We start from the raw sequence: 57,671 nt of genomic DNA, 5'->3' as shown, positions 1-57,671 counted from the left end.
TCTTTATCCACCTTTCTTCAGTGATAAAGCTCCAGTGCCAGCTTTTCCATTTATCATCCAGGCCGGTCGCGACAATATCTTCGACGGTTTTACCGTCCGCTTTGTGCTTTTCCACGAAGGCTTTAGTTTCTTCAATCATACCAAGGAACTTTTCGTAGTCAGCCTTGGTTGCCATCGGGCCGTGCCCGGGAATGATTTTAGTGGTGTCATTAGTTTTTGCTAACAGGGTTTTTACGGATTGGATATACCCGTCGACCGAACCACCGGATTGCAAATCAATAAAGGGGAACAGGCCATTAAAAAACAAATCACCGGTGTGCAGAATGTTAGGCTCTTTGATCCAGACCACACTGTCACCATCGGTATGTCCGTTGGGCAAATGGATGATTTCCAACGTTTCATCATTAAAATGTATTTTGATGCCATCCTGGTAAGTCACCACCGGTAACGCAGCATCATCTGCTTTTTCATCTGACAACAATCTCACTCTTACATTTTCATGTGCCATGATGGTGCTGTTTTTGTGGGTATGAAACCAGCTGTTGCCGCCTGTATGGTCCCCATGAAAATGGGTATTAATGATGAACCTAGGTGCGTCGCTGCCTAGTTTCGAAAGAGTAGCAGCAATTTTTTCTGCTAAGGGTTCATATTGGTCGTCAATTATCAGGATACCATCTTCGCCCGCTGACACGCCGATGTTACCGCCCTGCCCGGATAGCATATGGATCGAACCACCTAACGAGGTATCTTTAATTTCAGTTCCTGCGAATCTGTCTGTCGCAACTGCAGCAAACGATACTATCGACACTAATGTCACTACAAACTGTTGGCGTAGGCTCATGATATTCCTTAATTTAGGCTAGAAAATGTTGTATCAGTTCACTGTAGTAGAAAGTGTTGTTTAGAGCCAATATCCAGACTAATCTTTTATATAGGCAAAGCGCGGGATATTCTGGTCATTTATGCAAACTGTCTCGCAAAACATTGTTAACGGCCTCACCCATAGCGTTCTTTCGCCATAGCACGGTCGATAGACCACCACCAATTCATCAGTTTCAGAATGCCTGGCCACACCCAAAACCTCATACTCGTTGCCCTTGTAGTGCCGGTACAATCCCGGTTGCAGGTGGTTATTAGTGTTTTTCATGTTGTAGTATCCAAGGGTAAAATCAGTTGTTCAAATGGGGTATTTTCAGCCAGGCTAATGTGCAATCCCACTAATCTAATAGCGCGCTGCTGCGCACGCTGGAACGCTTCAGCTAGCAAATTGTTAAAAAACGGAAGTGATAATTGGGCATGTTTATGTTCAACGGTAGTTAACTGAAAATCGTTAAATTTAAGTTTAACTCCTAATGATTTAATGCGGATAGCCTGCCCCGAGCGAGCTTCATAATTTTGCACGCGCTCTTGTATTTTCTCAAACAAGCCGGGTAACAAACTTTCGCACTCGGTTAGCGTGTGGATATCTTCCCCCAGGGTGCGTTCAACGCCAATAGATTTACGCTCTCTACTCGTATTAATAGTACGCTCATCCACGCCGTGTGCCCTGTTGTACAGGACAACGCCAAACTTACCTAACTCTTTTTGTAAGCGCTCAAATGGGTAATGTCGTACATCTTCGCAGGTATTCAAGCCGAGACGATTTAGTTTTTGCACCGTTACTTTACCAACGCCGGGAATTTTTCCTAAAGGCAATCGACGCACAAATTCATCGAGTTTGTCTGGTGTAATTACACACAGACCATCAGGTTTGTTTTCATCGCTGGCGATTTTAGCCACAAACTTGCACGATGCCACGCCCGCAGATGCGGTGAGATGCAGTTCCTCTTGTATTCGCCGCCGTATGTCTTGGGCGATGCGCGTTGCACTGCCTGAAAAAAGCTGTACGTGCGTTACGTCGAGATAAGCCTCATCCAGAGAAAGTGGCTCAATGAGATGGGTATAGTCAGCGAATATTTGTCTGATTTTGTGCGACTCACGTACATACACATCCATCCGCCCTTTCACTAACGTAAGGTTAGGACACAATTTTAGCGCGTAAGCAGTTGCCATCGCTGAACGCACACCGAATTTTCGCGCCGGATAGTTACACGTGGAGATGACTCCCCGCCCTTTGGCACTGCCTCCAATAGCGATGGGGATATCTCTAAGCGAAGGATTGTCACGCATTTCAACGGCCGCGTAAAAGCAATCCATATCAACGTGAATTATTTTTCGCACACGTAATCAAACAAACTGTACACATAGACAGTATTATAAGACGATAATCATTAAGAAATCATCTTCATTAGGGGTATATGCTGCAAAAAGAGGGCTGCCTGATTCTCAGGCAGCATGAGAATTAGAGAATTTGGTTTTGCTTCCATTCATCCAGTTTTTTCTGGCGTGCTTCTTCCTTTTCCATTCGTGCTTTTTTACGATCACAGGGTTCGGGGCAATCACAGGCTTTTTCTATACCCAATGCGCCCAGCCCCCCACAGCTGCCAGCGATGCTTTTACGTTGCACCAGAAAGCCAACGGCCATAGCGAGAACCATCGCCAAAAAGAAAAAAAATGCTAGTATAAATGTCGACATCAACAACCTCTTTAATCGTGCATTTCTACAATGCGGTTAAATTCATCGGACGCATATTCTTCGAATTCAGTCCCGTTTTTACGAATCAGATAGACAGCAAGATTATGTTCCTGCGCTAGTGCCTTTGCGTCGTCCCAGCCGATTACATTAAACGCGGTAGCCAGGCCATCTGCGGTCATAGATGATTTATCGACCACAGTCGCGGAAACTAAATCGTGTTGAATAGGCTTTCCTGTACGAGGATCAATTAAGTGCGAATAACGAACCCCATCTTGTTCATAAAAATTTCTATAGTCGCCTGACGTTGCAATGGCATGTTTACCAATAGAGACAACACGTTGCACACTCCGCTGGGTAGAAACCGGCTTCTCAATAGCAATTCGCCACTCGTCACCATCGCCACGATGTCCAGATACCCGCATTTCACCCCCAATCTCAACCAGGTAGTTGGACAGTTTGTGCTCCTCCAGTATCGAAACCACTTCATCGACGCCATATCCTTTGGCAATAGTGGATAAATCAACATAGACCATAGGGTGCAATTTTTTAAGCGCAGTTCCATTCAGCTGGATTTTATCCAGCCCTACATATTCGCGCACATCCCTTATTGCATTGTCATCTGGAATACGCTCTGGACGCTTGTTAGGTCCAAACCCCCATAGGTTTACCAGCGGTCCCACCGTAATATCGAGTACGCCGTCGCTAAGCTCTCCTAACCTGATTGCTTCCTGAATGACCAGCGCAGTCTCCGTCGACAAGGTTATCGGGTCGGTAAATCGATTCTGATTGAAACGAGACAACTCAGACGTGGGATCGTACGTTGACATCAGCTGGTTTATTTCAGCCAGGCGTAAATCAATTGATTCTTGCAGGCCGGCAGGACCTTCTTTTCCGTCTACCACATACTTGACATTATAGGTGGTGCCCATGGTCTCACCTTGCAGATGAACCACGGGAAGTGTTGTATCGCTACAACCACCCAAAAATAAAAGAGTAACGAGCCACACAATGGCTACACTTGTTTGCCTCAACACAGTTTCTCTCTATAAAATCTAAAAAAGGGGGCGTTTCGCCCCCTTTTTACAACGCTTATCGTTACTTAACCACCAAAGTCATCAAGCATGATATTTTCGTCTTCTACCCCGAGATCTTTAAGCATATTGATAACGGCGGCATTCATCATTGGTGGACCACACATGTAAAACTCGCAGTCCTCCGGCGCTGGGTGATCTTTCAGGTAGTTTTCCAACAATACCTGGTGAATAAAGCCGGTGTACCCTTCCCAGTTATCTTCAGGCTGCGGGTCTGATAAAGCCACATGCCATTCGAAGTTGTCATTCTCTTCAGCCAGCATATCAAAATCTTCTACATAGAACATTTCGCGAAGTGAACGGGCACCGTACCAAAAACTGATTTTACGATTGGTCTTAATTCGACGAAGCTGATCGAAGATGTGCGAACGCATGGGCGCCATGCCTGCACCACCACCAACAAAGACCATTTCAGCTTCAGTTTCTTTAGCAAAGAACTCACCAAATGGACCGGAAATGGTGGCTTTATCACCCGCTTTCAAACTCCAGATGTACGATGACATTTTACCTGCTGGTAAAGAAAGGTTATTAGGTGGCGGCGTAGCAATACGCACGTTCAACATAATAATCCCTTCTTCCTCTGGGTAATTTGCCATGGAGTAAGCACGGATAGTTTCATCGTCTACTTTAGATTCGATATCAAAGAAACCAAAACGCTCCCAGTCACCGCGGAATTTTTCTGGTACATCAAAGTCTTTATACTTAACATGGTGAGCGGGTGCTTCAATTTGAATGTAGCCACCGGCACGGAATGGTACGCTCTCACCATTTGGAATTTTGAGCTTAAGCTCTTTAATAAACGTGGCTTTGTTATCATTAGAAATAACTTCACAATCCCACTTTTTGATACCAAACACTTCTTCAGGAAGTTCGATATCCATATCCTGCTTAACCGCAACCTGACATGATAAGCGACACCCCTCACGGGCTTCACGCTTAGTGATATGATCCAATTCGGTCGGCAAGATTTCACCACCACCTGATTTCACATCTACACGGCATTGGCCACAAGAGCCACCACCACCGCACGCAGAGGACACAAATATTCCAGCTTCTGCCAAGGCACCAAGCAGTTTGCCGCCTGGTTCTGTTTGAATGGCTTTTTCTGGATCATTATTGATGGTAATTTTCACTTCACCACTGGGCACAAGTTTCGACTTGGCGAACATGATGATAAATACAAGCGCAAGCACGATGGCAATAAACATGCCCACGCCAAGATAGATTTCTACCTGATTCATTTAGTTGCTCCCACGCTTTATTAAAGCTGTATACCAGTAAACGACTGGAAGCCAAGGGCCATCAGACCCGCGATCATAAACACTGAACCTAAACCACGAATTCCATCGGGCATATCAGCATATTTAAGTTTTTCTCGTACCGCAGCCAGCAGAACAATTGCAATTGCCCAGCCAAATCCACTACCAATACCGTAAACAATACTTTCAGTGAAGTTGTACTCGCGCTGAACAGCGAAAGCAACACCACCGAAAATGGCACAGTTCACGGTAATTAACGGCAAGAAGATACCAAGTGCGTTGTATAAGGCAGGAAAAAACTTATCCAGACTCATTTCCAGAATTTGCACCAGTGCTGCGATAACACCAATAAACGTCAAGAAATTAAGAAAGCTTAGATCGGCGTCAGGAAACCCTGCCCAAGCCAGCGCACCCGGCGCCAGGATATTCACGTAAATAACCTGATTCACCGGTACAGAAATACCCAGTACTACGATTACCGCTACACCCAGGCCCATTGCTGTTTTTACTTTCTTTGAAACCGCGAGGAACGTACACATTCCAAGGAACAAAGACAGCGCCATGTTTTCAACAAAAACAGAGCGAACAAATAAAGATAAATAATATTCCATGACTTATTCCTTAGGCTCTACTTGTTCTGGACGAATAGTACGAATAAACCAGATCATTCCCGCAATCAGGAAGAACGAGCTGAATGGAAGAATTAATAATCCGTTACCCTGATACCAGCCGCCATTTTGCACCAATGGCAGAATCTCGAAGCCAAGGATAGTTCCAAAACCAAACAGCTCTTTGATTGTACCAATAACAATCAGGATGAAGGAGTAGCCTAATCCGTTACCGATGCCATCTAAGAAGCTCATCAGCGGTGGACTCTTCATCGCATAGGCTTCGGCACGTCCCATCACTATGCAGTTAGTAATGATAAGACCAACGAACACCGAGAGCTGTTTGGAAATCTCGTAAGAGTAAGCTTTCAAGATTTGGTCAACAACAATTACTAACGAAGCAATGATCGTCATTTGAATAATAATTCGCACACTAGATGGGATCTGGTTGCGAATAAGTGAGATAAACAAATTAGAAAACGCAACAACACTGGTTAATGCCAGTGACATAACTAATGCGGTTTCCAGTTTGGTGGTAATTGCCAGCGCAGAACAGATACCCAGTACCTGCAATGCGATGGGGTTATTATCTAGAATCGGCCCAAAGAGAGCCTTTTTCATTTCTTTAGCGTCTGCCATGAAAAGCTCCCCTTATGAACGCCAAGCTTGTTTTTTCAAAAACGGACCAAAACCGTTTTCACCTACCCAGTAACGAATCGTGTTTTCAACACCGTTACTGGTTAATGTCGCACCGGATAGACCGTCTACGGCATATGGATCATCTGGATTAGCACTTTTCTTTACGCGAATGGCCACATCGCCATCTTCGTAAAGTTTTTTACCTTCCCACTTTTCCTGCCAGGCGGGATTCTGTACTTCACCACCAAGCCCTGGTGTTTCTTTCTGCTGATAGTAAACCAGCTCTGCTACCGTTTCACCGTCAGCGTCTAAGGCAAGAAAGCCATACATCAAGTCCCACAAGCCACTGCCATGAACAGGGAGAATAATGCGGTTAACATCATTACCCTCTTTAACTAACCAGACAGAGGCAACGTTTGCACGACGTTGAAAGCCAACATTGCTGCCTTCTACTTTCGTGCTCCAATTAGCTTGTTTGGCAGCTTTATACATGTCGTAATCTGGCGTAGGCGCTTCAGTAAATTCACCTGTGTCCAAATCAACATAGCGCTGTTCAACATTTTCACTGAACGTTGATTCAATCTGGCTACCACTCATACCCATTTCATACAGGCCAGCAGCTGCCAGAATATTTGATTTCTTATCCAATGCAGCGTTGGTTTCCTGGATTGAGCGTAAACCCACCGCGGCACCTGATACTACGATTGAACATACTAAACAGACGGCAACTACGATGCCGACGGTTTTTCCTAAAGATTCTTTTTTAGCCGACACGTGCTAACCTCCGTTTGATGTTGCTTTGCGCGACGAAATAGTCAAACAACGGCGCCCATAAGTTTGCAAATAGAATGGCTAACATAACCCCCTCAGGGAATGCAGGGTTAAGCACACGGATTAGTACCGTCATTACACCAATAAATATACCGAAAGCCCATTTACCTTTATTAGTAAAGGCAGCAGAGACCGGGTCGGTTGCCATAAAGAACATTGCAAACGCCAACCCGCCTATAACAAAGTGCCAATGCGCAGGCATGGCAAACATGGGGTTGGTATCACTACCAATAAGATTGAGTAAGGTGGCAAAGCCCGCCACACCAATGGCAACACCAGCAACTATTCGCCAGCTTGCTATGCGCATGTAAAGTATAAATAAACCGCCAATAATGATGGCTAACGTAGACACTTCACCTGCAGATCCCTGGATAAGACCAAAAAAGCTATCCCACCAGCGGTTCATATCAGCGTAATCAAAGTTACCCGCAGCAGCCTGACTTAGTGAGGTTGCACCAGAGTAACCATCTGCGGCCACCCACACTTGATCACCTGAGATTTGTGCCGGGTAAGCAAAGTATAAGAATGCACGCCCGGATAAAGCTGGATTCAGGAAATTACGACCGGTACCACCAAATACTTCTTTAGCGATAACCACACCGAAGGTAATCCCCAGTGCCACCTGCCATAACGGAATGGTCGCAGGCAAGGTTAATGCGAACAATACAGAGGTAACAAAGAAGCCTTCGTTAACCTCGTGTTTTCTTACCGAGGCAAACAATACTTCCCAAAAACCACCAACAATAAACGTGACCGCATAAATCGGTAGCCAGAAACAGGCGCCGTAAAGGAACAGGCCTAAACCACCGGCATTAGCCAGGTCTCCACCTAACGCGGTGAACAGCCCCGCCTGCCAGGTATCTGGAAGCGTTCCGGCGCCAGCAGCAAGTGCGTCCTGGGCCTGAAAACCAATGTTGTACATCCCAAAGAACATCGCAGGGAATGTCGCCATCCATACCATGATCATGATACGTTTTAAGTCGATACTGTCACGGACGTGAGTTCCCGCCTTGTTTACTTTACCTGGCGTGTAGAAAATAGTGGCTGCGGCTTCGTAGAGTGCATACCACTTTTCATATTTTCCACCCGGTTCAAAATCAGGTTCGATCTTTTCTAAATACGCTTTCAAACCCATGACTTAACCCTCTTTCTCGATCTTGGTTAAACAGTTACGCAGAATCGGGCCGTAATTGTATTTGCCGGGACAAACGTACGTACAAAGCGCCAAATCTTCTTCGTCTAACTCTAAGCAACCCATTTGTTGTGCACTGTCGGTGTCACCTGAAATCAGGTCACGCAGTAACAGCGTGGGTAGAATATCTAACGGCATAATGCGTTCATAATTACCAATTGGCACCATTGAGCGCTCTGACCCGTTGGTGGACGTTGTCATATCGTAAGACTTATTACTCAAGTGCCCTAAATATGCATTTGTCACCGAGTGCATGTCAGAGCCTGGTGATAACCAGCCAAACAGTTTTTTCTCACGTCCTTCCATCAGGAGTGAAACCTGAAGATGGAAGCGGCCAAGAAAACCATGTACGCCCTGTGCTGTGGTTCCGTATAAAACTGAACCTGATACCGCTCTTACATCTCCATCGATTACTTCATTGGCAGTCAACTCGCCAATGTCTGCACCGATTAAGGTACGTACAAGACGCGGTTTAACCGCTGCTGGTCCGCCAAGCGCAACGACACGACGGTTATCCAGCTCGCCTGTTTTTAATAGCGAACCAATGGCCATCACATCCTGGTAGTTAACATGCCAGACGATTTTTTTAGCCCCGGCAGATTCTAAATAGTGGATGTGCGTACCAACCAGACCCGCAGGGTGTGGTCCGCCGAACTCTTCTACATCAACCGCAGCATCACCAATCGCTACATTAGCGCCAGCTGCCTTCGTTACGAAAACTTTGCCGCCACTAAGCACTGTCATTGCTTTTAAGCCATGGATAAAATCCTGCTCTCGTTCAGCAATAATCTGGGTAGGGTCAGCAGCTAACGGGTTGGTGTCCATCGCATTCACAAAAATTGCTACTGGGATGGTATTCAATGCAGGCGCTTTGCTGAAGGGACGCGTGCGTATCGCTGTCCACATCCCAGAATCAACCAGCGTTTGCTGAAGTTGTTCTCTGGTTGCGTTCGCAATGTCAGCTTCAGAAACGGTAGGAAACACTACCTTTTCGTCACCTTGCACTTTGATAACCACTGACTGGAGTACACGCTTGGCGCCGCGGTTAACTTCAACCACTTCACCAGCAGCAGGCGCAGTAAACTTAACACCAGCGTTCTTTTTGTCTTCAAAAAGAATCTGGCCTTTTTGTACCTGATCACCTACCTGTACGTGCATCGTTGGGCGCATGCCCACATATTCTTCTCCCAGAATGGCAACGCGCGTCACAGCTGCTCCATCGGAGATTTGCTGCTCAGGCGCTCCCTTGATAGGGAGGTCGAGACCTTTCTTGATTTTTATCATATGTATTTGCACTACTCTAAATTAAAAATACCCTTTCGCATTACCGCTAAACAGCGAACGCTTATGCAAAAAAGCACTAATGACATAAAAACATAGCCTATTTACACCAAACTGGCTACGCAGTGCTACCCCAGAACAATTGCTTCCCGGTGATACCTGGATCACTGCGTTGTGTAGTTGTGGAGCTTATGCTTGTTAGCGACGTCATCCGTGAATATTGCGTAGCTATGCATGAGAAAAGCTATATCTAAATAGGAGTAAACTAAAGTACCCCTACATAATTTCGGGATTTTAACATTAACCGGCCACTTTGTGCCATGCAAATAATGGATAAACCGCCAATTTTTTGATCGACAATTGTGTCTAAGGCGCGGAAATGCGGAATACTGGCAGTCGAAATGTAAAAGGCCTGCTCTATCGCAGGCCTTCAATCACTCATTACCAGTGTACCATAGGGTCAACATCCTGATCATAATCAACACCATCTATATCAAAGCCAAACAGCTTCAAAAACTCATGGTTGTATCCCTTGTAATCACTCAGTTGATGGAAGTTTTCTTGTGTTGTCTGATCCCACAACGCCTTAATTTTTGCCTGCGTCGCGTCATTGGTTTCTTTACCGTCCATGCGGTAACGATTTTGCTCATCGAGGGTCGGATTGTCACCATATAAGCATGTGTTGAACAAACCGTGAATTTGTTCGATGCAGCCCTCATGTGTGCCCTCTTCTTTCATCACTTTATAAATTAATGAAATATACAACGGCATAACTGGAATGGCTGAGCTGGCTTGAGTAACCAGAGCTTTTAATGATGAAACATGGGCATCGACTGACAAGTTGCTGTGTTCACCATTGATTGCAGCGGCGGCGCGATCCAGGTCTTCCTTAGCTTTACCGATAGTGGCCTGTCCGTAAATTGGCCAGGTCAGCTCCTTACCAATGTAAGTATAAGCCGTGGTTTTTGCGCCGTCTGCCAACACATCCGCTTTCACTAGCGCGTTAATCCAGCGCTCCCAATCTTCGCCGCCCATCACTTTGATAGTATGCGCTATTTCTTCGTCATTCGCTGGCTCTAGACTGACATCATGAACCTTATCTTTATCAGTGTCATAGGTTTTCGTGGTATATGCCTGCCCTACCGGTTTCAGGGTAGATTTATAAGTAATACCTGAGTCCGGGTCGGTACGGCGTGGTGAGGCCAGGCTGTAAATCACCAAATCAATTTTACCCAGATCGGCTTTAATTTTTTCGATGACCTGAGACTTCATTTCATCCGAAAACGCATCGCCGTTGAGGGTATCAGCATATAGCTCTGCTTCTCTGGCTTCTTGATGGAACGCAGCAGTATTATACCAGCCGGCGGTTCCCGTTTTTCTTTCACTGGGCTCTTTTTCGAAACACACACCCAGTGTTTTGGCGCCATACCCAAATGCTGAGGTTATACGAGAAGCCAGACCGTAACCGGTAGAACAACCTATCACCAGCACATTTTTAGGGCCTTCGGCATCCATTTTTTGCTGCTTTACATATTCAATTTGTTCTTTTACCGCTGTTGCACAGCCCACTGGATGAGCGTTGGTGCAGATAAAGCCTCGAACTTTCGGCTTAATAACCATAATATTTTATCCTTTACTTAGATGCGGGTATTGTATGCATGCAATCGATGATAACAACTCGGAGCAGCTAATTATTCGCGTAAATTAAAATACGCCTGCTCTGAAAGCCCGTTGTATTTTGCAATACGCTGATAAAAGTCGGCATACGACTTATACACTTTATTAAAGGTCGCGTCTTGCGCCGATTTTTCTGCAAGTACCTCTTTGGTGGCAGCCTTGAGTGCCTTTAACACATCGTCTGGTAATTGCTTAGTCTGCACACCATGTTCAGTGGTTAACTTGCGCATGGCCTGAATATTACGCGCAGCATATTCACTAATTATTTGCTGATTAACTGCTTTGGTCGCGACATCAATGATTTTTTTAAGATGGGGTGGAAGTGCCTCTAATGCTTCTTTGTTAACCAGAAATTCCAGGTTGGCCCCTGGTTCGTGCCAGGGTGTGGTGTAATAAAATTTAGCGGCTCTGAATAGCCCGAAAGCAAGGTCATTGTATGGCCCGACCCATTCTGATGCGTCGATTGCACCCGTTTGTAAAGCCACAAAAATTTCTCCTCCGGTAAGCGAAACGGGGACGCCGCCAACCTTTTTAAATACTTCGCCACCTAATCCGGGAATGCGCATTTTTAAACCCGACAGGTCATCGAGGCTGGTGATTTCACGCTTAAACCAACCCGCCATCTGCGCACCCGTGTTACCTCCCGCGTAAGGCACTACCCCAAAAGGTGCGTAGAGTTCACGCCACAGTTCCATACCGCCACCAAATTCCAGCCATGCATTCATTTCAGATGCATTCATGCCAAACGGAATCGCAGCGAATATGGGGGCGGCGGGCATCTTGCCCTTCCAATAATATGCGCCTGAATGGCCCATTTGCGCGGTGCCTTGCGACACCGCATCAAACACTTCAAATCCAGGCACCAGCTCTCCCGCGCCATACACTTTTATTTTAAGTTGCCCATCAGACATCTCGTTCACGTATTGTGCGAATAACTCAGGAGCATGGCCCAGTCCAGGAAAGTTTTTCGGCCACGAGGTGACAAGTTTCCACTCGTAGTTCTTCACCTCCACCAGCTCTTCTGAAGTAGGTTCTGTGGGTTTTTCCGAACACGCCTGACTAAGTAGCAAGACAAGAGCAGAGAGTATTATTTTTATTTTGTGCATGGTTTTTCCCGGTTATCCATATAGCCAATCTGGTAATGCTGTGACCAGTGTCGGCCAGATAGCAAGCGCTATTAATAACATAATTTGAATCAAGATAAAGGGTGTAACGCCTCGATAAATATCGCTGGTAGCAACATTATCAGGGGCGACACCACGTAAATAAAATAATGCGAAGCCGAAGGGGGGGGTTAAAAAGGAGGTTTGTAAATTCACCGCTAACATTATGCCAAGCCATATAGGATCGACCCCCATCGTGAGCAGTACCGGGGCAATAATTGGCACAACTACAAAGGTGATCTCGATAAAATCGAGAATAAAACCTAAGATAAATACCGCCAGCATCACAATCAGCATAGCGGCGAAAATCCCACCGGGCAAATCTGACAAAAATCCGTGCACCAGCTCTTCACCGCCAAAACCACGAAACACCAACGAAAAGATTGAGGCACCAATCAGTATCAAAAATACCATCGATGTGATTTTCGTGGTTTCCAACATGACCTCGCGCAAGCGCGAAATGCTCATTTTCCGTTGCGACAACGCCAGTATCAGTGCACCCATGGCCCCAACGCCGGCGGCTTCTGTCGGCGTTGCGAAGCCACCTAAAATTGAACCCAGCACAATGAGTATTAACACCAGCGGAGGCAACAACGAGCTCAATAATTTGGGTAGTTTCAACCGCGTATCCTGATGTAGCTCGCTGCTATCAGGCATGGCTGATTCAGACAAAAATGACATGGCCAATACATAGGCAAGATACATCGCCACCAGCATCAACCCCGGGACAATCGCACCAACGAACAGGTCACCCACTGACACTGAGTCAGGCGAAAATATCCCCATCGATAACTGAGCCTTCTGGTATGCACTGGACAACACATCACCTAACAGGACCAGGGCGATGGAGGGGGGAATAATCTGACCCAATGTGCCGGTGGCACAAATTGCACCACTGGCAAACGAAGGACTATAGCCGCGCTTTAACATTGCCGGTAAAGAAAGTAACCCCATGGTGACCACGGTAGCGCCAACAATTCCTGTGCTGGCGGCCAGCAACATGCCGACTAAAACCACAGAGACCGCCATACCGGACTTGAAACGTCCGAAAAGCTGAGCCATTGAAACCAGCAACGCCTCAGCGACCTTCGACTTTTCAAGCACGATACCCATAAAAATGAACAACGGCACTGCGATTAACGTTTGATTGGTCAGAATGCCGTAAAAGCGACTGGGCAGCGCATTTAAAAAACTGGGATCGAAACCACCAGACAACACGCCGATACCGGCGAAAATTAATGAGGTGCCTGCTAACGTTAATGCAACGGGATATCCTAATAACAATACGCCACAAATTACGAAAAATAGAACAACTGCCATCCATTCCATTGCGGTGCCTGTTACCTTTTTTGACTGATAAGTTGATTGATATTGTTAATCAGGATGCTGATACCCTGCAGCAGCAACAGAAAAGCGCCTAACGGAATAAGCGATTTAAGCACAAACACCAAAGGCAGCCCCCCCGCTTCCTGCGATGCTTCCAACAAATTCCATGATTCGATAACGTAAGGCAGACTGTAAGACAAAATAAAAATGCACACCGGTAAGAGCAATACTATTGTGCCCAACGCATCGACCCAGCAGCGCTTAGTCTGTGACATATTTCGGTAGAAAACGTCTACTCTGACATGGCCGTCTTCGGCCAGAGTGAAGGCTATTCCGATCATGAACACCGCCGCATGCAAATACATGACTGATTCCTGCATGGCGATCCAGCCAACGCCTACGCCATAACGCAAAACGACGATAGCAAACGTTGTTAGCACCATCAGTAAGGTAGCGACACTCACTACCAGACACAGTAAGCGATTAATTTTCGTGATCCGCTGACTTAGCTGCGTAAGCATTCCGGATGAATTGGAGGGAGAAGGCATGACCCCAACCTGACATTAACGTGTTATTAACATGGCTGACTAGGGTAATGGCAAATGAAAGCTTTGCCAACTGTTGAACGCTACCAGAATAAAAATATTCTGGTAGCTGTTGCGCTTAAAAATTATCCAATAATATCAAGCAACTCTACATCAAACACCAATGTGCTGTAGGGTTTAATCGCTGCACCGGCACCCTGCTCACCATAAGCAAGTTGCTGAGGAACAGTCAATCGCCACTTGGCACCCACTGGCATCATCTGCAACGCTTCGGTCCAGCCTCGGATAACCCCGTTTACCGGAAACTCAGCTGGCTGCCCGCGCTCATATGAACTATCAAATACTGAACCGTCAATCAGTTGGCCGTGATAGTGAACACGCACTGTGCTGTCAGCCTTAGGCTTATCGCCCTCACCTGCTTCAATTACTTCGTACTGCAAACCTGATTCTGTAACCGAAACGTCGTCGCGCTTTGCGTTGTCTGCTAAAAATGCTTCATTCTCGGCAATTACAGTTTTATTCATTTCTGCTTTTTCAGCTTGCATGCGTTGATGGATAGCACCGAATGCATCGCGCAGCTGATCGTTGCTAACCTGCTGTTCCTGACCGTCGAACGCATTGCGTAAGCCTTCTACCACTGCGTCAATCGTCAATCCATCAAAAGGATTAGACTTTAATTGCTCGCCCATTTGCCAGCCGATTCCGTAACTTGCCTGAGATTCAATTGAAGAAAATTTATCTGACACATTTACTCCTGAAATTTTATTACACTTTTTGATTGAAAAATAATCGATATAATTAAAAACTATGCTGACTATTTGTATGCGGGCGATAGTGTAACACATCCAGTCTCACGCTGCGTCCACATTGCTCTAAATAGATCTGAACCAAACTAATCGGATTAAATTATAACTGATTGTGGTTAGACATCACTGTTTTCACACAGTAAGGTGAATAGCAGTCAAGCAGGAGGATACAATGCAATCACACTATGATGCTGAACTTAAAGATACTGTGCGCTACCTGGGAAAAGTACTCGGACAAACGATTAAAGCGCAACTGGGTCAGGAATGGCTGGATAGAATAGAAACTATTCGAAAGGATGGGCGAGCATCATATCAGGGTGAAGGGGCAGCGTCGGAACACCTGAAAGAAATTTTCAGAAAATTACCCGATGCTGATTTATTGACCGTGGGCAGAGCGTTTGCTCAGTTTTTAAATCTGGGCAATATCGCCGAGCAGGAATATAACAGTGTGATGAATGTCGATGCTTCCATCGATACCTTATTCGAGCATGTGGATAAAGCCAATCTATCACCAGAAAAAGTGCTGCAAGCTGTCAGCAAACTGAATATTGATATGGTACTTACAGCTCACCCCACGGAAGTGACCCGACGCACGCTCATCCATAAACATAAGGAGCTGGCCAACTGTCTTCAAACTATCCATCAGGAAACCTTAACTGAACACGAACGCGCACGGATAGAGACGCGCATCGCTGATCTTATCAGTCAAGCCTGGCATACCGAAGAGATACGCTCCGAACGCCCCACTCCAGTTGATGAAGCACGTTGGGGCTTCTCGGTAATCGAAAACTCATTGTGGGAAGCGGTACCTGAGTTTTTACGTGAACTGGATGAGCGGCTGGAACAGGAATACGATGTATCCTTACCCATCGATGCTTCACCCATTCAGTTCAGTTCCTGGATGGGCGGTGATCGTGACGGCAACCCGTTTGTCACGGCAAAGGTTACCGAGCAGGTATTACTGCTGGCGCGCAAACGTGCGGCGAAATTATTTGCGCAGGATTTGGACAATCTACAGGTCGAATTATCAATGTTCGACTGCAATCAAACACTTCGCGACGCTGCTGGTGATGCAAACGAACCTTACCGTGCTGTGCTGCGCCCTTTACTGCAACGCTGTATCGCCACGCGTGACGGCATTTCCGATTATCTGGCGGGCAAAAATGTTGATCGTTCTAACTGGATAGAATCCGATGAAGAGCTGCTTACTCCGCTGACCCTTTGCTACAACTCATTGTGTGACAAAGGCATGAAAGTGACCGCAGATGGCAGATTGCTTGACACCATTCGCCGCGTCCATAGCTTCGGCGTGCATCTATTACGATTGGATATCAGGCAGGATTCAGAACGCCACCTCAATGTATTCAGTGAACTTACCCGCTATCTTGGGCTGGGTGACTATGCACAGTGGAATGAGGCTGACAAGCAGGCATTCCTGTTACGCGAGCTCAGCTCTAAGCGTCCACTGTTCCCGGCGAATTGGGATGCTTCTGAAGAAGTACGTGAAGTGCTGGATACCTGTAAAGTGATTGCTCAACATCGTCAGGATGGCTTTGGTATCTATATCATCTCAATGGCCAGTGAACCGTCTGATGTGCTGGCAGTGCAGCTGTTGTTACAGGAAAGCGGGGTAAGGTGGCCAATGCCGGTAGCGCCGCTGTTTGAAACGTTAGATGACCTCAACAATTCACCTGAAGTGATGCAGCGTTTACTATCCATTGACTGGTATCGCGGTTACGTGAAAGGCCGTCAATTCGTCATGATTGGCTATTCAGACTCAGCCAAGGACGCAGGCGCATTAGCTGCCGGCTGGGCCCAGTACGAGTCGCAGGAAGCGCTGGTAAAAGTCGCCAATGAGTTTGATGTAACCCTGACCTTGTTCCACGGCCGTGGAGGCACTATTGGCCGCGGAGGCTTACCTGCACACGCAGCCATTCACTCACAACCACCCGGTTCGCTGGATGGTGGCTTCAGAGTCACCGAGCAAGGTGAAACCATTCGTTATAAATTTGGAATGGCCAGGCTGGCAAAACGCAGTCTGGGAATTTACACCAGTGCGATTATTGAAGCGATGTTATTTCCACCACCTGAACCGAAGCAGGAGTGGCGGGAATTGATCACTAAAATGGCGGCAAAAGGGAGAGATAACTATCGTGACACAGTGCGCAATGATCCCGACTTTGTGCCTTACTTTCGGGTGGCCACACCTGAGCAGGAATTAGGTAAATTACCACTTGGCAGTCGCCCATCCAAACGTAAGCCTTCGGGTGGCATCGAGAGTCTGCGTGCTATTCCGTGGATTTTCGCCTGGGCGCAAACCCGCCTGGTTTTGCCTTCCTGGCTGGGTGTCATGCGCGCAATCGATGAGGTCAAAGCATCAAGTAATGAAGCAGTAGTCAATGAGATGTTCAGAGACTGGCCGTTTTACCGTTCACGTCTTTCCATGCTAGACATGGTATTCCACAAAGCCGATCCGCGCATCAGTGAGGAATATGACGCACGCTTGGTGCCGGAAGAGTTGAAACACTTTGGTGAGGAGCTGCGCACAGAATTGAAAACCAGCGTGGAATCCTTACTTAAGCTAACTAATCAGCAAACGATTATGGCGGACGATCCTAAAGGTAAAGAGTCGATGAATATTCGCGCAGGCTACCTGCAACCTTTGCATTTCCTGCAAATTGAATTACTCGACCGTATTCGTAAACTTGATGCCGATACGGCAGATACGACGCTTGAGCGAGCAATGATGGTCACTATTGCGGGGATCGCGATCGGTATGCGCAACACCGGTTAACGCGGTAATATCAAAGCGCAGTCGTACCAAACGCTGTATATAAAATGAAAAAAACCGATGACACGTCATCGGTTTTTTATCAATTAAATCTGAAGTGAAGTAAGGCTGATGCCTTTTCGCACTGAATTATTTAATCAGACGGCGAGCCATTAAGCCGAACAGGCCAAGAGACAGTGTCAATATTGTGCCTGGTTCCGGAACAGACGCAGTAAGAAAATCGGCGTCACCACGGGTTTGCCCACCGTTAAAGGTTGACGTACCATTGAACACGATATTACCCGAGGTCGAAGAGAACGCGAATGCAATCCCTTCTACGAACCCACTTAAATCCGTATCAATGGTTGCTGTGGTAAACGTATCGAAGTCATCCCCAACATAAGTCAGGTCAACGTTCCAACCATTAAAGATCCCCATAATTTTCGAATCGTTATTGGTACTGTTTAAAATTGTGCTTACATTGAAGTAATCACCCACGTTCCAGTTAACACCGTTGCCTTCACGCAGTCTTAAAAAAGCGATTCGATCAGCACCGGATACACCTAGTTGATCTGCTTGCTCGGTTGAAAGTGTATACACACCGTCATTGGTTGTTTTATTTACAGAAGTGATCAGTGCTGCGTTAGCTGCACCAGTGATTAATAAAAGCTGTAGTATAAAAAATTTTGTTAATTTGTTCATTTTTATGCCCCTTTATATGCAATACCTTTTGCAATGAATATTTAGCACAATTCAGGCCAAAATTAATTTCCTTTAATTTCAGCTACTTAAAACAAATTCACTGGGGCGTTTACATTTGCATGTCAAATAATCTGACAGAATTATGCGGACACAAAAAAATCCGACAGCTTTCGCAAATCGGATTTTTAAAAGTGAATAGCAGTCGTTTGCATCCAGGTTGATGCTAGTTTAATTCACCGCATGTACTGAGTGGCACTGCTGTTGCATGGTGTTTAGCTGTTAACAAACTCGACACCTATTTTGATATCGCCGCGCAAGCCTTCTAACATGTCATCTTTGGCTTTTTGCTCAAAACTGCTTAATTCACCATACGACAAGATTTCTTCAACACCATTGGCACCTAAGCGTACTGGATGCGAGAAAAACGCGGCATCATCACTGTCGTCAGTTTGCACATAGGTGTACTCAACCACATTTTCGCCCTGCATGGCAGCAACCAGTGACAGACAAAAACGTGCTGCAGCCTGTCCCATTGAAAGAGTCGCAGAGCCACCACCCGCTTTCGCTTCAACTACTTCGGTGCCGGCGTTTTGAATACGATGTGTCAGCTTTTCTACTTCGTCATCGGTAAAGCTTACGCCTTCAACCTGAGAAAGCAGCGGCAAAATAGTGGTACCCGAATGCCCGCCAATTACAGGAACATGAACAGCGGCAGGATCCAATTCTTTTAGCTCGGCAACAAAGGTCTCTGCGCGGATCACGTCAAGTGTGGTGACACCGAAAAGTTTATTTTTGTCATACACGCCTTTTTGCTTCAATGTCTCTGCCGCGATAGCTACAGTCGTGTTAACCGGGTTGGTAATAACACCAATGCACGCTTTGGGGCAGTGTTCCGCAACACCTTCAATCAATGTTTTAACGATACCTGCATTGATATTGAATAAATCGGAGCGATCCATTCCAGGCTTACGAGGAACACCAGCAGGGATAAGCACGATATCGGTACCCGTCAATGCTTGTTCAAGTTCCTCTTTTCCGTGACCGGTGACCTTAACTGCAGTGGGGATATGACTCAGATCAACAGCAACACCTGGTACAACAGGTGCGACATCATACAGCGCTAACTCTGACCCAGCAGGCAGTTGTGTTTTTAACAACAACGATAGCGCTTGACCAATACCACCGGCAGCACCCAACACGGCTACTTTCATACCATTTCTCCTATGGTTTACACTCATTTCTTAATGGAGCGTCACAGTAATGTAACGCAAAAGAAAACGCAATCGCATAAATGCCCTGTTACTAAACCAGCAATCTGACACCGCCGCGAGCGCATATATTCAAAAATTTGAATGATTATGCAATTAAATTGCACCCGATGCACCTATCGGGCAAAATGCACAATGATTTCTATATAATAACGTAACCCTACCACAACTCCAAAAATATGAGATGTAATGGCTAATTTAAAACAAGAACAACTTATCAAAGCATTCAAAGAGATCCTCAAAGCCGAAAGCTACGGCTCGCAGGGCGAAATTGTCGATGCGTTAAAAACACAAGGCTATGATAATATCAGCCAGTCAAAAATCTCGCGTATGTTAAGTAAGTTTGGTGCCGTTCGTACCCGCAACGCGCGTGGCGATATGGTGTATTGCCTGCCACCAGAGTTAGGTATGCCTACAGCAAAAAGCCCTTTGAAGCACCTGGTGCTGGATATCGTACATAATAAAGTAATGGTGATTATTCGAACCAGCCCCGGGGCTGCACAACTCATTGCCCGATTGCTAGATTCATTGAGCAAAAAAGATGGCGTGCTTGGCACCATTGCGGGTGATGATACTATTTTCATCGCACCCGCAGATGTCAGCCGAATTGAGGAACTGCGCCAGCGCGTCGAGGATCTGTTCGAAAGTGTCTAAAAGTGAGCCCTCAGGCTCACTCTTTATTGTGCTAAGCGAGCTATCAATGCCTCGGCGGCGGGCTTTGAAGAAGCAGGATTTTGCCCGGTAATTAACAAATCACTTTTACAGACGTGAGGTTCAAAGTTACCGGCACTGGAAAATTTCCCTCCACTGGCCCGTAATTCATCCTCTACTAAATAGGGCACAACTGAATCCAGTTCCATTGCAGTTTCTTCAGCATTAGAAAAGCCAGTGACTTCTTTACCGTCAATATAAGCTTTTCCTTCTTCTCCCTTAACGTCTTTTAGTACAATTGGAGCGTGACATACCGCGCCCACCGGTTTCGCAGCTTTCAACATGTTCTCAATTAGGTTAATTGAATCGCGATTATCGGCTAAATCGTAAAGGGGGCCGTGTCCGCCGGGATAGAATACGGCATCGAATTCTTCTGCTCGCACATCTTTCAATGCTATAGTAGACGCCAACGCAGACCGCGCTCGCTCGTCATCTGCAAAGCGGCGTGTCGCATCTGTGAGAGCATCGTCCGCGAGACTGTTCGGATCCAACGGAACCTCGCCGCCAGCGGGCGATGACAGGGTCACTGAATACCCTTCTTCAACAAATGCATAATAGGGTGAGGCAAATTCTTCTAACCATAAGCCGGTTTTATTGCCAGTGTCGCCTAAGACATCATGTGAAGTCATCACCATTAAAATTCGCTTTGTCATATATCACCTATATTCTAAATGTAGTTTATTCACTACCCCAATGAAGACATAAAGGTTTATAAGTATTCCCAGAATCTGGTTTGCTTCTCAAGCGAAACTGAATTTATTTTTTTCAACTTTAGGTATATCACTTTGCCGATATGCTTTACCTCGTGTCACACCGCTAATCGCGTAAACATTGTTATTTTTATACTTACCTAACCCTGGTACGAACGCATCGATCACTCCATCAAGAAGGTATTCAAGCATATTGGTTACGTAATGCTATAAATGAATCATTTATCAACCATGTATGAAAAGATTGCGAAGTTTTTGATGTAAAAGGAGGAGCGAGATTTTGGAGGGGAATAAAAAAACCGATACTGCGAATCGAGCATCGGTTTTTTTCACTTAAATAGATTGAGCGATAGTTTGATGCGATTTTTGCACCAAACCAATGTCAATCAACTTCGCTGTACAGCGCGTATTCTGTTTGGAATTAGAATTTGTACTCTACGCCAAAACGAATTTCGTAAACAGATGCATTCTGTTTAACAAACGGCGTGTCACCAACTTCACTGAATTGATAATTGCCATCCTGCTCTTCCAATACACCCCAGTCATCGTTTAAGAGGTTGGTAAAGTTATCAATTACGATAAACGCTGACGCTTTGTGACCTTCCATAATGCCAGGTAAATCCTGGGTTACCTTAAGGTCGACTTTCGCCCATGATGGGCCTTCTTCGCCGTTGCGCTCTGCACCGGAAACAAGCACCAATCCGTCTTCAGTCAACTCACCCAGAGGGCCGCGACGTGCGTAAAGTCCTGTTCCATCTTCAGTCAGGCTGTAAACCTCACCAGATTGATATACCGCGAACATAGAGAATCGGGTGTTAAAACCAGAGATAAGCTCATGAGAATACGTTAACGTACCCGTCAAGCGATGCTCAATGTTGTAGTTTGATGTCGCAGCTAATTCACCTTGCGCATCACGACGAGCTGTACGCTGGTAGTTAGATTCAGCCTGAGAGCTAACCAACCCTTGAACATCTTCTGCATCACTGTAAGCATAACCTAACGTCCATGAAATGCCGTTATCGTGTTGACCGGCAAAACCTGCTGACAAGATGTAAGAGAATGCATCTTCGCTTGCGTTAGTGACTACGTAAGACTCAATGCGGTTTGACTCGTAAGCAGGCAAACCTTGTTCAGTAAGAACCTGGTTACCATTCGCGTCAACCACTGGGTCCAAATCGCCACGCTTAACCATTAGCGCGTCATTGCTCTGTGACAATAAGATATCAAAACTTGCAGAGATGTCGTCGGTTAACGTGTGCGTAGTTCCAAGAGAGAGCTTCCACTCAGAAGGCATATCGAAGTCTGGGTCAAGATAGTTAACATCAGCGAATTCGCTGAACGAACCTAAATTGCTGTTCACTTCATTGTAAGCAGCGGTGGGAATACCCCAACCAGCACTGCTAGGTCTACCTTCTTCCGCGCCAGAATGTGGTACATCAAACAGGCTTTGACCTTCTTCCAGTCCAGCATCGTCAGTTGCAAACGTTTTACCGCCAGTTCGCACAAAACTGTTGGTTAACCAAACAGCAGGGTTACCACCAGAATATAGCCCCAGACCACCACGAAGGATAATGTCATCCGCTAAATCATAAGTGAAACTGACTCGAGGTTGCAACAACGACACGCCATCAAGCGTTTGTGCGTTAGAGAAACCGTAATCTTCTTCAAAAAGCGGGTTTCTGGTAGGGGTGTCGCTTGTATCGTACTCGTCATAGCGAAGGCCAACGACCAATCGTAACATGTCGAGGGGTTCAAAGTCGTATTGCGCATACAACGTATTGGTTGAATATTCCCACGCACCAGCAACATCGTTTACATCACCCGTTGCCGCATTCTCGTATTCAAAACTAGAAGGGATACCTGCTCGGAAGTCATCGATGCTATCGAAAATAATTTCAGACTCAGAGTAGCGACCAAATAGGTTGAACACATCGATAGTTTCGCGCTCAATACCAGCTGTAATTGTAGAGCCATCGTCTAAATAGTAATTACCTTTAATAGCAAAGGTATCCACACCATACTCAACGCGGTTATTTTGACGGAAAACGTCACCACCCATGGTCACGGCGCGATCGCCATCAATCAGCACGCCTATGTTCGCGAAATCAGTGCCGAATAAAGGTGCATTGTCGTTATCTACAGATAAGCTCGTAAACCTGACTTCTGTAGAGAAATAATCGTTCCAATCTGAATAGACCGAAGCAGAAAGAGAAGATAACTCTTTGGCCTCTCTGTACAGATTACTTTCTAATTGAACATCATAGAAAGAACTGTCAGTCGTATTGAAATCTTCACTGTTGATATAGGTTAATGAAGAACGATGATTGGCGTTGATATTCCAATCTAATTTAATCAGATACTTTTCGTCACCTTTTTGCAAATCAGTAGGCACTGCACCTGGATCGTACTGGTACAGATTTTGTGCAATAGAGATAATTTCATCTAGTTGAGATTGAGTAACGAAGTCAGATGCATTCGCGGCACCTGAACCAACTACACCACCCTCATACACGTCTGCACCTTCAAGTTTTTCGTAAGCTGCAAAGAAGAAAAGCTTATCTTTGATAAGTGGACCACCGATGGTTAAGCCATAGCGTTTTTCTTCATATTCTGGCCACACGATATCTTCACCCTCAAGCGAATCACCGCGCAAGCTGTCGTCAGTGTAGTCGTAGAATACCGAACCGTGCACTTCGTTTGAACCAGATTTGATTACCGAGTTAATGGTACATGCGGAAAATCCACCATAAACAACGTCAAATGGCGCCAATTCTACCGAAACTTGCTCTAACGCATCGAATGAAAAAGGAAAACGGTTGGTAGGTAAACCTGTATCACTAAGGCCGAAGATGTCGTCCATTCGCACACCATCAACAGTAAAACTATTGAAGCGTCTGTTTTTACCGGCGCACTGGATAGTATCGCCATCATCATTACCTTCAGATACGTAGATACGTGGATCGATTCGTACGATGTCAGTAATAGCACGGTTGATAGCGGGTGAGTTTTCGATTTGCTCCTGGCTAAAATTTGCAGCCGGACCACGCACATTATTAAACGCAAGTAAGCTTGAAGTTGAAGCAGAAACTACGATGGTCTCTACGTTTTCACCGCTGTCCAATTGAACGTCAATTTGAAAAGGTTTACCTAATGAAAGTGAAATGTCTTCGTAGGTTGCATCTTTAAACTGCTGTGAATCAACCGCAATGGTGTATGGTCCACCAACGCGCAAACCGCTGACGTTGAAAGAACCTTCTTCACCTACAGTTACCGTCTTGGTTGAACCCGAAGGAACGTGCGTAATGGTAATTACACTACCAGGTGCTGGATTGCCATTAGGTCCGGTGATTGTTCCACGAACGGATGACGAAGTTTCTTGCGCCATGGCACTGGTTGCCATGCCAACAGACATGGCAACCGCGATAGCGACGCGGCTTATTTGAGATTTAGCAAACATGTGTGTGTTTCCCTTTAATTTGGCTTAAAAATTATTTTGTAGCCTGACTAGTTTTTTTGGCGACGTAATTGTCTGAGGTGTTTGTTGCACCTTTATGACAAAAACTGAGCCATTTTTCGTTGTGCCAACGTACTGTACCCTAGTGAGCCGTTGTGCTTTTTATTCTTCTAGTGCAAAGGACGAATTACTAGATAAGACCCTCTCACTGCGGGCGCAATTGTTACAAAAATGCAATGAATAAACACCCCTTAAGCAAATTCAACTTATTTTATAAAATATCTAAATAAAACAATTTGTTATCGACATCTAATAACTTTACCTATTGCAATAAATAATATTCACTGATGAAATACCACTATTAAATAAGAAATATCTCGCAATCGAAGTTGGTTAAAATTCACCCATCTAAAAGTACTCTACTCATTTTATGGTTGTCAATGACGATCATGTTCGGCTATTTCGGATTTACTAAAGTCTACTACGAGGTTGTTGATGTATCACCGCAAATAACGCACACCCTGCGCTGTGATACCCGATTATCTGAAAACCAATCAAATTTTTCTGTCTATATTACTGACCGCGCAGTGGCTGGCCCTGCGCTTAAATTACTGTGTAATAATAACGTGGTCAAACGCCAGTTTGGGCAGGTAGAAGTGCGTATTGGACATAGTGACCTGGATACGTTTCGTTACATCAACCACGGCGTGAGTGATTTAGCCCTAATTAAGAGTAATATTGTAGAAGCCTTTGTGGCAGACGAAATTTATGGCTATCAGGCCATTGCGATGTATCCGGATTATCAAGCCTATTTCATTGCGCTAAGAGAAAAACCCTTGATCACAAAAGAATATCTGTTGGGAAAAAGAATAGGTCTATTGGATTATCCCAGCAGTCGTTCAGGGCATATCATTCCTAAAACCGTTTTGAATTCGCTTGGACTGAATGAAAACACGGTGACATTAACCTATTACAATTCGCATAACGAATTAAGACAAGCGTTACTGGCAGATAAGGTTGATATTATTTCTACCTACTGGGACCAGACTGACAATCAGACGCTCTCGCCAAATTATATCACCCCGATTAACGATACGGTGACAGGAATGCGCTGGTATCTAAAGATGCGGACCCAAAACACGGATCTGAAATGCGCCATACAAAACATAATAAAGACTCTGGCTTCGGCGCAACCAAAAGGGTACTACAAGCGAGTGGAAATTGTCGGTGACTGCAATGAATAATACTTTTCTGGCCACCATCTCATGGCGTAGATTGGGCTTGTTAGCGGCAACTGCGTTTTGCATTTTACAAGCCGCAGTTATTGGCGGCCAGAGCATAGGCGCATGGGTTCTGCACCATCAAGCCAATGATAAAGTTTATGAGCGAATTTTGTTAGACAGCTTTTATCTGGATATTGGTAACGACGCCCTGTCGACGTCCGTTAACGAAAAGGACGTACTCAATTATATTAATAATTTAAATGCTGATTTACACAATAACAACCTACCTGTTCGGGTTATTTCCATTCAAGGAGTGGAAAATACCGACGCGCTGGCGGTTACTTTCAACTCGCTGTTGACGAAATCGTTCTCCTCATCTGAACAGTCAGTCACTATTCGCCTGGCAAATTTGCCATTAACCCATTATTTAACGTTTAGTCCAACCAGTTTGCTGTTCGCAATGCTACTAGGTCTTATTTCCTATCGCTCCAAACGACAAGAGAAAAATACCACCGTAGCTAAAAAAGTGAACAAGCCGCTCACGCCAAAATTGATCATTAACCTTGAAGATAAATTGTTAATTAACAGTGTGGATAACAAAACGGTGAACCTGCAGAATAAGCCCTTTTGTTTTTATGCCGCGCTGGTTCAATACTGCATTCAGCACCCTGACACTCCGCTGTCACATCATCAGGACATCCCCAGCGAACTTACCGCGTTATGTAATAAAGTTTTCGGACGCTTAATTGAACTGGGTCACACCAAACGTAAACGCCCCGATTTTAACGCCAACCTGGAAAAAACGTTAAGTGAAATTCGCTCAGCACTGGACGAATTATTCTGCGACCAGCCAGCGGTAAAAGAAAAATATTATCCGCCACGGGCACAGGGGGAGGGTTCACGTTCTAAACAACACTCTTTTGCATTGCGCAACCTGAAAGCCACAGATATCGAAATAACACATACTTAGGTAGTATTTACGTCGTTTTTTGTACCAATATCACACAATTTCTTACGTTGTGATTGATTCATGCGGTGCAAACAAGTATCTTTGCACCAAGAAGAATTGTCCTCACACGCTATGCAATCGCCATTAATTATTGCTATTTCCGGAGCCTCGGGCTCTGGTAAATCGCTTTTTACCGAAAATTTGTTTAATGCCTTCTCTGCTCAAGGCAGTCCTGTCCAGATTTTGCGAGAAGATCATTACTATCGCGCGCAGGATCATTTGCCTATGGAAGCGCGTGAAAAAAATAATTACGATCATCCCAATGCATTCGAACACGAATTGTTAAAGGCACATTTGCAAAGCCTGCGTGAAGGCCACACGATAGATTATCCACATTATTGTTTTAAAACCCATACCAGATTGCCGGAAACTGAATGTCTGGAACCAGCGCCAGTCATTATTCTTGAAGGCATAATGCTATTAGCACGACCAGAGCTGCTTCCACTGTATGATGTGAAAATCTTTATCGATACGCCCCTAGATATCTGTCTGATGCGTCGCATGATGCGAGATGTTAAACAACGCGGTAGAACGTTGGAGTCGGTGGCAAAGCAATATGAATCCACGGTAAAACCGATGTATCACCAATTTATCGAGCCTAGTCGTTTTACTGCTGATGTAGTAGTAACACAGGGTGGGAAAAATCAAATTGCACTGGACGTGATCAAATCACATATCCAGCAGGCATTGCAGTAAGGAAGACTGGCCATGGTAAGTTTACTGGGCATTTTGCTGTTGCTCGGCATCGCTTTTGCTTTATCGGCTTCGAGATCATCAATTAATTGGCGCACCGTAGGCGGTGCGTTTGCAATACAAGCGCTGATAGGCGCTTTTATTCTTTATTTCGAGCCGGGTATCAAGATGTTGCTTAAAATGACAGAGTTTGTCGGCGACATTATTGATTACAGTCAACAGGGAATAAACTTTCTATTTGGTCCTATCGGGGATAAATCCCTTGGTTTTATTTTCGCTTTTAACGTATTGCCGGTCATTATCTTCTTTTCATCATTAATTGCCGTTCTTTACCACTTGGGCATTATGAGCTGGATCATCCGCATCATCGGCGGGTTCTTACAAGCCGCGTTAAAAACCAGCCGTCCTGAAAGCATGTCCGCTGCTGCAAACATTTTTGTCGGCCAAACTGAAGCACCACTCGTGGTTCGCCCCTTTATTCCCCACATGACTCGTTCAGAACTATTCGCCATCATGGTGGGTGGCTTGGCCTCAATCGCAGGTTCTGTGATGGCCGGTTATGCCAGTTTAGGCGTAGAGTTGAAATACTTATTGGCAGCCAGTTTTATGGCAGCGCCTGGTGGCCTGTTAATGGCCAAAATCATGCAACCTGAAATAAATAAAGCCAATGATGAACTTGATAATATCGAGGCCGAAGAAACCAGTTATGCTAACGTATTTGATGCTGCGGCAACCGGGGCGGCAGCAGGTCTGCAATTAGCCCTTAACGTGGGTGCGATGCTGCTGGCTTTTGTTGCGTTGATCGCCATGTTAAATGGCTTAATAGGCTGGACTGCCGAATTGTTTGGCTTTGATGGGGTCACATTCCAGGGCATTTTAGGTTTTATCCTTCAACCGCTGGCATGGGCGATTGGGGTGCCGTGGGAGGAAGCGCAGATTGCCGGGAGCTTCATTGGCCAAAAAATTGTTGTTAACGAATTCGTTGCCTACCTGGATTTTGTCGAACAGATAGATACCTTATCACCCTCTACACAAGCTATTGTCACTTTCTCACTGTGCGGTTTTGCTAATTTTTCATCCATCGCTATATTAATGGGTGGGATTGGTGCAATGGCTCCAACGCGTAGAAAAGAAATTGCTTCTCTTGGACTTAAAGCGGTAATAGCAGCCACCCTGTCCAATTTGATGAGTGCATCGTTGGCCGGGTTCTATTTGTCATTGAGTTAATTTGATAATCAATTTTACCGCGGTCAATACTGCGATAAAATACCTGTTTTATAAATTGGGCCTGATGATTAAACGGCCCTTTATTGATCTGGAAAGAAAGTTATGCAATTAGTCGCAGTTGATTATAACGCTGAAAATGCAGACAAGTTGTTTGTTGAGTCGCTCCGCGAAACGGGTTTTGGTGTGCTCAAAAACCACCCGCTTCAGCAATCTATGGTGCAAGAAATATATGATGCCTGGCAGGCCTTTTTCGACAGTGAAGAAAAGCACCAGTATTTGTATAACAAACATAAACAAGACGGCTTTTTCCCTACCACGGTTTCCGAAGTGGCTAAAGGCAATACGCAAAAGGATATCAAGGAGTATTTTCACTTTTACCCTTGGGGGCAGTGTCCTGAACCGTTGCGTCCGTTGCTTGCATCTTATTATGAAAAAGCCAATACGTTAGCGCGTGAGTTATTAGGTTGGATTGAAAAAAATTCACCTGAAGAAGTCAGCGCAAAATACAGCCAGCCTTTGTCTGAGATGATCAAGGACAGCGACCAGACACTTCTGCGGGTGCTTCACTATCCGCCCTTAAAAGGGGACGAAGAACCGGATGCCATTCGTGCAGCTGCTCACGAAGACATTAATTTAATTACGATTTTACCTGCAGCTAATGAACCTGGATTACAGGTTAAGGCACAGGACGGCTCATGGCTGGAGGTGCCGTGTGACTTCGGTAACTTGATTGTGAACATTGGCGATATGTTACAGGAGGCGTCGGGCCATTACTTCCCCTCGACCACTCACCGGGTGATCAATCCGGAGAATGTTGATATGACCAAATCACGTATATCGCTTCCTCTATTTTTACATCCTCGTCCTGAAGTGGTGTTGTCTGAACGCCATACAGCAGACTCTTATCTGAAAGAGCGCTTAAGGGAATTAGGCGTCATTTAAGTGTTACTCCGGCCCCCCGCAAGGGGTGCCGTTTACAAGCTTGTCTGCAATAGCGAGAGTTTATTTTGGTAGCGTGACTCGTCATCTTTATTGTGTGCATAGCGCGCTGCTAATTCCAAATAATGTGCGGCTTTGTTGATATCACCCTCTGCATAGTAGCTTTTACCTAACCCAAAAAGGATCTGCGGTTTTTTCCTGTCGAGTCTCCAGCCATCCCGATAGTGTCTTATCGCCTGTGCGTATTCACGTTTTTCAAACGCCCTTTCGCCTAAAATCAGGTGATAAAAAGGATTATCCAACCGCGAGCGCTCAAGCCTGGCCAAAATCGACTCTCCTTCCTCCTGACGGTCGGTCATCTTCATAAGATGTGCCAGATTTTCCCAGGCAGTCCAGTTATTATCATCTAACGCAAGCGCGTGTCGATAAGCTCGCTCGGCTTCCTGATTAAATCCATTTATCCGAAACAAAACGCCAAGATTAGTCCAGGCTGATGAGTAAAGCGGGTCGGTAAGGCTGGCCTGTCTTAGGAATGCGTACGCTTTACTGTAACTGTTTTCCAGAAACGCATCAGCACCTTTATTGGTGTAAAACATCGCCAATGCGCGTTGTTTGCTGATGCGTTTTCTGGGAAATTGATTTCGAATATCCTGAGGATCAAAATCGACATCAATGGCTTCATTAAATACGATTACCGTGCCCGGCAATTCCCTGGGTGAAATTTTTAAATTAATGTGGCCATTGAGTACATCAAACCCGGCTCGTCTGACCCAGTACTCAGGTATATCCACTACATAAAAAGCCGCATCTAACCCTGCATACTCAGCCATGGCGTATGTCATAATAGATAAAGAAAGGCAGTTAGCCGTTTTATTGGCAAACGTTTCACTGGCGGTAAAATTGGCGCTATTTCTATAGTTCAGCCCCATCTCCGTGTGATCAAAAATTCTTTTTACCAACTTACTGATATCGGGGGCATCGGCTAAGCTCCCATTTTCAGGCTTAATTGAACGGTGAACGAACACCCGTGCTTCGTCACTCAGCGAGAACACGTCTTCAGCAGTTTCAGTCTTAAACAGTTTATAACTGGGAAACAGATCATCCGCTAGCGCAGTTGAAGACAGGTGAGTCAATTCAGAGGGATCAGGTGTCTGTGAACATGCACTTAAAACGCATGCTGATAAAAATAAATTTAATATGCGATTCACATGCACCACCAAAACTTATTTAATCTATTTTTAGTATAGACAATAACGCGTACAATTTTTAACTGAGTGCAACCACTCAACGTATTGGACAAACTACTTAACGCAATTGAGCACGCTGGACCGCCGTCGAAATGCATATGTTGGTCGTTGTGTTGATAACGTCATGCAGAAGGTGACATGCGTGAAAACGGAGAAAAATATGCGAAATCAGGTCTTAAGAATAATTTTGTTGGTGGCATTACCCTGGCTTAGCTTTTCCGCCACCGCCCAGCAACACATGAGTGAGGAATCAGACTTTATCGCCACTGCCGCGAAAGACCCGCAGTTCACAACGTTTATGGAAGCGATAAAAAGTGCCGGGGTCACACGAACCCTTCGCGACATAGGCCCATTTACGGTATTCGCGCCAACCAACGAAGCCTTCAATGCGTTGCCTGAAGAGAAATTGAATAAACTATTAAGCAAGGGAAACCGTGAATATCTGGTGCAGGTTATTACTTACCACCTGATCCGAGGAAAGCATGATGCCAGCAAACTTTCGGCGCTGTCAGATTTGGAATCAGTTGAAGGCGCCCCTCTTTCCATAACCATGAACGAAGACAAGTTGACGATTAACGATGCTACCGTTACTCAAGCAGACATAAGCGCTTCAAATGCGATGATCCATGCTATCGATAAATTGTTGATACCCAAAGACGTTAAAGGCAAATTGTAGGCCTCTCAGGTTATCTGTATAACGCTACTTCCGCATTATTTTTGTGATACAACAGGGATAGCAGCCCGCACTGATATCTGCTAACTCAACGCGGACTAATGCACGTTTGTATTAACCAATTGGAAGGAAAACGATGTTTGTCACTTACAGTTTAGCAATCTGGGGGTTGTGGTTTATATTGATGCTTTTGTTTGTGCAAAGCATGATTGCAACCGTCGCTCATCGCAGGCAGTCGCATTACGTACCGGGTGTCGTTGATGATAATTTAAGTCACGAATCATTTGTTTTCAGAAGCCATCGGACACATCAAAACTCATTAGAAAACCTGCCACTGATCATGTTTCCGTCAATACTGGCGATAATGGTTGGTTTCAACCCCACTACCCTCGCAATCATCGTATGGATTTATGCTATTGCCAGGTTGTTGCATATGGTTTTGTATTACGCAATTGCAACCGAGAAAAACCCGAGCCCAAGAAGCTATTTTTTTATCATAGGCTGGTTAATTTGCGGCGTGTTAATTGTTCTGTTGGCGATTCATTTGCTGTGATAGGCGATGGGCGTCATGTGACGCCGCATTCGGACCTCGCTTTACATCTGTCCAGCCAGGGTAAACTGCTGTGATTTTTCAGCTTCTCTGGGCTCGATGTTGAATACGATGAAAAATAGGAAAGTGCTATACAAAGAGGCCAGTAAAATCATGATCCCGGTGGTATCGACTTTAAAAATTAAACCAATTGGAATTAACTGAGCAACAGGTACAAAGGCCAGAAACGTCTTGGTGCGTGTAAGCAACGCCAACCAGATTTTTTCACCTTGCTTCTTGGAAACATTTAACCCGTTGCAAAAATAGGCCAATACAAAAGGCATAACCTGCGCAATACAGACGATGGCACCAGCGATAACCGCAGCCAATATCGACGTGGAAGTCAGTCCATCTGTCGCGGTAACAGAAGCATGTAAAGTATCCTTTTGGGCTTGCTGACCTACCATCTCAATCAGCACATCAGCCACCACGAAACCCAGCCAGCTTAACGCCAGAATTGCGACCACTGCTGGTAGGAAGACTTTTTGCTGGAAACGCACTTCATCGAGCAGGCCTTGTAACGAGCCAGTGCGATATAATATGGTGGTAAGACAAACAGTGGCCAGTACGGTCACAGCAAAGCCTGCCATTTTTAGGGGGAACATTGAAAACGGAATCATCGTTGTAAATAGGGCAAGAGCTAATATTACCGCAGTGAAAACTGGACGTTTCAAGACGAATAAACACATTTCCTTGTAAGCGTTAAGATAATCCTTTTTTTCAAGGTTGGTGTTAATTTGCATGCTGCTGACCTCACATTTCGAGGTCATAATGATACCAAAATATGGTTATTAGTTAATCAGTTAGAGGGCACTTTCAGTAGTCTGGCTTATACTTTGTTATGCTAGTTAATACCTTTCTGAGCCGACGATTTTACGAAGTGCCGTATGGCAGCGTTCCCACCTCTGGATGTAAATGGTATAAAGCGATACCGTACAGTCGAAGTTCACTATATTTTGACTCGCAAGTCTGCTAAAGAATGCGGTGATTAAAACAATAAACAACGGGAATTAAATGAACCAAATCAAACATCTTACCTTACCAGTGGTCGCCGCGACGGTTGCCGGCCTGCTGACAGCATGTCAGCCACAAACACAACAGAGCGATATCCCTAAGCATAACGAGATTAGTTCTACTACGGCCTCAAAAATAGATTATCCAGCGACACGCAAGGGCGACGCTGTAGATACTTATTTTGGTACACAAGTTGCCGATCCTTATCGCTGGCTTGAAGACGACCGAAGTGATGAAACCGCCGCTTGGGTAAAAGCACAGAATAAGACCACGCAACAATATTTAGCTCACATTCCCTATCGCCAAAAAATTGCTGACACCCTAAGCGATCTGCTTAATTACGAACGGGTCTCTGCGCCGTTTAAAGAAGGTGAGTACACCTACTTTTATAAAAACGACGGCTTGCAAAATCAGAGTGTCGTGTATAGACAAAAAGCAGATGAAGCACCAGAAGTCTTTATTGATCCAAACACCTTTAGTGAGGATGGGACCGTGTCGCTGGCCGCGATGAAGTTTTCAGAAGATGGTTCCCTGGTCGCTTACCAGACCTCAACCGGTGGCAGCGACTGGCGTGATGTGTACATTATGAACACCAAAACCAAAGAACTGGTTGACGAAAAATTAGTCAACGTAAAGTTCAGTAATATCAGTTGGTTTAAAAACGAAGGATTTTATTACTCCAGTTACGACAAGCCTAAAGGATCGGAGCTGAGCGAAAAAACAGATCAACATAAAGTTTATTATCACAAAGTCGGAACCGCACAATCATCAGACATAAAGGTGTTTGGTCATGACGAAGCACAAAAACATCGCTACGTTGGTGCGCAGGTTGGGGATGAAAATCGCTACCTGATAATTGGTGCAGCCGAATCAACTTCCGGCAATCGGTTGTTTATTAAAGATTTACAATCACCTGACAGTGAGTTTGTTGCGATTAAGAAAGATTTAGAATCTGACGCAGAATTATTATTGGTTCACGACGGCAAGCTCTACTTCAAAACCAACCTTGACGCACCGAACTCCAAAGTGGTGAGCGCCGATGGCAGTAAGCCTGGGGTCGAAAACTGGGTCGACGTTATACCTGAAAGTGAGCACGTACTCTCAGTTTCAACGGTGGGAGGATACTTCTTTGCTGAGTATATGGTAGATGCCATTTCGCAGGTAAAGCAATACGCTCTAAACGGGGATTTTGTACGTGATATCGCACTACCGGGAATCGGTTCAGTGAAATCGTCCGGGCGCGACCTGGGGAGTGTAAACTCATTTGCCGGACCTAAAGAAGCGTCCACCGCTTATTTTATGTTTGAAAACTATAGTACGCCAAATACCATCTATCAGTACGATATTGAAAGTGGTGAAAGCAAATTAGTGAGAAAGCCGGCGACTAAGTTCGATGGCAGTCAGTACGTGTCTGAGCAGGTTTTTTATTCGTCAAAAGATGGTACGCAAGTGCCGATGATTATAACTCATCACAAAGATATTCAACTTAACGGCAAAAATCCCACCATGCTCTACGGTTATGGCGGTTTTAACATTAGCCTTACCCCTCAGTACAGTTCCACCGTAGCAACATGGCTGAAACTGGGCGGGGTATATGCGGTACCGAACATCCGTGGCGGTGGCGAGTATGGTAAAGCCTGGCACCAAGCTGGTACGCAAATGCAAAAGCAAAACGTATTCGACGACTTTGTTGCAGCAGGTGAATACCTGATAGACCAGCAATATACCAGCAAACAGCATCTGGCACTGCGCGGGGGTTCTAATGGAGGCTTGTTAGTAGGTGCAGTCATGACGCAGCGTCCTGACCTGGCGCAAGTTGCCTTGCCTGCGGTGGGTGTACTGGATATGTTGCGCTACCATACCTTCACCGCTGGCGCAGGGTGGGCATATGACTATGGCACATCAGATCAAAGCGAAGCGATGTTTCGCTATTTGCTTGATTACTCACCGGTTCACAATGTCGAATCTAAGGTCGATTATCCATCAACCATGATAACCACCGCAGATCACGATGATCGAGTTGTGCCAGCCCATTCATTCAAGTTCGCTGCCGAACTACAAGCGAAAAACACTGGCCCCAATCCGATGCTCATCCGCATTGAAACGGATGCTGGTCACGGCGCAGGTACACCCGTCAGCAAAACAATTGAACAATACGCGGACATCTTTGGTTTCACATTGAATGAAATGGGAGTGGAAAAACTTTAGTCCCTTTTAAGTTGCTTATGGTGTGATCAGGACGATTTAAACCACACCATAAGCTCACCCAATCCTTTTATGTCCCACCAGCCTAATCACGTTTGACAATAGCAATATTGGGGATAATGCTTTCCAGCGTGACTTGTTTCGCACACTGGCGAACGAAAAGAACCTGTGATTTTTGGCTGGGTGACGATGACCGAAACACGAGGTATTTCGCAGCTGAGGAACGGCCCGCATGAATGCGGGACTGGCTCAATCGCCAGGGATGGCTTCACCAGAGTAAAGTAAGCGTGCTTTTTTCGTTCGAACTGGATATAAATATGGTGCCCTGGGGCGGGTGAGTCCATAGTTGCTTGCGAAGCACTGCTTCGCACACTGGTGAACGACAAAAATCAGTGATTTTTGGCTGGGTGACGATGACCGAAATACGAGGTATTTCGCAGCTGAGGAACGGCCCGCATGGATGCGGGACTGGCTCAATCGCCAGGGATGGCTTCACCAGAGTAAAGTAAGCATGCTTTTTTTCGTTCGAACTGGATATAACAATGGTGCCCAGGGGCGGACTTGAACCGCCACGGCCGTGAGGCCACTAGCACCTGAAGCTAGCGTGTCTACCAATTTCACCACCTGGGCCTTTAGCAAGTATCGTGAACCTGCTATCGGGGAAGCGCAAGATACGCTTCCTCCTATTTTTTGTCAATGGATTTATTGCCCAAAAATTAAGGAAAATTGCGATAGGCGTTAGTTGCTTATCTGCGTTTTCGGATATCGAATACTCTCTACCATTCGTTGAACCTCTTCGGGCGCGTCACTGCTAAAGCGAGCCACGCTAAATGCGACGGTAAAGTTGAGTAGCATGCCAAGGGTCCCTATCCCTTCCGGAGAAATACCGAACAACCAGTGTTCGGCGCTGTTAAGCTCTGGCGAAATGAACTTGAAAAACACAATATAGACGGCGGTAAACACCATACCGGTCACCATTCCACTGACAGCGCCAACGCTATTCATGCGCTTGCTGAAAATGCCCATGATGATTGCAGGGAAGAAACTCGAGGCGGCCAGGCCAAATGCAAAGGCGACAACCTGTGCAACAAAGGCAGGCGGATGTATACCGAACCATCCGGCAATAATAATGGCGATTGCTGCCGCTAGCCGGGCGTAACCCAGCTCCGCCTTTTCAGATATAGCCGGCATCAGGTTTCGTTTCAGCAAATCATGCGACACTGAAGTCGATATTACTAATAAAAGCCCCGCTGAAGTGGACAGTGCCGCGGCTACGCCACCAGCCGCCACCAGTGCGATGACCCATGCGGGTAAGTTAGCGATTTCGGGATTGGCCAGCACCATGATATCGCGATCGATGAGCATCTCATTTCGCTCATCGCCTGCGTAAAACATTTTACCGTCCTGGTTTTTATCATCCCACTCGATCAGCCCGGTTTTTTCCCAGTTTTTAATCCATTCCGGTGCAGCTTGATAACGGGTACCCTGCATGTCCTGTCCATTGATGGTGTCTATCATATTGGTGCGGGCAAATGCAGCTAATGAAGGCGCAGTGGTATACAGAACAGCGATGAATAGCAAAGCCCAGCCAGCACTTTTTCTGGCATCTCTTACTTTGGGCACAGTAAAAAAGCGTACTATCACGTGAGGCAGACCGGCGGTGCCAACCATTAAGGCGAAGGTAATAAAGAATACATCTATAGTACTTTTAGTACCAGATGTGTATTCAGCAAACCCAAGCTCCAACGAAACCTGATCGAGCTTATGTAGCAAAAACAGGTTTGGGTCATCAGCCAGGGTAGCGCCAAATCCAGTCTGTGGAAGCACATGTCCGGTTAACATTAGCGAAATAAAAACGGCGGGCACCAAATAGGCAAAAATCATTACACAATATTGCGCAACCTGCGTATAAGTTATGCCTTTCATGCCGCCCAATACGGTGTAGAAAAACACTATTGCCATGCCAATCAGCACCCCGGCAACGATATCAACTTCAAGAAAGCGACTAAACACAACGCCGACACCGCGCATCTGGCCTGCCACGTAAGTAAAACAAATGAAGATAGCGCAAATAACAGCTACGGTGCGCGCCGTCTGCGAGTAGTACCTGTCACCGATAAAGTCCGGAACGGTAAATTTGCCGAATTTTCTTAAATAGGGAGCGAGACAAAGGGCTAGCAATACATATCCGCCTGTCCAACCCATCAGGTACACAGCGCCGTCATACCCCATAAACGAAATCAGCCCGGCCATGGAGATAAACGAAGCTGCCGACATCCAGTCCGCAGCGGTGGCCATACCATTTAAAACCGGAGGAACACCGCCACCTGCCACGTAGAACTCATTAGTGGAGCCAGCACGTGCCCATAATGCTATGCCAATGTAGAGGGCAAACGACAGTCCAACGATAATGAAAGTGAGCTGCTGTACATCCATGACTTCATTCCTCATCCACGCCAAATTGTCTATCCAGCGTATTCATCTTGTAGACATAAACGAAGATCAGCACCACAAAGGTATAAATAGCACCTTGCTGTGCAAACCAGAAACCCAATTTAAAACCAAAGAATGAAAACTGATTCAGCGCGTCGACAAACAAAATGCCTGCCCCGAACGAAACCACAAACCAAACAGTTAGCAGTTTTAATAACAAACGTAGATTAGCTTTCCAGTAATTTTCGGCTTGAATGCGGGAGGTACTCATAACGTTCTATTAACATTGTGAAAACACTCACCTTACAAAAGATCCGCTGCGATCACTATCAAAATATGATCAAAGCGTTACCGCCTTAAAGGTTACTGGAGCTGAGCGCTCGTTTTTTCATTGTCTTTAATTTCTTTTTCGGCGGGTGTGACAGGATTGACCTTGCCCATGGACTGCCATTTGATTTTGGGATTAATCAATACAGGCCGGGTCAATACAAGATTATTGGGATAAAGCACGGTTTCCCGGTCGGGGGTTACCAGCCGGGTATTAAACAGGTTAATGTCGCCAATGTAGCCTTCGATATAGTTATCACCGTCTAACAAGCGTATGTAGTTTCCCCGACGATAGGCCACATTTGTTAGGAGGATAAAGTAGGCAGTGATATTGCTAATTAACGACCAGCTGGCGAACAGGGCGACACCGGTTAGTGTCAATATTGATGTAGATAAAACTAGCAGGCCAGAAAAGTCGATTCCCCACGCCAGTAAAATAAACGAAAATGTCACCACTGCAGTTAAAATTCTGACGACAAATAAGCCGTGCACCGCATTGCTCGATTTTAACCGGCTTTTTTCAATATTTTTTTCTACTCGTGGTAACACAAACCTCGTCATTGCCAGATACAAGACCAGCATCACTGCCGTCCAGATAAAATGCATCTTAAAGTCTGACAACCATTGTGAGAGTTCGTTAAACCACGCCATTTGAATATACGCTCCTATTTTATCAGCTCAAGGATAGGGAAAAGTGAGACATTTAGCACGTGTTGTTTTGCAGTTTTCGTGCGTTCAAGCACTGATTGATTGCAAAATATCCAAACTGCATCACTTAAAATAAAATTACTATCTTCTATACTGAAAGTGAATTACTCTCGCACACGAACTAAAGCAGCCTATTTATTGTCATCCAATAACTGCTAAAGTGCGTAGCAACCCACTAAATTTTAAAGAGAATATTCGCTATGCGTATAGCTATACTGTCAAGAAACGCAAACCTTTATTCGACTAAGAGACTGGTCGAAGCTGGACGTAACAAGGGGCATGAAGTCGATGTCATAGATACAATGCATTGTTACATGGACATCACCAGTGCCAAGCCTTCCGTTCGTTACAAAGGTAAACGCTTGCCAAAATATGATGCCATCATTCCCCGGATCGGCGCTTCAGTCAGCTTCTATGGCACTGCAGTGGTCCGGCAGTTTGAGATGACGGGTACGTACAGTATCAATGAATCGGTGGCTATCAGTCGCTCTAGAGATAAGTTGCGTTCGTTGCAATTGCTCTCCCGCAAAGGTATTGGCATGCCGCGCACTGGATTTGCCCACCATCCGGATAAAATCGACGACTTGATAAAGAATGTGGGCGGCGCGCCTGTGGTGATCAAGCTTCTCGAAGGCACACAGGGAATTGGTGTGGTTTTAGCCGATACGCAAAAAGCAGCAGAGGCAATTATCGAAGCGTTTATGGGCCTCAATGCCAGTATTCTTGTTCAGGAATATATTAAGGAAGCCGGCGGCTCGGATATCCGCTGCCTGGTAGTGGGTGGTAAAGTTATCGCGGCCATGAAACGACAGGCTGCGCCGGGTGAGTTCCGTTCCAACTTACACCGCGGTGGGTCTGCCAGTTTAGTCAGACTATCGCCAGCTGAACGAAAAACAGCAGTTGATGCCGCTAAAACCATGGGTTTAAACTGTTGCGGTGTCGATATACTACGCTCTAACAACGGCCCCGTCGTAATGGAGGTAAACTCGTCACCTGGATTAGAAGGGATTGAGAAAGCCACCAACAAAGACGTTGCAGGAATGATCATTGACTTTATCGCCAAATCAGCCAAACCTAATAGCACTAAAACAAAAGGGACAGGTTAGTGTCACAATCTGAACTGATAATTGGCGGTGTCTCCGTAGCGCCTGGCGAATCAGCTAAAATCCAGCTGGACATGCCACCATTATATACCGCTACTCATATGAGTATCCCGGTTTACGTTAAAAGAGGCAAACGGCCAGGCCCCACGCTCTTTGTCAGCGCGGCTATTCACGGTGACGAGTTAAATGGTATTGAAATTGTCTCACGGTTAATCAGCTCAAAATCGATCGAAAAGTTGCGCGGTACACTCATCGCTGTGCCCATTGTTAATGTGTATGGCGTGCTGGCACAATCGCGTTACCTGCCCGATCGCAGAGATTTAAATCGCAGCTTCCCTGGCAGTAAAAAAGGTTCACTGGCAAGCAGGCTGGCACACCTGTTTTTTAATGAAATTATTAGCAAATGTGACTATGGGATCGACTTACACACTGGCGCCATCCATCGCAGTAACCTGCCACAAATTCGTGCCAATCTGGATGATCTCGAGGTGCTGGAGATGGCCAAAGCATTCGGCATTCCCGTGTTACTCAACGCCGATATTCGAGATGGTTCGTTAAGGCAGGCGGCCAGCGATGCAGGGGTTAAAATCTTGCTTTACGAAGCAGGCCAGGCCTTACGGTATGATGAATTTTCGATTCGTGCTGGCGTACGCGGCGTGATTAATACCATGCGTCATCTTGGTATGCTCAATAAAAGCCGTAGTAAGGGTCATGATATAAGACGCTTTATCGCCAGAGAAAGCGGCTGGGTGCGAGCCTCGGAAAGTGGTTTTGTCAATCACCTCGCGCAGTTAGGTGACCACGTTTATAAGGGCGATATTTTAGCGACCATTGCCGATCCCTTCGGCGATCATAGGGACAACATTGTATGTCCAGCTGAAGGAGTTGTCATTGGCAAACAAAATATTCCGTTGACGCAAGAAGGCGAAGCGATTTATCACATCGCCTATTTTAAGCGTCCCAGCTCAGTTGCCGAGCATGTGGGAATATTACAGGACCACTTATTACCTGATGATCAACCAGTAACGTAACAAAACAGGAAACCGCCCATGAGCCAGAATACGCAAAACAAGCGACTCGTTGGTGCACTTGAATTGTGTGACCTGCCTAAATTAGCCATTAACGATTTAAATATCAGGGTCGATACCGGCGCGACCACCTCCTCACTTCATGTTGATAATATCGATGAATTTGAAAAGGACGGTGAGCTGTGGGTTAGTTTCGATATTCACCCTGATATTCATAATGTGTCAAAAATAGTTCGCCGCGAAGCGAAAGTGGTGGCGCAAAAGAAGGTGAAAAGCTCTACCGCTACCCGCGAGCGCAGGTATACCATCGACACTCCCATCGTGATGGCGGGTGAACGTTGGGACATCCAATTAACCCTCACCGATCGCTCCGAAATGACTTATTTAATGTTACTGGGAAGGGAAGCCATGTCAGGACACTTTATCGTGGACCCTGAACACGATTATATCTTGACCCAGCCTGCTACACAGCCCTAGGGGATACGAAGTGGCTTTCAAGCCCTTAATCATTTTCAGTTTTATTGTTTTGCTTTCATCAGGCTTAGCCAAAGTTGCGCGGGCAGAGGAGCTATCCCACGATTCTGCTTCGCCCACAGAACTGACTATACCGCAACCTGTTAGCGGTACTAATGATTTGTATAATTACATTGTTGATATTTTAACAAAGGCGCTAGATGTCACCGCATCTAAATTTGGGCCAGTCACCCTGCTTGCAGTGGATGAAGCCGCAATGCAAACCAGCCAGCTACGCGACCTCGAGCAACAACAACTGGATATTACCTGGAGTGTAACAACTGCTCAGCGGGAACAGCGTCATCAGGCCATTTTCATTCCCATCACTAACGGCTTATTTGGACAACGAGTCTTACTGATCCGCGAAGATGAAACACGTTTCGACGCGCCGGGAAGCGAGGCATCACTTAAACGGCTTCGTTATGTTCAGGGTCATGATTGGCCTGATGCACATATCTATCGAGCAAATGGTTATCAGGTGGTGGAAAGCACCTATCGTGGCGCGTTTACTATGTTGTCGGAAGGGTTTGTTGATGCTTTTCCCCGGGGTATTTTAGAGATCCATCAAGAGCTGGCAGCAAGAGATAACGCGAGATTTAAAATCGAGCGCCATGTTTTGTTCCAGTATCCCAGCGCAATGTTTTTTTTCGTGCCAAAAAATAAACGAATGTTGGCGGTAAGATTAGAAGAAGGGTTGACCAACCTTTATCAGACTGGCGAATTGCAGCGGCATTTAGCAAAACAACCCTTTTACCAATCAGCGCTTGAGACGATGCAAAACAGAATGGTTTACCATCTTGCCAATCCATTACTTAGTAAACGAGCTACTCAGGCACTGAACAAATATCAGTTCAGCGATGAGCAGCCCAATGTTGACGGGCAGTGAAAATTTTCTGCCCCTTACCTGTTCAAGCGGCCTTCAATTAATTTGTCAACCACCGATGGATCCGCCAGTGTAGAGGTATCGCCCAACTGGTCGTGTTCATTGGCGGCTATTTTACGTAATATTCGGCGCATGATTTTACCCGATCGTGTTTTGGGTAACCCTTCGGCCCACTGAATTTTATCAGGCACAGCGATGGGACTTAATTCCGTTCTGACCCAGTTTTTCAGTTCATCCAGCAGTGCATCACTGCCTTTCTCACCGTCGTTCAAAGATACATAAACGTAGATCCCCTGCCCCTTGATGTCATGGGTGTAACCTACCACCGCAGCTTCTGCGACTTTGTTATGTGCCACCAGCGCGCTTTCAATTTCGGCTGTGCCTAGTCGATGCCCCGAAACATTGAGCACGTCATCTACCCGGCCCGTGATCCAGTAATAACCGTCATCGTCACGTTTAGCACCATCGCCGGTAAAGTAAACGCCAGGATAGGTACCAAAATAGGTTTGCATGAAACGTTCATGATCGCCATACACGGTTCGCGCCTGTCCCGGCCAACTTTGCTTGATGACCAGGTTGCCTTCACCCGACCCTTCAATTTCATTGCCTTCTGTGTCAAATAACGCAGGTTGAATGCCGAACATTGGCTGGGTCGCTGAACCGGGCTTCAAATCAGTCACCCCTGCCAAGGGTGTAATCATGATGCCCCCCGTCTCGGTCTGCCACCACGTATCCACGATAGGGCATTTTCCATTACCGATAACCCGATAATACCACCCCCATGCTTCAGGGTTGATTGGCTCCCCAACCGAGCCTAGCAAACGCAGAGACGACGTATCGCATCCCTCCACCGGTTTATCACCATGGGCCATTAACGCACGGATAGCCGTGGGTGCGGTATAAAGGATGGTGACCTTATACTTTTCAACGACCTGGGCAATTCGGCGGACATCAGGATAGGTGGGCACACCTTCAAAGAATACCTGTGTTGCCGCATTGGCCATGGGCCCATAAATCATGTAACTGTGGCCCGTGATCCAGCCAACATCGGCCGAACACCAGTAGACATCATCCAGTTTGTAATCGAACACCGCTTTAAACGTTAATGCCGTATAAAGTTGATATCCTGCCGTCGTATGCACCACGCCTTTCGGTTTGCCAGTCGAACCGGAAGTATACAGAATAAACAGCGGATCCTCGGCGTCCATGACTTCTGGCTCACAGCGGTCATCACAGTTTGATTTAAGTTCCTGCCAACTGACATCCACTTTGTTAGCCGGGCCTGTATCATCCCCGGTTACGGTAAACACCAGAACGGCTGTGATTGACGGGCAAGCGCCCCCAGCCAGCGCTTTATCTACGTTTGCTTTTAACGGGATCGTTTTACCAGCGCGTCGCCCTTCGTCGGCGGTGATCACGACTTTGGCATTGCTATCGTTAATCCGATCTGCGATGGCATTCGGTGAAAACCCACCAAAAATAACCGAATGCACAGCGCCGATGCGTGCGCAGGCCAACATGACAAATGCCGCTTCCGGTACCATCGGCATATAAATCGCAACCCGGTCACCTTTTTTCACGCCCAGCTGTTTTAAGCCATTAGCCAACTTACATACTTCGTCATAAGCCTGTTGATAGGTCACGGTCTTTGCATTCCCGGGCGTATCACCTTCCCAGTAAAACGCCACGCGATCGGCGTGTTTTTCCAGATGTCGGTCGAGACAGTTCACACTGGCATTGAGTTTTCCGTCGCTGAACCAGGCAATATCAACACGTTCTTTGGTTGTGATTGTGTCATTCGCGGTCGTGGGAAATGATTCCCAATCCAGCAGCTTTGCCTGTTCTAGCCAGAAGCTATCATTGCCGGATAAAGAGTCCTCATATTGTGCGACATAATCAGCACGACTAATGTTGGCTTGCTGTGCAACTGACTCTGGTACCGGATACAATTTTTTTGCGGTCATGCTAGTGCCTCCAATGCGTTGTATTTCGATTCGTTGATGAAAGCGCCACAATTCATTGGTGGCGGTATTTTTTAGCCTTACTCTACTGGCAATCTTGCTGTCAGAGCAAGTATAACCAATCAGGTGGCAGCGACGTGAGACGACTATTAATATTTAAAATCCAGCCGGATAGTCATGCAGGATCGCATCAATCTGTTTCAGCGTGGCAGAATCGAGTTGTAAGTTAAATGCATTCAGATTCTGTAGAAGTTGCTGGGTATTAGTCGCCCCGATAATGGTGGAACTAACCCCTGGTACCTGCTTACACCAGGCCAGCGCAAGTTCAGCCGACGTTATGCCGGCATGCCTGGCTACTTGCTGATATCGCTTGGTAGCTTCGTGAGCTGCGGGCCTGTCACGAAATAGCCCCTGACGTTGAATGTAAGTCCATCTAGAGCCTGAGGGGCGCTTTCCATCAATGTATTTACCCGTTAAAATTCCAGTGGCAAGAGGAGACCAGGGCAAGTAAGCCACCTGCTCGAACATGCATTGCTCTATCAGATAAGGCCAATCTTTCGTGTGCAACAGACTAAATTCATTTTGAATAGACACGGGTCGTTCTACGCCCATTTCTTCGCATAATTTAAGGTAGGTGGCAATACCCCACGGAGTCTCGTCTGAAAGTCCCCAGTGACGAATTTTTCCCGCTGTTATCGCGCTTTTGAGTGCGTTAAGAATATCGCGCATCCCCGCTATTTCAGCTGCAGTATCCGTTTGCTGAGGTTGATATTTCGCTGGCCAGTGTCTTCCAAAATGGGGTGTGCTGCGATTTGGCCAGTGCAACTGATACACGTCGATATAGTCAGTCTGTAAACGCTGTAGGGAAGCATCCAGTGCTTGAGTAAGCGTGGTCCCACTTATCTGGCTGCCTTCACGAATGTAATTGAGTCCACTTCCGGCCACTTTACTCATAACCACCAGTTGCTCGCGATAATGCGCATGTCGATTCAACCAGTGCCCTAAAATTCTTTCCGTATCGCCATATGTGGCCTCGTTTGGAGGTGTGGGGTACATCTCAGCGGTATCGATAAAATTTACGCCGGCTTCGATAGCCACTGCTAATTGTTCATCGGCATCTGCCTGCGTGTTTTGAATTCCCCATGTCATGGTGCCCAGACATACCTCAGACACATTAAGCTGACTTTGCCCTAACCGATTGAATTTCATCACTACCTCGAGGGGACATAATTGAGTTACCTAACCATAGTGAATAACACTAGGTGAAGCAACGGATTAAAATTTTAACCAATAAGATTTCTGATCTAGGGAGAAACCCCTATAGATGATTAGAAATCGAACAGCCATTATAAATTTATATTCTGTCACTTGGTCAGAAAAATAAAATTAAATTGCCGGAGGCTGTCATGAAAAAATTTACTCTCTCTGCGGTTGCTGCAGCGTTTATCGCTGCACCAACGGCTCAAGCACTTGCTGATGCATACATTGGTGAACAACTAGCCACAAAACTATCCACGCTTTCTAATGCCGAGTCCGTGATGGCGGTGGTCACCTTTGATCAGCTTGAGCCATTGGCTGAGTCGCAGATTCAACAAATCCTGAATCTGGGTATTATTGAAGGCGTACAATTTCGTTCACTCCCCATTATAGGTGTGGTTGCGACCAAGTCGCAGATTGAGGCGCTGGCAAAAATGGACAACATACGTTCTATTTTTGCTAATCGTAAAATGGAATATTACAACGCTGACGCTCGTGAAATAACGGGGGTAGATGAGTTACAGGGTACCGATTTTGCGCAGCGAAATGGCGTCGAGTTCACCGGTAAAGGGGTTACCATCATGGTGAACGATTCGGGTGTCGATGCCTCTCACCAGGATCTCCTGTTCGGTGATACCGTGGTGGAAAATGTGCAGGCATTAACTCACGCGTCTGCCATCAGCATCACAGGTGTGACTGATGGCATGACGGTCAAAGGGCAAATTAATACCGATTTAAACTCTGGGCACGGTACTCATTGTGCGGGCACCATCGCTGGTAGCGGCATAATGTCTGACGGCAAGTATGTCGGTGCTGCACCCGATGCCGATCTGATTGGCTATGGCTCTGGTGGCGGCCTGTTTCTGCTGGATACCATAGGCGGTTTCGATTTCGCTATCAACAATTTGTATACTTACGAAAACCCCATCAAAATCATCAGCAATTCATGGGGTTCAAGTGGTAAATATGAACCACTCGGTCCGGTTTCATTAGCTACCTACAAGGCACACAAGCTAGGTATCATCAGTGTTTTTGCCGCAGGTAACGATGGTCCAGGTGAAGATTCTCACAATCCTTATGCACAGATTCCCTGGGGCATGTCAGTGGGTGCAGGTGATAAATTTGGCAAGCTTGCTGACTTTTCTTCAAGAGGCCTAAAAAGCGAATCAGGCGATTTTACCATGCCTGATGGTTCAGAATGGACCTACAACAACGAAGTATCAATCGTTGCTCCGGGCGTAGATATCATCTCCACCCGCGCTTCAACTAATCTTGTGGCCAACGGTGGTGATGCCGACCTGGACGCTATTGAGACCCAGTATGTGCCTTTTTATACCATGATCTCAGGTACGTCGATGGCAACGCCGCATGTGTCAGGCATCATTGCGCTGATGTTAGAGGCTAACCCTAACCTCGACCCACTAACGATTAAAAAGCTGCTGCAGGAATCCGCTACCAATATGCCCGGTTACCAACGCTGGGAGGTTGGCGCTGGCTACGTTAATGCCAGAAGCGCCGTCGCTGCGGCACTCGATTACGATATGGACTATCGCACCACGGTGAATAATCTGCCTGACAAAACGTTTCGTGCAAACGCGTTAGTATCCACCAGCGATCGTACCGAAAATTTCCAAATTTTCTATTCGCCGGTGGGCGAGCCAGAAGTCTCTTATTTTGAGGTAGGTGATTCAGAAGTTCTGGTTAAAGCATCTGCCAGCTCACCGGCTAACTTAACCAAACTTGTACTTGTTGCGCCTGATGGCACCGAGTATTTCGGGAATTTAACCACACCAGTGTTAAGCGAAACCATGCGTGTTTCAGCTCCAGCAACCCCAGGTACGTGGGGAATTTACGCTTACGGACTGACTTCACTTTCCGGCGTCAATGCCGATCCGCTGGGAGTCACCAATGGCCCTGGCCTGCCAGAAACGTTTGACGTCACCTTGTCATTTGAAGAAAGTGGCGGCTTTAACGGTATTGATGACATTGATGGTCATCCGCAAGAAGGCGTCATTGAGTTTGCCATCAGCGAACGATTGATGGATGGTTCACTGCATCGCAAATTCCACCCCGACTGGTCATTAAAGCGCATAGAATTTGCCGAGTACGCGGTAATGGGCGGAGCGGTTCGTCAATATCGCGATTTGCTGAACGACCCGAGTCCGCTGAATGATAATGCGCCTAACGGAAGTCAGCCGTATTTTGAAGCTGTGATGGCAAATGGCGGTGCCCTGAAAGATTCAACCGCTTCGCAAGCTCCGGTTATGCTTGAACGCAACGGCAATCTGGCCCCTTACGGCAGAATAAAGAAGCTTGAAATGGCCTATTCACTTGTTCAATTACTAGGCATGCAATCCTTAGCTGAAGCGTTCGATCCTAATGACGATATTGTCGTAGATTATAAAGGGCAGCAAATCGTATTGTCAGACCAACACGACATTCCTGCTGAAATGAAAGGCTATGTACAGGCAGCAATCAACCTTTCATTACTGAATGTTGAGTTTGGTGTTGAGCAGGGCGGCTTTTCTCTTGAGCCGACACTGACAGCAAGCTTTGCTCCTGATACGAAAATTAGCCGGGCTCACTACGCTGTTATCGCATCGCGATTATTCACCCAGTACTTTGAGTAATGAGGTAGTGTGCGCCGGTATAACTTGATACTGGCGCACCGCTGCTTTATGGTTGAATAGTAGAATTGATGAGGTAACACATATGACTCAATGCAAGCGAAAGCTTAATTCACAACGTAATATCTGGCTAGCTGGCCTTTTTCTGATGTGTGCGAGTGTCACGCAAGTGCATGCACAAGTTGTACAACCCAGTTCACTCTCGGTTGCTGACAACAGCATTCAAGCGTCAATTTCGTTATCAAATGCGATTGCGGTTGATGTAACCGTTGAGTTTGAAAACTCAATTGGATTGCATGCTAACAACATTGACGTGCAGGCAACTCTGCTGGACCCCACCGATCCCAGCATTGTCGATCGACTACCGTCATCATTGATTAATGCTGACAGCGCCTTTCCTGTAATGGTCTCCATCAGTCCTAAGGCGGAAGCGGGCTTTGGTTTCGAAGGCGTTGCGATGGTTGAACTGTACACCACCGCGCTGCATTATGTTGAAGGTACCCCATTGCGTTTATTCCGCTCTCACGACAATGGTGAATTCGAAGATATCACCATGCTGACAGCGTCTGGTAGTTTCCGCGCGCGAGGCAATACGGGTAGTTTTTCAGATTTTATCATTCTGGCTGACACCCGCCCCCTTAGCACCGTATTAAATGAGAAATTTAATGCATTGAATAATGTGTTAAGCGGCAACCGTAATGAGATTAGCAGTGGACTGCTTAACCCGATAGACGTAGCGATGAGTAGTCTTTACTCCGCGTTAACATTACAAAATTACACGGTAGCGCTAGCTCATGTAGATACGCTTATATCGCTGCTGGAGTCTGCCAACGGTAATGCAGTTCCCGACGTATGGCGTTCATCTAACGACATTACTAACGTGAAGGGCGAGCTACTTACTCACCTCTACACCCTTCGCTTCAGTTTACGGACTAATTAACATGCCGCTCCAAATCGCTGTTTCCACGCCCCAAGGCACAATGGCTGAGCATCTTCTTTTCGAGGGTCAGCCATACAACATTGGGCGTGCGGAATCAGCCGATGTCGTGATTAATCATCCGCAGGTGTCACGTCAACATGCGATATTAAATCATGTTGACGACAACCAGTGGTCATTGAACGACATAAGCAGTACGGGTTGTTTTCGACTTGGTCAGAAAGTTTCATCACTCATGATCGACGACGAACAGTCAATCTTATTAGGCCCTGTGGCATGCAAGTTCAAACGTATCAGCCATCACGAACTGGAAAAGGCTGAAAGCCACCGCATCTGGAAAAAACTTCAGCTGCAACAATACTGTGCACAATTGAGCCAGTGTCACGACAGCATGGCCCTGATACATATGGCACGAGAGTGTATGATGCAATCGCTGGGCTGCGAACGTGCTGCACTCATCTTGTTCAACCAGGATGCCGATTTTCAACAGGGAATTGGTTACGAACCCTGGATGGATGCGCAAGGCTTCTCTGGTAGTCGTACGGTTATTAAAAAGGCCATTGCACAACAAGCCCCCCTTGCCATTGGTAACCTTAGGGCTGAACAGGATTATGCGCTGCAACCCAGTATCGTTCAGCACAATATTCTCGCGGCTCTGTGCGTCCCAATTTTAGTTGAAAATCAGGTAATTGGAGTGCTTTACGGTGATAACACTGTGGGCCGTCAATACTTTTCCGAAACTGATGTCACCTTTGCTGCATCACTGGCTAACGTGCTTTCTTTACGTTTATTATTTCACTCAATCGAACATAAGATTTCTTTACTGCAAAGTTCGTAGTACGCTTAATAAAAAGTCACAGCAAAAAAGTAAAGAGTGCTAATGTCGGAGTGGTGTATTGACTGAGTCGCAAGATGGCGTTTCATCAGGTTCGCTAGATACTCAAAAACTCAATTCTCCTCAGTTATCGCCAAACACCGTTTTGGCGGGGCGCTTCTCTATTCGAAAAAAACTGGGCTCGGGTGCCCAGGCAGCCGTGTATCACGCATTTGATGAATTACTTCAGGTTGATGTTGCCTTAAAGCTAGTTGAAGGCGTTACGTCCCACTCAGACCAGCTTCACACCGTCCGCAACGAAGTTGTGGTTGCCAGAAAACTGAATCATCCCAACATCATACGTGTCCACGACCTGTTTGCCGATGAGCAGCACGTTTTCTTTACTATGGCTTACGTCGAAGGCGAACCGCTTTTTCATCGTTTACAACGACCAGTCAAAAGACGTGAATATTTAACCTGGGCACGGCAGCTTTTAGATGCGGTACACACATGCCAGCAAGCAGATGTACTGCACGGTGATATCAAACCAGATAACATCCTGATTGATTCACAGGGAAAACTGATTCTCATCGACTTTGGGATTGGGCAACAAGGCGAGACCCATGAACAAACCAGCGGTCATGAGCATTACTCTGCGCCTGAAGTTTTGCATGGCGGCAAGTCATCATCGTTGTCGGACACGTACAGTGTAGGTAAAGTGTTGCAGGAGATACTTCACTGTGTCAGTGTGCGCCGGTTCTCACTTTCAGATCATTTGTTCCGCTACCGCCAATCGGCTTTTTTAAAAACGTTAACCCATAGGCTTGCTGCAAAACGACCAGAAATAGCGCTCGCGCTAGCGCGTTTCTGCGCAAACGCGAGCTCCAAAACGCCTCTGCGCTGGGTACTTTATCCGGCGATAGCAGGTATGCTTTTAGTGTTGCTGTTAAGTTACCGTTTACTGTCTCTTGACACTCCTTCCATACCAAAAGGCCAGGTGAGTGTTATTATTCACCAGCAGCAAAATATTCCGGTACTGAGCACAATTAACCGTTTACTTAGATTTTCCCTCAGTCAGCATCCCGAAATACTGCTGTTGCAGGAAGAAAGCTCACAGCCTCTGATCGCTAACCTTGCATTAAAACCTATTGATAAAGCAAGTGACCGTGTTGATCTGGCTACGCCTCTTGATGCCAACTTGATACTTATTCTGACTGCCGCCCCTACCGGGAACCAGACATTTTTGCTTGAGGGCACAGGCTATTTGATGCCAGCAAACCAGCCATTGTTTGTACAGAGCGCAAACTTAACCGCGCAAACGGTTCAGCGCGATGTGGCTACCTTTGCCGAGCAATTATTAAGCGCCATCGTAGAACATACAAACAACACTATTACAGTCCCTGAAATTAACTTTTTAACTTCAGCCACCGAGCTTGCCGAGGCAGACACGCTTAAGGAACGCGACTTGATCGCGTCTATGCAGGAAAACGCCCCCGAAGCTCCTGAAGGTTGGCTAGCCGGCGCCACATTGGCGTGGAACGAAGGACGTATTGGAGATGCGAATGAGCAGTTAGACAAACTGGCCCAGATATCTGATCTTAATGAATACTGGCTTTTGCAAGGTAACTTTCTCAGAGCTCAAATTAAAGATGACTTAAAGCTTGCTCAGCAAACTATCGCGCGCTTAACCGAACTTTATCCACACAATGCAAAATTATTGACCCAGCGTGCACAGACTCACTTGTGGGCAGACGATATTGATGCAGCCCTTAAAGACTTCAGACAAGCTTTATCTATTACGCCCAAAGACGCGCTGTTATGGTTTGAGTTAGCTCGCCAGCAGATTATTAACGGTGATATTGAAATTGCTATTGATGAAGCCCTGACTAAATCACTTATTCTTTATCGGCAGCAGGAAAACCTGGTTGGCGAGAGTTTAGTACTCAACGCGTTCGGAGTGGCCCATTTACGGTTGGCCAATTACGGTGTCGCCCAACGGTATTTTAAGGAAGCCCTTGCGTTGAGATCGGCGCAGGAGTTTCCATCTGACAGGGCAACCACCCTAGCTAACCTTGCCAATGTTGCCGCGATTGGCGGCGATTATGAACTTGCCGAAAAGTCGCTAAATGAAGCACTACAGCTTCTCGATCAACTGGGCGACAAAGTTAAACAGGCGCACGTCCTGGATACCCTGGGCTTTTTGTTTGAAGAACAAGGCAAGTATGGTGAAGCGCTCGCTTACTACAAGCACGGTTTAGATATTCGTGTGCAATTGACTGACGACAGCAAACAAGCGGAAAGCATGAGTAACGTAGCCTGGATGCACTTCCTGATGGGTGATTTTTCGTTGGCTGACATTTACTGGCAGCAGGCAAAAACACATTTTGAGCGAGATGGCGATCAAACGCATCTTATCCGAACGATCCAAAATCTCGCTCAGTTAAGGCTGGTCAAAGGCGACAAACTTGCTGCGTCGAGGAGCCTTGCTGAGGTAGAAACTCAATTAAATCCGCAACAGACGCAAGAGCAAATGTATAACCAACTGCTTTTCAGTTTTCTGAATTTTTCAGAGGGAAAACTGGACGTTGCGGCGCAAAACATAACAAAGGCGCTGCAACTGGCAGAGGAAATGGGCGACACCCGCGCGCTGTCTGAAGTAAAATTATGGCAGGCTGAGGTCTGTGTCTATATTGCTGATTGGCAGTGTTTACAACAGCAAGTCGGTGAGCTATCAGACTTGGTCAGTGAGGTCATGAAAGAACAGCAAGCCGTTCTCGCCTGGTTGCAAATGGTAGCCGATATTGAATCCATGTCAGACCGTCAACTAGTGGGTGAGGCTGATACGATCCCCTTTCCGGCAGGCACTATTCCGGTCCTGACCGAACTTAAAATCTTATTAGATTTGCAGCACCGCCTCCAACTGCCTTCAGATAGTGCGTATATGAAAAGGGTCAACGAATTAATTAAACCAACGTATTATCAGGCGTATATGCAATGGCTTTACTTAACGGATAACAAAGAACAGCTTAAACAACAGGTAGAAACACACCCGGGCTATTGGCGAAATCATATTTATTACCAAAAACTGGATCAAGCGAAAAGCCAGCAGTTAACCCAGGAATGGCTGTCTAACCTTGGCGAAGTTCAGGCGCAGCAATATCAAAGGACCTACCTTGAGCGACTCTGAAAAACGAGAATTGATCGCAGAAATTCAACGCCAGCAAAACGTTTTAAAAGCGTTGCTGGATCAGGAGCAATCAGCCTTGACCGAGTTGGCCAAGCGTTTATGGGCGCAGCAGGAATCGGATAAAGCGCGGCTGTCACGAGAACTACATGATGGCGTTGGTCAGTTACTCACCGGATTGACTCGAAGGCTGCAGACTATGGCTCATACCGACCCAGCAGTGAGTGAGCTGGCGGAAATCGCCGAACTGGCACTGGCTGATGTCCGTCAGCTGTCCAGACTAATGAGCCCGACTATTCTGGATGACCTGGGTTTAAAGCCAGCATTGAACTGGTTATGCCGCAATCTATTTGAACATGAACAGATTACCTACTCATGTGAAGTTGACGTTCAGCCCGATTTGCCTAAAGATATTAGTATACTGATATTTCGTGTTACCCAAGAGTCGTTAGTGAATTCAATTAAACATGCTCATTCAAGCGCTGTCACCGTTACCGTCAAGCAACATTTCAATATGGTCATGTTAAACCTGATTGATAACGGTAAAGGCTTCTCACGTGAAAACATTACCCCTGGTGTGGGATTAGCCAGTATTGAAGACCGTGCAAAGGCGTTCAATGCTGATTTGAATATTCATTCGTCGCCTGAGCATGGAACGCGAATTTCACTAACGATACCATTATGAACATCTCTGTAGTTATTGCTGACGATCACGTGCTGATGCGCCAGGGCCTGGTGCAAATGCTGGATGCGACTGACCATATTTCAGTCATTGGCGAATGCGGTGATGGTGTTGAATTTATCGAACAGGTGATTAGGCTGCAACCGGATGTCGCCATCATGGATATATCTATGCCTCGTATGAGCGGATTGGTGGCGATAGACAAGCTACTGGCACAACGACCTGAGGCAAAAGTACTGGTGCTTTCTATGCACAATGAACTGGAATATGTTGAAGCAATGGAAGGCGCAGGCGCTAAAGGTTATATGCTTAAAGAATCATCCAGTGAGGAGTTACAAAAAGCCATCGTCGCTATTGCTCAGGGTCAGCGATATTTTTACACGCAGAAAACGGGCGCACCCCTTGATGCAGAGAAAAACGTCAGCGCGGCCAGGACAAATCCACTAACGGCATTAACCAGAAGAGAGCGTGAGGTATTTTTTCTGGTGGCAGCAGGCAACACCAGTAAAAAAATTGCAGAACTATTAAATATGAGTCTGAAAACGGCTGAAAATCATCGAAGCAATATTTACAAAAAGCTGAATGTAAGTAGCTCGGCTGAGCTAATCAGATTGGCCGGCAAAGCCGGCCTTTTAGAGTAGTTGTTTTACTGCGCGTTTAGCTGATCAAATTCCGTGATTATGTAAGCAGCCTCACCTCGCGATACTGATTCAGCAGGTTTGAAGTAGGCCTTTAACACAGGGTTGATATCAAACTTGCCCTGCTCCACTTCAACTGTGACATCCAACAAGCCCAACGCCAGGGCGCTTTGCACGTAACCTCGCATCTCAGGTGCTATCTCATTGGTATCCATTACTTCAACCGCTTGGTCAAATACCACAGCAATAATGGTATTGTTTGGGTCGAACGAAGTGGCGACATCTTGTAAACCCAGCGATTGCACCAGTGAGTAGGCTAACTCCTCACGACTGATTTCATCTTGTGGATGAAATTCGGTTTCTGATTTAGGCAACATCACAGGCTCATCTGAATGGCCAAGGTCATCGAGAATGCTACCCGTTTCGCTTACTGAATTCAGTGCCGCTGAATAAACCGGATCGGCGTCAGAAAACTGCAATTGGTTACCCTTAGTTGACTGGCGAACATTTGCTGCCAGGGTCAGAGTGTCGGCCAGATCTTCACGTGTCATATTTTGATGCGGCATGAAGCCCTGTGTCGTTGCGTCCATCAGGTGGCGCGCAGTGACATATTCTACAAAAGGACGGCTCGGCTCACCTTGGGTGTCTGCGATACCTTCAAACCCGGCGGTTTCCAACAAACGGATATTCACATCTACCGTGCTTGGTACACCGACACCATTAGTGACGCCCAGTGGATCTAAAGATACGCCACTGATGCTGCCAATTCCCCGGCTATATAACTTCCAGGTACCGGGCATACCAGGAGCAGCGGTGCCAACCGCAGAGCCTAATACTGGCAGACCAATGCCAGAACCGTAACGATTACCTTCTGGATCTTCAAGAACAAACGCGGTTGCTGTTTCTATACGGGCACTGGCAACAACCATTGCTACATTCTCTTCCACTTCAAACGTTTCCGTAGGTGATTCACCCGCGGGTAAGTAAGTGGTTGTCAGGGTGAAGCTGTCACCCTCAGTGACCAGCGCGTTCGCATTGAAGTCACGGTTTTGTTTCACTGTATCACCAAATACTTGCTCTCCATTAACCACAGCGGTAACGGCGGCGTGAGCATTAACGTAACCTGCGCCGGCTTCCCATTCCTCTAAGCCTGCCATTGGCGTCGCGGTATTTTGTAAAATACGTTTAACATCCTGCCATTGCAAAGTGGGATCCGCTTCCAACATTAATGCAACAATACCTGAAACATGCGGCGCCGCCATTGAAGTACCGCTGGACACTGTGTAATAAGGTAAAAACGCGGGTTCAATCATTGCAGCATCATCTTGTGCGCTTAAACCGCCTAAGCTTGACGTTGAGGCGCGTGCAGAAATAACATCAACACCGGGCGCCGTAATAGTTGGGCGATCTTCCCAGGTAAACACTTCACCCTGAACAATGGCCTCACCGCCTTTGCCGTCAACACCGCGTGAACTGAATTCGGCCAGATCGCCATTTTTATCACCCGCAGCTACCGTTATTACCCAAGGTGCCTTTTTAAAGTTACCGGTAATGGTCGATTCACCCGGACCCGAGTTACCGGCAGAGAATACCGTAATAATGCCACGATCAGCCAATGCTTTGGTGGCTACGTTGGTGGGATCATCCGGGTTGAAATCAGTACCTACATCGCCAGTGTTACCAAATGAATTGGAAATTACGCGGATGTTATAATCGTACTGGTGTGTAAGTGCATAATCGAAACCACCCAGCGTATCTAGAATGAATAAACCTGCACCTGAGCCGTAACCTATAATGTCAGCACCCGGTGCAACGCCCGCGTGCAGCCCACCGCTCTTCGCCCCATTGCCACCTACCGTTCCGGCAACGTGTGTCCCATGACCACCACCGATGTCGGTGTTGGCAACATTTTCCTGATAGGTGATTGGCAACATAGTGTCTAAACTGTGAAGATTCGTTTGTGCCAATACATTTTGTACTACGTGGTCGGGAAACGCCAAATCGCCGTGGGTCCCATCCACACCAGAATCGTTCACGACTACGCCAATTCCCGCGCCAGAATAGGGCACGCCGTTATTACGCAGATCTTTATCAGCACGCATCGCCTGTACACCCGTGATTTGGGTAGACTCGTGGTTTTCCAGTTTGAGCTTGTCGTTATTCCACACAGAAACTACATCAGGGCGGGCGTATAGCTGGTTGATTTGATCCTGCGTAGCCAACAACCCAACAATAGGAAGGTTTTGCAGACTTACGCCTTTGTCGATGCCTAACGCCTGAATTGCGTTTAGTTGGTCAGCAGTGGGCGCGCCTGTTCCATCAAAAGTAACGATAACTTGATGTAGGCCCAATGGGTTAGCACTGATTAATGCCTGTAGGTCGTCATCAAAAGTTTTTGCTTGCACGCTGCAAGGTAACGCAACGGCAATAGCTAACGAAACAAGTGATTTGGATTTAAATACGTTCATGAAACACCTCAATTCTAATTGACCAATTTAGTATCTGTGAATCAGATTGGTACTGAAATGAGGAGTTACCCCTAGAAAATATAACTTTTAGCTAACATCTTTTTAACCTATGGGGCTAAAGATAGTTATAACAGCAATAAAAAACCCTCCAAAAAGGAGGGTAAAAAAATGCCAAATAAAGTGGACAGCTGAGCCGTTAAGACAATCAGTGTTACTTTTTGCTGGGAGACTCATATTGAGTAACGTAAAAATTAATTTACCATTTAATCATTGACGATTAATCGGTGAGAATAAATAGGGGTTTTCCCCTATAAGCAGACTGAACGTTGAGATGTTGGCTTGGCAATAGGTCACGCACTTATCACCCTGGTGCTGCACGCTTCACGAAACTGCCCACAGATCAGCTTGAAATAGGTGAACTGGCGTTTTTGGAAACTTAAACACAAAAAAGGCCGCTTGCGCGACCTTTTTCTCAGATGACTCGTGTCAGCGTTGATTATTCGATAATCTTAGCAACGCCCGACAGGGATGTCGCAAGTGCAGAAAATGCAGGTGCAATTTTCTGCCAACACCAGCACCTACTGTGCGACCCCAGCCCCTCGCAGAGCTCGGGTCGTTCCAGCGGCGCGAATGAAACTGTTCATTCGCTTATTCCCGCTTCCACCCGTTCACGGAACACCG

General features: G+C 46.3%; 48 protein-coding genes and 1 tRNA gene (1 of these 49 running past the window's edge). 20 read left to right on the top strand and 29 right to left on the bottom strand.

Annotated elements, in window-relative coordinates; translation table 11 throughout:
- The 16 genes from HCJ96_RS15435 to bamJ all read right to left on the bottom strand — a co-directional run.
- Nucleotides 1-841, bottom strand: the 5' portion of a protein-coding gene (locus HCJ96_RS15435; RefSeq protein WP_169211984.1) for an MBL fold metallo-hydrolase. Its footprint begins 11 nt before the window's first position; the window shows 841 of its 852 coding nt (coding positions 1-841); it begins with the start codon at nucleotides 839-841; the stop codon falls past the left edge of the window.
- Nucleotides 842-919: 78 nt separating this feature from the next.
- On the bottom strand, nucleotides 920-1,147 hold the full coding sequence (locus tag HCJ96_RS15430; RefSeq protein WP_169211983.1) for a DUF1653 domain-containing protein: 228 nt from the start codon (nucleotides 1,145-1,147) through the stop codon (nucleotides 920-922).
- A complete protein-coding gene (dinB, locus tag HCJ96_RS15425) occupies nucleotides 1,144-2,220 on the bottom strand; it encodes a DNA polymerase IV (protein ID WP_169211982.1) in 1,077 nt (358 codons plus the stop codon). The genes HCJ96_RS15430 and dinB overlap by 4 nt, the downstream gene beginning before the upstream one ends.
- A 121-nt stretch (nucleotides 2,221-2,341) precedes the next feature.
- A complete protein-coding gene (nqrM, locus tag HCJ96_RS15420) occupies nucleotides 2,342-2,575 on the bottom strand; it encodes a (Na+)-NQR maturation NqrM (RefSeq protein WP_169211981.1) in 234 nt (77 codons plus the stop codon).
- A gap of 11 nt (nucleotides 2,576-2,586) precedes the next feature.
- A complete protein-coding gene (locus tag HCJ96_RS15415; protein ID WP_343034741.1) occupies nucleotides 2,587-3,609 on the bottom strand; it encodes an FAD:protein FMN transferase in 1,023 nt (340 codons plus the stop codon).
- 65 nt (nucleotides 3,610-3,674) lie between these two features.
- Complete coding sequence (nqrF, locus tag HCJ96_RS15410; RefSeq protein ID WP_169211980.1) at nucleotides 3,675-4,907, bottom strand: NADH:ubiquinone reductase (Na(+)-transporting) subunit F; 1,233 nt, start codon at nucleotides 4,905-4,907, stop codon at nucleotides 3,675-3,677.
- 20 nt (nucleotides 4,908-4,927) lie between these two features.
- Complete coding sequence (nqrE, locus tag HCJ96_RS15405) at nucleotides 4,928-5,536, bottom strand: NADH:ubiquinone reductase (Na(+)-transporting) subunit E (protein ID WP_169211979.1); 609 nt, start codon at nucleotides 5,534-5,536, stop codon at nucleotides 4,928-4,930.
- Nucleotides 5,537-5,539: 3 nt separating this feature from the next.
- Nucleotides 5,540-6,172: an NADH:ubiquinone reductase (Na(+)-transporting) subunit D gene (locus HCJ96_RS15400; RefSeq protein WP_169211978.1), complete on the bottom strand. Its 633-nt coding sequence runs from the start codon at nucleotides 6,170-6,172 to the stop codon at nucleotides 5,540-5,542.
- A 12-nt stretch (nucleotides 6,173-6,184) separates the two neighbouring features.
- Nucleotides 6,185-6,946: a Na(+)-translocating NADH-quinone reductase subunit C gene (locus HCJ96_RS15395; protein WP_169211977.1), complete on the bottom strand. Its 762-nt coding sequence runs from the start codon at nucleotides 6,944-6,946 to the stop codon at nucleotides 6,185-6,187.
- A complete protein-coding gene (locus tag HCJ96_RS15390) occupies nucleotides 6,936-8,138 on the bottom strand; it encodes an NADH:ubiquinone reductase (Na(+)-transporting) subunit B (protein WP_169211976.1) in 1,203 nt (400 codons plus the stop codon). Before HCJ96_RS15390 ends, HCJ96_RS15395 begins: the two co-directional genes overlap by 11 nt.
- A 3-nt stretch (nucleotides 8,139-8,141) precedes the next feature.
- Complete coding sequence (locus HCJ96_RS15385; RefSeq protein WP_169211975.1) at nucleotides 8,142-9,479, bottom strand: Na(+)-translocating NADH-quinone reductase subunit A; 1,338 nt, start codon at nucleotides 9,477-9,479, stop codon at nucleotides 8,142-8,144.
- Between the two features lie 438 nt (nucleotides 9,480-9,917).
- Complete coding sequence (fabV, locus tag HCJ96_RS15380; RefSeq protein ID WP_169211974.1) at nucleotides 9,918-11,096, bottom strand: enoyl-ACP reductase FabV; 1,179 nt, start codon at nucleotides 11,094-11,096, stop codon at nucleotides 9,918-9,920.
- A gap of 71 nt (nucleotides 11,097-11,167) precedes the next feature.
- On the bottom strand, nucleotides 11,168-12,259 hold the full coding sequence (locus HCJ96_RS15375) for a TRAP transporter substrate-binding protein (RefSeq protein ID WP_169211973.1): 1,092 nt from the start codon (nucleotides 12,257-12,259) through the stop codon (nucleotides 11,168-11,170).
- Nucleotides 12,260-12,271: 12 nt separating this feature from the next.
- On the bottom strand, nucleotides 12,272-13,645 hold the full coding sequence (locus HCJ96_RS15370) for a TRAP transporter large permease (RefSeq protein ID WP_169211972.1): 1,374 nt from the start codon (nucleotides 13,643-13,645) through the stop codon (nucleotides 12,272-12,274).
- A gap of 11 nt (nucleotides 13,646-13,656) precedes the next feature.
- Nucleotides 13,657-14,190, bottom strand: coding sequence for a TRAP transporter small permease subunit (locus HCJ96_RS15365; protein WP_246261465.1), 534 nt, complete (start codon nucleotides 14,188-14,190; stop codon nucleotides 13,657-13,659).
- Nucleotides 14,191-14,312: 122 nt separating this feature from the next.
- Entirely contained in the window at nucleotides 14,313-14,933 is a 621-nt protein-coding gene (gene bamJ, locus HCJ96_RS15360) for a BamJ family beta-barrel-assembly machinery protein (RefSeq protein ID WP_169211971.1), read from the bottom strand.
- Between the two features lie 232 nt (nucleotides 14,934-15,165).
- Between bamJ and ppc the strand changes: the two genes are divergently transcribed.
- A complete protein-coding gene (ppc, locus tag HCJ96_RS15355; protein WP_169211970.1) occupies nucleotides 15,166-17,787 on the top strand; it encodes a phosphoenolpyruvate carboxylase in 2,622 nt (873 codons plus the stop codon).
- 126 nt (nucleotides 17,788-17,913) lie between these two features.
- Here the strand turns inward: ppc and HCJ96_RS15350 are convergent, their stop codons facing one another.
- Together HCJ96_RS15350 and mdh are read right to left on the bottom strand one after the other, a co-directional pair.
- Nucleotides 17,914-18,465, bottom strand: coding sequence for a PEP-CTERM sorting domain-containing protein (locus tag HCJ96_RS15350; RefSeq protein ID WP_169211969.1), 552 nt, complete (start codon nucleotides 18,463-18,465; stop codon nucleotides 17,914-17,916).
- 272 nt (nucleotides 18,466-18,737) lie between these two features.
- On the bottom strand, nucleotides 18,738-19,676 hold the full coding sequence (mdh, locus tag HCJ96_RS15345) for a malate dehydrogenase (RefSeq protein ID WP_169211968.1): 939 nt from the start codon (nucleotides 19,674-19,676) through the stop codon (nucleotides 18,738-18,740).
- Between the two features lie 246 nt (nucleotides 19,677-19,922).
- On the opposite strand from mdh, the gene argR reads away from it, so the two are divergent.
- On the top strand, nucleotides 19,923-20,387 hold the full coding sequence (gene argR / locus HCJ96_RS15340; protein WP_169211967.1) for a transcriptional regulator ArgR: 465 nt from the start codon (nucleotides 19,923-19,925) through the stop codon (nucleotides 20,385-20,387).
- Nucleotides 20,388-20,410: 23 nt separating this feature from the next.
- Here the strand turns inward: argR and HCJ96_RS15335 are convergent, their stop codons facing one another.
- Nucleotides 20,411-21,097 (bottom strand): type 1 glutamine amidotransferase domain-containing protein, encoded by a 687-nt coding sequence (locus HCJ96_RS15335; protein WP_169211966.1) that lies wholly within the window; start codon nucleotides 21,095-21,097, stop codon nucleotides 20,411-20,413.
- 478 nt (nucleotides 21,098-21,575) lie between these two features.
- Entirely contained in the window at nucleotides 21,576-24,611 is a 3,036-nt protein-coding gene (locus HCJ96_RS15330) for a TonB-dependent receptor (protein ID WP_169211965.1), read from the bottom strand.
- 437 nt (nucleotides 24,612-25,048) lie between these two features.
- Between HCJ96_RS15330 and HCJ96_RS15325 the strand changes: the two genes are divergently transcribed.
- From HCJ96_RS15325 to HCJ96_RS15305, 5 genes are all read left to right on the top strand, one after another.
- Nucleotides 25,049-25,852 carry a PhnD/SsuA/transferrin family substrate-binding protein gene (locus HCJ96_RS15325; RefSeq protein WP_169211964.1) on the top strand — a complete coding sequence of 268 codons (804 nt, stop codon included), beginning with the start codon at nucleotides 25,049-25,051 and terminating at the stop codon, nucleotides 25,850-25,852.
- A complete protein-coding gene (locus HCJ96_RS15320; protein WP_169211963.1) occupies nucleotides 25,845-26,801 on the top strand; it encodes a hypothetical protein in 957 nt (318 codons plus the stop codon). The genes HCJ96_RS15325 and HCJ96_RS15320 overlap by 8 nt, the downstream gene beginning before the upstream one ends.
- 111 nt (nucleotides 26,802-26,912) lie before the next feature.
- Nucleotides 26,913-27,536, top strand: a complete 624-nt coding sequence (gene udk, locus HCJ96_RS15315; protein WP_169211962.1) for a uridine kinase — start codon at nucleotides 26,913-26,915, stop codon at nucleotides 27,534-27,536.
- Nucleotides 27,537-27,548: 12 nt separating this feature from the next.
- Entirely contained in the window at nucleotides 27,549-28,760 is a 1,212-nt protein-coding gene (locus HCJ96_RS15310) for a NupC/NupG family nucleoside CNT transporter (RefSeq protein WP_169211961.1), read from the top strand.
- Nucleotides 28,761-28,862: 102 nt separating this feature from the next.
- Nucleotides 28,863-29,702, top strand: a complete 840-nt coding sequence (locus HCJ96_RS15305; RefSeq protein ID WP_169211960.1) for an isopenicillin N synthase family dioxygenase — start codon at nucleotides 28,863-28,865, stop codon at nucleotides 29,700-29,702.
- A gap of 32 nt (nucleotides 29,703-29,734) precedes the next feature.
- Here the strand turns inward: HCJ96_RS15305 and HCJ96_RS15300 are convergent, their stop codons facing one another.
- Nucleotides 29,735-30,907, bottom strand: coding sequence for a tetratricopeptide repeat protein (locus HCJ96_RS15300; RefSeq protein ID WP_169211959.1), 1,173 nt, complete (start codon nucleotides 30,905-30,907; stop codon nucleotides 29,735-29,737).
- Nucleotides 30,908-31,088: 181 nt separating this feature from the next.
- Between HCJ96_RS15300 and HCJ96_RS15295 the strand changes: the two genes are divergently transcribed.
- Together HCJ96_RS15295 and HCJ96_RS15290 are read left to right on the top strand one after the other, a co-directional pair.
- Nucleotides 31,089-31,622, top strand: a complete 534-nt coding sequence (locus HCJ96_RS15295; RefSeq protein WP_169211958.1) for a fasciclin domain-containing protein — start codon at nucleotides 31,089-31,091, stop codon at nucleotides 31,620-31,622.
- A 133-nt stretch (nucleotides 31,623-31,755) separates the two neighbouring features.
- Nucleotides 31,756-32,172, top strand: a complete 417-nt coding sequence (locus HCJ96_RS15290) for an MAPEG family protein (protein WP_169211957.1) — start codon at nucleotides 31,756-31,758, stop codon at nucleotides 32,170-32,172.
- Between the two features lie 41 nt (nucleotides 32,173-32,213).
- Here HCJ96_RS15290 and HCJ96_RS15285 read toward each other — a convergent pair whose 3' ends face one another.
- Entirely contained in the window at nucleotides 32,214-32,951 is a 738-nt protein-coding gene (locus HCJ96_RS15285) for a hypothetical protein (protein ID WP_169211956.1), read from the bottom strand.
- Nucleotides 32,952-33,222: 271 nt separating this feature from the next.
- Here HCJ96_RS15285 and HCJ96_RS15280 point away from each other — a divergent pair, with 271 nt between their 5' ends.
- Nucleotides 33,223-35,430, top strand: a complete 2,208-nt coding sequence (locus HCJ96_RS15280) for a prolyl oligopeptidase family serine peptidase (protein ID WP_169211955.1) — start codon at nucleotides 33,223-33,225, stop codon at nucleotides 35,428-35,430.
- A gap of 540 nt (nucleotides 35,431-35,970) precedes the next feature.
- Here HCJ96_RS15280 and HCJ96_RS15275 read toward each other — a convergent pair.
- The 4 genes from HCJ96_RS15275 to HCJ96_RS15260 all read right to left on the bottom strand — a co-directional run bounded on the left by HCJ96_RS15275 (nucleotide 35,971) and on the right by HCJ96_RS15260 (nucleotide 38,838).
- Nucleotides 35,971-36,057 (bottom strand) — tRNA-Leu (locus tag HCJ96_RS15275).
- Between the two features lie 108 nt (nucleotides 36,058-36,165).
- Entirely contained in the window at nucleotides 36,166-37,863 is a 1,698-nt protein-coding gene (locus tag HCJ96_RS15270) for a sodium:solute symporter family protein (RefSeq protein ID WP_169211954.1), read from the bottom strand.
- Nucleotides 37,864-37,867: 4 nt separating this feature from the next.
- The gene (locus HCJ96_RS15265; protein ID WP_169211953.1) at nucleotides 37,868-38,131 is read right to left on the bottom strand and encodes a DUF4212 domain-containing protein; all 264 of its coding nucleotides are present in this window, start codon (nucleotides 38,129-38,131) and stop codon (nucleotides 37,868-37,870) included.
- A gap of 92 nt (nucleotides 38,132-38,223) precedes the next feature.
- On the bottom strand, nucleotides 38,224-38,838 hold the full coding sequence (locus tag HCJ96_RS15260; RefSeq protein ID WP_169211952.1) for a mechanosensitive ion channel family protein: 615 nt from the start codon (nucleotides 38,836-38,838) through the stop codon (nucleotides 38,224-38,226).
- Between the two features lie 257 nt (nucleotides 38,839-39,095).
- Here HCJ96_RS15260 and rimK point away from each other — a divergent pair, with 257 nt between their 5' ends.
- The 4 genes from rimK to HCJ96_RS15240 are packed head-to-tail and all read left to right on the top strand — an operon-like array spanning nucleotide 39,096 to nucleotide 42,425.
- Complete coding sequence (gene rimK / locus HCJ96_RS15255) at nucleotides 39,096-40,001, top strand: 30S ribosomal protein S6--L-glutamate ligase (RefSeq protein ID WP_169211951.1); 906 nt, start codon at nucleotides 39,096-39,098, stop codon at nucleotides 39,999-40,001.
- A complete protein-coding gene (locus tag HCJ96_RS15250; protein ID WP_343034736.1) occupies nucleotides 40,001-41,029 on the top strand; it encodes a succinylglutamate desuccinylase/aspartoacylase family protein in 1,029 nt (342 codons plus the stop codon). The genes rimK and HCJ96_RS15250 overlap by 1 nt, the downstream gene beginning before the upstream one ends.
- Before the next feature lie 18 nt (nucleotides 41,030-41,047).
- On the top strand, nucleotides 41,048-41,503 hold the full coding sequence (locus HCJ96_RS15245; protein WP_169211950.1) for an ATP-dependent zinc protease family protein: 456 nt from the start codon (nucleotides 41,048-41,050) through the stop codon (nucleotides 41,501-41,503).
- A 10-nt stretch (nucleotides 41,504-41,513) separates the two neighbouring features.
- On the top strand, nucleotides 41,514-42,425 hold the full coding sequence (locus tag HCJ96_RS15240; protein WP_169211949.1) for a type 2 periplasmic-binding domain-containing protein: 912 nt from the start codon (nucleotides 41,514-41,516) through the stop codon (nucleotides 42,423-42,425).
- Between the two features lie 14 nt (nucleotides 42,426-42,439).
- Here the strand turns inward: HCJ96_RS15240 and acs are convergent, their stop codons facing one another.
- Both acs and HCJ96_RS15230 read right to left on the bottom strand, forming a co-directional pair.
- Nucleotides 42,440-44,386, bottom strand: a complete 1,947-nt coding sequence (acs, locus tag HCJ96_RS15235) for an acetate--CoA ligase (protein ID WP_169211948.1) — start codon at nucleotides 44,384-44,386, stop codon at nucleotides 42,440-42,442.
- 153 nt (nucleotides 44,387-44,539) lie between these two features.
- Nucleotides 44,540-45,592 (bottom strand): aldo/keto reductase, encoded by a 1,053-nt coding sequence (locus HCJ96_RS15230; protein WP_169211947.1) that lies wholly within the window; start codon nucleotides 45,590-45,592, stop codon nucleotides 44,540-44,542.
- 197 nt (nucleotides 45,593-45,789) lie between these two features.
- Here HCJ96_RS15230 and HCJ96_RS15225 point away from each other — a divergent pair, with 197 nt between their 5' ends.
- The 6 genes from HCJ96_RS15225 (at nucleotide 45,790) to HCJ96_RS15200 (ending at nucleotide 54,525) form a co-directional block, all read left to right on the top strand.
- On the top strand, nucleotides 45,790-48,270 hold the full coding sequence (locus HCJ96_RS15225; protein ID WP_169211946.1) for a S8 family peptidase: 2,481 nt from the start codon (nucleotides 45,790-45,792) through the stop codon (nucleotides 48,268-48,270).
- A gap of 82 nt (nucleotides 48,271-48,352) precedes the next feature.
- The gene (locus HCJ96_RS15220; RefSeq protein WP_169211945.1) at nucleotides 48,353-49,207 is read left to right on the top strand and encodes a DUF6689 family protein; all 855 of its coding nucleotides are present in this window, start codon (nucleotides 48,353-48,355) and stop codon (nucleotides 49,205-49,207) included.
- A gap of 1 nt (nucleotide 49,208) precedes the next feature.
- Nucleotides 49,209-50,042: an FHA domain-containing protein gene (locus HCJ96_RS15215; protein ID WP_169211944.1), complete on the top strand. Its 834-nt coding sequence runs from the start codon at nucleotides 49,209-49,211 to the stop codon at nucleotides 50,040-50,042.
- 58 nt (nucleotides 50,043-50,100) lie between these two features.
- Nucleotides 50,101-53,205, top strand: coding sequence for a serine/threonine-protein kinase (locus HCJ96_RS15210; RefSeq protein WP_169211943.1), 3,105 nt, complete (start codon nucleotides 50,101-50,103; stop codon nucleotides 53,203-53,205).
- Nucleotides 53,192-53,887 carry a sensor histidine kinase gene (locus HCJ96_RS15205; protein WP_169211942.1) on the top strand — a complete coding sequence of 232 codons (696 nt, stop codon included), beginning with the start codon at nucleotides 53,192-53,194 and terminating at the stop codon, nucleotides 53,885-53,887. The genes HCJ96_RS15210 and HCJ96_RS15205 overlap by 14 nt, the downstream gene beginning before the upstream one ends.
- Nucleotides 53,884-54,525 carry a response regulator gene (locus tag HCJ96_RS15200; protein ID WP_169211941.1) on the top strand — a complete coding sequence of 214 codons (642 nt, stop codon included), beginning with the start codon at nucleotides 53,884-53,886 and terminating at the stop codon, nucleotides 54,523-54,525. The genes HCJ96_RS15205 and HCJ96_RS15200 overlap by 4 nt, the downstream gene beginning before the upstream one ends.
- A 5-nt stretch (nucleotides 54,526-54,530) precedes the next feature.
- Here HCJ96_RS15200 and HCJ96_RS15195 read toward each other — a convergent pair whose 3' ends face one another.
- Nucleotides 54,531-56,990, bottom strand: a complete 2,460-nt coding sequence (locus HCJ96_RS15195; protein WP_169211940.1) for a S8 family serine peptidase — start codon at nucleotides 56,988-56,990, stop codon at nucleotides 54,531-54,533.
- Nucleotides 56,991-57,671: the final 681 nt, after the last annotated feature.

The sequence above is a fragment of the Alteromonas ponticola genome (assembly GCF_012911815.1).
GTDB classification, from domain to species: domain Bacteria; phylum Pseudomonadota; class Gammaproteobacteria; order Enterobacterales; family Alteromonadaceae; genus Alteromonas; species Alteromonas ponticola.
This window is presented reverse-complemented; position numbering and strand designations above follow the sequence as displayed.

Excerpts from the sequence above, each read along its gene's own strand:
- HCJ96_RS15285 (WP_169211956.1), bottom strand. The coding sequence starts at position 32,951 with ATGCAAATTAACACCAACCTTGAAAAAAAGGATTATCTTAACGCTTAC.
- nqrF (WP_169211980.1), bottom strand. The coding sequence starts at position 4,907 with ATGAATCAGGTAGAAATCTATCTTGGCGTGGGCATGTTTATTGCCATC.
- acs (WP_169211948.1), bottom strand. The coding sequence starts at position 44,386 with ATGACCGCAAAAAAATTGTATCCGGTACCAGAGTCAGTTGCACAGCAA.
- HCJ96_RS15310 (WP_169211961.1), top strand. The coding sequence starts at position 27,549 with ATGGTAAGTTTACTGGGCATTTTGCTGTTGCTCGGCATCGCTTTTGCT.
- HCJ96_RS15350 (WP_169211969.1), bottom strand. The coding sequence starts at position 18,465 with ATGAACAAATTAACAAAATTTTTTATACTACAGCTTTTATTAATCACT.
- HCJ96_RS15260 (WP_169211952.1), bottom strand. The coding sequence starts at position 38,838 with ATGGCGTGGTTTAACGAACTCTCACAATGGTTGTCAGACTTTAAGATG.
- HCJ96_RS15265 (WP_169211953.1), bottom strand. The coding sequence starts at position 38,131 with ATGAGTACCTCCCGCATTCAAGCCGAAAATTACTGGAAAGCTAATCTA.
- HCJ96_RS15325 (WP_169211964.1), top strand. The coding sequence starts at position 25,049 with ATGACGATCATGTTCGGCTATTTCGGATTTACTAAAGTCTACTACGAG.
- HCJ96_RS15200 (WP_169211941.1), top strand. The coding sequence starts at position 53,884 with ATGAACATCTCTGTAGTTATTGCTGACGATCACGTGCTGATGCGCCAG.
- HCJ96_RS15330 (WP_169211965.1), bottom strand. The coding sequence starts at position 24,611 with ATGTTTGCTAAATCTCAAATAAGCCGCGTCGCTATCGCGGTTGCCATG.
- HCJ96_RS15270 (WP_169211954.1), bottom strand. The coding sequence starts at position 37,863 with ATGGATGTACAGCAGCTCACTTTCATTATCGTTGGACTGTCGTTTGCC.
- nqrM (WP_169211981.1), bottom strand. The coding sequence starts at position 2,575 with ATGTCGACATTTATACTAGCATTTTTTTTCTTTTTGGCGATGGTTCTC.
- ppc (WP_169211970.1), top strand. The coding sequence starts at position 15,166 with ATGCAATCACACTATGATGCTGAACTTAAAGATACTGTGCGCTACCTG.
- HCJ96_RS15245 (WP_169211950.1), top strand. The coding sequence starts at position 41,048 with ATGAGCCAGAATACGCAAAACAAGCGACTCGTTGGTGCACTTGAATTG.
- udk (WP_169211962.1), top strand. The coding sequence starts at position 26,913 with ATGCAATCGCCATTAATTATTGCTATTTCCGGAGCCTCGGGCTCTGGT.
- HCJ96_RS15220 (WP_169211945.1), top strand. The coding sequence starts at position 48,353 with ATGACTCAATGCAAGCGAAAGCTTAATTCACAACGTAATATCTGGCTA.
- HCJ96_RS15215 (WP_169211944.1), top strand. The coding sequence starts at position 49,209 with ATGCCGCTCCAAATCGCTGTTTCCACGCCCCAAGGCACAATGGCTGAG.
- HCJ96_RS15430 (WP_169211983.1), bottom strand. The coding sequence starts at position 1,147 with ATGAAAAACACTAATAACCACCTGCAACCGGGATTGTACCGGCACTAC.
- fabV (WP_169211974.1), bottom strand. The coding sequence starts at position 11,096 with ATGGTTATTAAGCCGAAAGTTCGAGGCTTTATCTGCACCAACGCTCAT.
- HCJ96_RS15225 (WP_169211946.1), top strand. The coding sequence starts at position 45,790 with ATGAAAAAATTTACTCTCTCTGCGGTTGCTGCAGCGTTTATCGCTGCA.
- HCJ96_RS15280 (WP_169211955.1), top strand. The coding sequence starts at position 33,223 with ATGAACCAAATCAAACATCTTACCTTACCAGTGGTCGCCGCGACGGTT.
- HCJ96_RS15335 (WP_169211966.1), bottom strand. The coding sequence starts at position 21,097 with ATGACAAAGCGAATTTTAATGGTGATGACTTCACATGATGTCTTAGGC.
- nqrE (WP_169211979.1), bottom strand. The coding sequence starts at position 5,536 with ATGGAATATTATTTATCTTTATTTGTTCGCTCTGTTTTTGTTGAAAAC.
- mdh (WP_169211968.1), bottom strand. The coding sequence starts at position 19,676 with ATGAAAGTAGCCGTGTTGGGTGCTGCCGGTGGTATTGGTCAAGCGCTA.
- HCJ96_RS15400 (WP_169211978.1), bottom strand. The coding sequence starts at position 6,172 with ATGGCAGACGCTAAAGAAATGAAAAAGGCTCTCTTTGGGCCGATTCTA.
- rimK (WP_169211951.1), top strand. The coding sequence starts at position 39,096 with ATGCGTATAGCTATACTGTCAAGAAACGCAAACCTTTATTCGACTAAG.
- HCJ96_RS15370 (WP_169211972.1), bottom strand. The coding sequence starts at position 13,645 with ATGGAATGGATGGCAGTTGTTCTATTTTTCGTAATTTGTGGCGTATTG.
- argR (WP_169211967.1), top strand. The coding sequence starts at position 19,923 with ATGGCTAATTTAAAACAAGAACAACTTATCAAAGCATTCAAAGAGATC.
- HCJ96_RS15195 (WP_169211940.1), bottom strand. The coding sequence starts at position 56,990 with ATGAACGTATTTAAATCCAAATCACTTGTTTCGTTAGCTATTGCCGTT.
- HCJ96_RS15290 (WP_169211957.1), top strand. The coding sequence starts at position 31,756 with ATGTTTGTCACTTACAGTTTAGCAATCTGGGGGTTGTGGTTTATATTG.
- HCJ96_RS15390 (WP_169211976.1), bottom strand. The coding sequence starts at position 8,138 with ATGGGTTTGAAAGCGTATTTAGAAAAGATCGAACCTGATTTTGAACCG.
- HCJ96_RS15320 (WP_169211963.1), top strand. The coding sequence starts at position 25,845 with ATGAATAATACTTTTCTGGCCACCATCTCATGGCGTAGATTGGGCTTG.
- HCJ96_RS15375 (WP_169211973.1), bottom strand. The coding sequence starts at position 12,259 with ATGCACAAAATAAAAATAATACTCTCTGCTCTTGTCTTGCTACTTAGT.
- HCJ96_RS15365 (WP_246261465.1), bottom strand. The coding sequence starts at position 14,190 with ATGCCTTCTCCCTCCAATTCATCCGGAATGCTTACGCAGCTAAGTCAG.
- HCJ96_RS15385 (WP_169211975.1), bottom strand. The coding sequence starts at position 9,479 with ATGATAAAAATCAAGAAAGGTCTCGACCTCCCTATCAAGGGAGCGCCT.
- HCJ96_RS15305 (WP_169211960.1), top strand. The coding sequence starts at position 28,863 with ATGCAATTAGTCGCAGTTGATTATAACGCTGAAAATGCAGACAAGTTG.
- HCJ96_RS15230 (WP_169211947.1), bottom strand. The coding sequence starts at position 45,592 with ATGAAATTCAATCGGTTAGGGCAAAGTCAGCTTAATGTGTCTGAGGTA.